We start from the raw sequence: 57,671 nt of genomic DNA on the forward strand, positions 1-57,671 counted from the left end.
GATCAGACCGATGGAGCCCTCATTGCCGAGCGCCTCGGCGCAAGCCCCGACGACCGCGGCGTCGAGCCCGTCCGCGGCCGGTCCGCCCGCCTGCCCGGCGGCCGCCGGGACGTCCTCGCCCTCACGGCCGGTGACACCGGCCGTGCCGGATCCGGGGCCGCCCGCGTGCCGGGTGCCGTGTCCCGGGCCCCCGGGCACGGCGGGATCTCCCGCGCGCGGCCCTTCCGCGCCCTGTGCCGGAGCGGACCCGTCCGTACCGCCCGAGCCGGAGCCCGGGAGGCCCGGCCGCCCGGAAGGAGCCGGGGCATCATGGCCCGACGGGCCGCCGCGATCCGGGGCGCCGGGTGGGGCGGAACGCTCGGGCCTGGCATCACGCGGTGGCTTCCTGCCGCTCTCCACGGCTCGTACGGCCGCCAGCAGATCGGCCGCCGTCCCGCTCAGCTTCGCGCCGCTCTCGATGGGGCCCTTCTTCTCGGCCTTGCGGCGCTCGATCCGTTCCCGGACCTCGGCGAGTGCTGCCGCCTCCGCGGCCGCCTCGTCCTCGGCGCCGCCGGTGTCCGCCGCGGCGTTCTCACCGGCCGCCCCGTCCGCACCGGCGGCCCCGTCGTCTCCCGCCTCGGCGGCCCGTCCCTCGCCGGACGCGGTGCCGGACGCTGTAACGGATTCCGCCCCGGACGCCGCGTCTGCGGTGTCGCCGTCGCGGTCCCCGTGGTCGTCGCCGGTCTCGGCGGAGCCGGCCGCGGCCGGGCCCGATTCCGGCTCCGGTGCGCCGGGCGCCCCGTCCGGCCCAGCCTCGGCGGCCCGTCCCTCGCCGGGCTCGGCGCCGCCGGCGTCGAGGTCAGGTGCCTCGTCCTCGTCCACGTCCACCTCACCCGCGCCGGAGACGGACGGCTCCGGCACCCCCGAACCCCCGTCCGCGCGCGCGTCGCCTGGCGGGGAAGAGGGGCGGGACCCCGGGGCCGTGTCGTCGCCCGGGGTTTCCGCGGGTGCCGGCTCCGTACTCACAGCGTGCTCCAGTCCTGGTCGGGATAGCGGTGCACGGGCGCCGACACGTCGTCGAGCGCCTGGCAGATCTCGTCAGGAAGACTAAGCGCCTCCACTGACAACGCCGCCGTGAGCTGCTGCGCATTGCGCGCCCCCACGATCGGGGCGGCCACGCCCGGCCGGTCCCGGATCCAGGCCAGGGCGACATGGAGCGGGGTGGTGGCGAGGCCGTCGGCGGCGGTGATGACGGCGTCCACGATCCGGGTGGCCGTGTCGTCGAGGTACGGGGCGATGAAGGGGGCCATGTGGTCGGAGGCACCGCGGGAGTCGGCGGGCGTGGCGTGGCGGTACTTGCCGGTCAGCACGCCCCGGCCGAGCGGCGAGGAGGGCAGCAGGCCGACGCCGAGGTCGAGCGCGGCGGGCAGCACCTCCCGCTCGACGCCGCGCTGGAGCAGCGAGTATTCCATCTGCGTGCTGGCGAGCCGGGTCCGTGTGCCGGACGCGGCCAGTTGCCAGGTCGCCGCCTTGGCAAGCTGCCAGCCGCAGAAGTTGGACACCCCGGCGTAGCGGGCGCGTCCGGAGGAGACCGCCAGGTCGAGGGCCTGGAGCGTCTCGTCCAGCGGGGTCTCGGGATCGAACGCATGCACCTGCCACAGATCGACGTAGTCGGTGCCCAGCCGCTGCAGGGAGGCGTCCAGCGCGGCCAGCAGGTGTCCGCGCGAGCCGTTGAAGCGCCGGTCCGGGTCCGGCACGCTGCCCGCCTTCGTCGCGATGACCAGGTCACGGCGCGGCACGAGCCCTTCGACCAGCCTGCCGAGCAGGTACTCGGAGTCCCCGTCGCCGTACACGTCTGCCGTGTCGACCAGGGTGCCGCCCGCCTCCCAGAACACCTTCAACATGTCGGCGGCGTCGTGCTCGTCGGTGCCCCGGCCCCAGGTGAGAGTGCCGAGTCCGATCCGGGACACGCGCAGGCCGGTGCGGCCGAGATGCCTCTGCTCCATGGGCGCTGAGATTACTTTGCCGTACCTCTGTTCAGGGGGCCTGTGGACAAGCGGCTCCTGACGGATCGGCCCGCCGCGCGCTAGAGTCCCGGCAACAAGGACGTTACTGATCAGTAAAGGGAGCGGCTATGCGGCTCGGGATCAACCTCGGTTACTGGGGCGCCGGAATGGACGGCGACAACCTGGCCGTCGCCAAGGAGGCGGACCGGCTCGGCTACTCGGTCTGCTGGGCCGCGGAGGCCTACGGCTCGGACGCTCCCACCGTGCTCGCCTGGGTGGCCGCGCAGACCGAGCGCATCGACGTCGGCTCCGCGATCCTGCAGATCCCGGCCCGCCAGCCCGCGATGACCGCGATGACCGCCGCCACCCTGGACTCGCTCTCCGGCGGACGCTTCCGGCTGGGCCTCGGCGTCTCCGGCCCGCAGGTCTCCGAGGGCTGGTACGGCGTCAAGTTCGACAAGCCGCTCGCCCGTACCCGCGAGTACGTCGAGATCGTCCGCAAGGCGATGTCCCGCGAGCGGCTGACGTACGAGGGCGAGCACTGGACGCTCCCGCTCCCCGGCGGCCCGGGAAAGCCGCTCAAGCTCACGGTGCACCCCACGCGCGAGCACATCCCGCTGTACATCGCCGCGATCGGGCCGAAGAACCTGGAGCAGACCGGCGAGATCGCGGACGGCGCGCTGCTGATCTTCCCCTCCGCCGCGCACATCGAGGACACCGCGATCCGGCACATCAGGGCGGGCCGTGAGAAGGCGGGCAAGACCATGGAGGGCTTCGACGTCTGCCCGACCGTCCCGCTCGCTCTCGGTGACGACAAGAACATCGGTGCGCTCGCCGACATGTTCCGCCCCTACACCGCCCTGTATGTCGGCGGCATGGGCAGCCGCAGGCAGAACTTCTACAACCAGCTCGCCCAGCGCATGGGATACGAGAAGGAGGCCGCCGAGATCCAGGACAAGTACCTGTCAGGCGACAAGGAGGGCGCGGCCGCCGCGATCCCGGAGCAGCTGATCGACTCCACCACGCTGCTCGGTTCCGTGGACCGCATCGCCGAGCGCATGACGGCCTACGCCGAGGCGGGGGTCACCACGCTCACGCTCGCGCCCGCGGGATTCACCCTCGACGAGCGCCTGGCCTCCCTGCGGGCCGGCACCGAGGCCCTGGAGCGCGCCGGTCTGGCCTAGTTCCCTGGGCGCCGCCCGGACCGGCCGACCCGGCCGGGCCCGGGCGGACGGGAAACGCGGCAGGGAGAGGCGAGGGGAAACGCGAAGCACTCGCCGTGCCCCTGGATGAGAAGCCTGCGGCCGTGGTGGGGGCTCGGGGGGTCTTCCCCGCCACGGCCGTCATCCGGAACAACGCCCCGGCGCCCCGTGCGGTTACGCACCGGGTCGCTCTCGTCCGTCCTCCGTTCGGCGGAGTTCTCCGCCCCAGCTGTTGCCTGCCCGTGCGTCCCGCACTTGACTCTTTGTGCGCGGACGTCTCACGGAGGTGGCACTGATGCTGTCGGCCAAGAGCCTGTTCCAGGAGATCGTGGACAACGACGACTCGTTCCGGCTGTTCTGCTCCATCGCCGCCGGCGGCGAGACCCAGGGAGGCTGGGAGAACGGCAGGATCGCGGCCCTAGTCCCGGAGAGCATGCGCGCACTCGCCCCGAAAGTGGCGCGGCACGGCGCCGACGAGGACAAGCACGGCCGGATATTCAAGGCCCTGCTGAAGAGGCGCGGTCTCGAACCCGTTCCGGTCCCCCCGGAGACGGACTACACGGTGCTGCTGGAGAAGAACGGCGTCGGCCTGGCGCACGACAAGCTGCGCCGCGACGAACCCCTCACCGAACAGGACATCATCACCTACCTGGCCCACAGCCGGGTCACCGAGCAGCGGGCCGCCGACCAGATGGTCATGCTCCGCAGGGACTTCGCCGACCACCCGGAGATCGGCAAGGCGGTACGGATGATCTCCGCCGACGAGGACAACCACCTCGCCTACTGCCACGAGGAGTTGCTGCGCCTGGCCCGTGAGGGCCACGGGCGCACCATCCAGCGGATCCTGCGGGAGAGCGCCCTCGCCGAGATCAGGATCTACCGCGACGTCAGCCTCGCCGTGATGGCCCACATGGGCCGCATCCTCGGCTGGTCCAGGGCCAAGAGCGCCGTCCTCGTGGCCGGCATCCACGCCATGTACGCGTACGAGCGCGCCGGGGGCTGGCGCAAGGCCGTCAGCCTGACGATGCCCGAGCGGCGCGACGCGCTGGGCGGCCCCGCCACCTCGGCGCCCGAGTTCGCCTGACCCGGGTACGCCCCCCGTCCCGAGCCCGGCCGTCCCCGTCCCGCCCCGGTCCGGCCGGTTGCGACCCAGGCGGCGCTCAGAGCCAGCCGCGCCGCTTGAACAGCCGGTACAGGCCGAGGACGGTGCCCGCCATGAACAGCACCACGGCCGGATAGCCCCACGTCGACCGAAGCTCCGGCATGTACTCGAAGTTCATGCCGTAGATCCCGGCGACCATCGTCGGGACGGCCGCCATGGCCGCCCACGCGGAGATCTTCCGCATGTCGTCGTTCTGACGCACGCCCGTCTGCGCCAAGTGCGCCGACAGGATGTCCGACAGCAGCCGGTCGAGTCCTTCCACCGATTCGTTCGCCCGGATCAGGTGGTCGCTGACGTCACGGAAGAACGGCCGCGTCCCCTCGGGCACGAAGGGCACGCCCGCGGCCTCGGCCAGCCGCTGCACGGGGGCCGCCAGCGGTCCGGTGGCGCGCCGGAACTCCAGCACCTGCCGCTTGAAGGTGTAGATCCGCGCCGCCGTGTTGCGCAGGTCCCCGCCGGCGGGCGCGAACACCTCGGCCTCCAGTTCCTCCAGGTCGACCTGGAGTTCCGCGGCGACCTCGATGTACTGGTCGACCACGGCGTCGCTCACGGCGTACAGCACCGAGGCGGGGCCGGACCGCAGTATGTCCGGCTCGTCCTCGAGGCGCCGCCGTACGTCGCCGAGCGGCGCCCCCGGCCCGTGCCGGACCGTGACGGCGAAGGAGTCGCCGAGGAACAGCATCAGCTCACCGGCGGTCACCGTGTCGCTCTCCGGCTCGTAGAGGACGGGCTTGAGCACCATGAACAGTGAGTCGTCGAAGATTTCCAGCTTGGGGCGCTGGTGGGCCTTGAGGGCGTCCTCGACGGCGAGCGGATGCAGCCGGAACTCCTCGGTCACGAGGCCGAACTCCTCCTCGGTCGGCTCGTGCAGCCCGATCCAGAGGAAGGAGTGCCCCGCGGCGCGGGCCTCCGCCAGGGCGTCGGAGAAGTCCCGCGGACTCTCGGTACGCCGGCCGTTCCGGTAGATGGCACAGTCCACGATCATGCCGGGTTTCCTTCCCCGGCCGGCCGCCCCGTGCACCGGGCAGGGGCCTGCCGCGTCCCGGGCGGGCCGGAGCGGCCTTGCGGGTGTGTCCTAGGGTGGCCCGCATGGCAACCCTCTTCCTTCTCCGGCACGGCCGCTCGACCGCCAACACCGAGGGGCTGCTCGCCGGCTGGACACCGGGCGTCGCCCTCGACGAGCGCGGCGCGGCGCAGGCCGCCGCGCTGCCCGGGCGGCTCGCGGAACTGCCGCTGGCCGCCGTCGTCTCGAGTCCGCTCCAGCGCTGCCGGGAGACGGTGGCGCCGCTGCTCGCGACCCGCCCGGAGCTGACACTGCACACCGACGAGCGGATCGGGGAGTGCCACTACGGGGACTGGTCCGGCCGCAAGCTCGCCGAACTGGCCGAGGAGCCGCTGATGCAGGTCGTGCAGAACCACCCGTCGGCCGTCACGTTCCCCGGCGGCGAGACGATGCGGGCGATGCAGGCCAGGGCCGTCGACGCGGTGCGCGAGTGGAACGCGCGGATCGACGCGGAGCACGGCGAGCAGGCCGCGTTCGTCATGTGTTCGCACGGCGACATCATCAAGTCCCTCGTCGCCGACGCTCTCGGACTCCATCTCGACCTCTTCCAGCGGATCAGTGTCGAGCCATGTTCCCTGACCGTGATCCGCTACACCCGGACGCGACCCTTCCTCCTCCGGCTCGGCGACACCGGTGACTTCGCCGCGCTGGTGCCCCGCGAGGAGAGCGACGACGCCGCCGGCGGCGCTGAAGGCCGGGCCGGCGGTGACGGCGGCCAGGCCACGGTCGGTGGTGCGGCGGGCGCACCGTGATCGCGGCGCAGTAGGGTGGACGGGCCGAAAGTCCGTACAGCTCGAAAGGGAGCCAGAGGCCGTGTCCCGTCAGGTTTTCCTGTACGACCCGCCGGATCGTTTCGTCGCCGGTACGGTCGGGCTGCCCGGACACCGCACATTCTTCCTTCAGGCGGTCGAGGGCACCAGGGTCACCAGCGTCGCCCTGGAGAAGACGCAGGTGGCAGCACTTGCGGAGCGGATGGACGAACTGCTGGACGAGGTGGTGCGGCGCAGCGGCGGCAACGCGCCCGTCCCCGCCGTCGCCCCCGCCGAGGTGGCCGACACCGCGCCCCTGGAGAGCCCCGTCGAGGAGGAGTTCCGGGTCGGCACGATGGCGCTTGCCTGGGACGGCGAGCAGCAGCGCATGATCGTGGAGGCGCAGGCGCTCGTCGAACTCGACGCGGAATCGGAGGAGGATCTCGCGGAGGCCGAGGAGCGGCTCCTCCAGGACGAGGAGAACGGGCCCCCGATGCTGCGGGTCCGCCTGTCCGGCGCTCAGGCCAGGGCCTTCGCCAAGCGGGCCCTGGAGGTCGTCAACGCCGGGCGCCCGCCCTGCCCGCTCTGCAGCCTGCCGCTCGACCCGGAGGGACACGTATGCCCGCGCCAGAACGGATACCGCCGCGGGGCCTGACCCCCGGCACGCCCGCGGCCGAGCTGCTCACCGAGGGCGAGCTCACCGTGCGCGGCAGGATCCGGGAGGCCTCCAACGCGGTGCTCTTCTGCCGGATCTCGTACGACGGCACCGAGGCGGACTGCGTCTACAAGCCGGTCGCGGGGGAGCGCCCGCTGTGGGACTTCCCCGACGGCACGCTCGCCCGGCGCGAGGTCGCGGCCTACGAGGTGTCGGAGGCGACCGGCTGGGGCCTGGTGCCGCCGACGGTGCTCCGCGACGGGCCCTACGGCGAGGGCATGTGCCAGCTGTGGGTCGAGGCCGACGCCGAGGCGCGGCTGCTGGCCCTCGTCGAGGCGGAGGAGCCCGGGGAGGGCTGGCGGGCCATCGGCGAGGCCGAGGTCGGCGAGGGGCGTACGGCGCTGCTCGTGCACGCGGACGACGAGCGGCTGCGGCGCCTGGCGGTTCTCGACGCGGTGATCAACAACGCCGACCGCAAGGGCGGTCATCTGCTGCCCGCGGCGGACGGCCGGCTCTACGGAATCGACCACGGCGTCACGTTCAACGCGGAGAACAAGCTCAGGACGCTGCTGTGGGGGTGGGCCGGCGAGCCGCTGCCCGGGGAGGCCCTGGAAGTGCTGCGGCGCCTGGCCGGGGAGCTGGCGCCCGCGGGTCCGCTCGCCACCCGGTTGGCGCAGCTCATCACTCCGGTCGAGCTGGACGCCGTACTCGAGCGGGTGGAGGCGCTGCTGAAGAGCGGGCGGCACCCCGAACCCGGCGGGGAATGGCCCTCCATTCCCTGGCCGCCGGTGTGAGGCGGTCCGGCCGCGGGGCGCGGGCCCGTGCCCGCCCCCCTGTGCCCGCTCCGCGCTGCGGCGCTCCCGGCGGGCCGGGCGTGACCTGCACATTCCGTCGCCGGGCGCAAGAGTGCCGGTTCGGACAGGATCGGCCCCTCCGGTTCGTATGCGGAAGGTGCGTCCGGTTACGCTCAAGGCATGTATGCCTGGCCCGCTTCTGAGGTCCCCGCCCTGCCCGGCAAGGGCCGCGACCTGCAGATCCACGACACCGCGACCGGTGGGCTGATCACCCTCAGCCCCGGCCCCGTAGCCCGTATCTACGTCTGCGGCATCACGCCGTACGACGCGACCCACATGGGTCACGCGGCGACCTACAACGCGTTCGACCTGGTGCAGCGCGTGTGGCTCGACACCAAGCGGCAGGTTCACTACGTCCAGAACGTCACCGACGTCGACGACCCACTGCTGGAGCGCGCGGTACGCGACGGGCACGACTGGACGGAGCTGGCGCAGCGTGAGACCGCCCTGTTCCGGGAGGACATGACGGCGCTGCGGATGCTCCCGCCGGAGCACTACATCGGTGCCGTGGAGGCCATACCGGGGATCATCCCGCTCGTCGAGCGGCTCAGGGACGCCGGCGCCGCCTACGAACTCGAGGGCGACATCTACTTCTCCGTCGAGTCCGACCGGCACTTCGGCTCGGTGTCCCGGCTCGACGCCGAGACCATGCGGCTGCTCTGCGCCGAGCGCGGCGGCGACCCGGACCGGCCCGGCAAGAAGAACCCGCTGGACCCGATGCTGTGGATGGCCGCCCGCCCGGGCGAGCCCAGCTGGGACGGGGGCTCCCTGGGGCCCGGCCGCCCCGGCTGGCACATCGAGTGCGTGGCCATCGCCCTCGACCACCTCGGCATGGGCTTCGACGTCCAGGGCGGCGGTTCCGATCTGGCCTTCCCGCACCACGAGATGGGCGCCTCGCACGCCCAGGTGCTCACCGGCGAGTACCCCATGGCCAAGGCGTACGTGCACGCCGGGATGGTGGCCCTCGACGGCGAGAAGATGTCGAAGTCCAAGGGCAACCTGGTCTTCGTCTCCAGGCTCCGCGGGGACGGCGTGGATCCGGCGGCCATCAGGCTCACGCTCCTCGCCCACCACTACCACTCCGACTGGGAGTGGACCGACGAGGTGCTCCAGGAGGCCGTCGAAAGGCTCGGCCGGTGGCGCTCCGCCGTGTCCCGGCCCGACGGACCCCCGGCCGAGGCGCTGGTCGAGGAGATCCGCGCCGCCCTGGCCGCCGACCTGGACGCCCCGGCCGCGCTGGCCGCGGTCGACCGCTGGGCCGAGCTCCAGGAACGCGAGGGCGGCACGGACGAGGGCGCGCCCGGCGTGGTCTCCCGGGCCGTCGACGCGCTCCTCGGCGTCGCGCTCTAGGCCCGTCTGACAAATCTCGCCTGCCCCGCGACGCCTGGCACGCGCCCTCGCTGCGTTGTCGGGATCGTCCGAGTAGGCCCACTACGAGGACGACCCTCCGCCTTGCGATCGCACGCACCAGACGCCGCGGACCCCGCCTCCGGGCGGACGGCGACCCCTGTCGGACACGGCCTAGGACCGCGGGCGGCAGCCGCACGGGCGGCGGGACACGGAAGGCGGCGTCGGCCGGACCATGTGGTCCGGCCGGCGCCGCCGGTGTACGCGTGTCCCGGGCCTACTCCTCGTCGGAGTCGTCCTGCCGCTCGTCGCGGGGCGGCTTCGGCGGGCGGGTCCGTCCGCCGGAGCTGTCGCGCAGATACGTCGACGAGTCACCGGTCTCGGTGGCGTGCGGGCCGCCGGCCGGGCCGGGCTGCCCGTCCCGGCGCCGCAGATAGCGTTCGAACTCCCGGGCGATGGCCTCGCCCGACGCCTCCGGCAGCTCCGCGGTGTCCCTGGCCTCCTCCAGCGTCTGGACGTACTCGGCCACTTCGCTGTCCTCGGCCGCCAACTGGTCGACGCCCAGTTGCCAGGCCCTCGCGTCCTCCGGCAGCTCGCCCAGCGGGATCCGCAGGTCGATCAGGTCCTCGAGACGGTTCAGGAGGGCCAGCGTGGCCTTGGGGTTGGGCGGCTGGGAGACGTAGTGCGGGACGGCCGCCCACAGGCTCACCGCCGGCACACCCGCGTGCGTGCACGCCTCCTGGAGGATGCCGACGATGCCGGTGGGCCCCTCGTAGCGGGTCTCCTCCAGGTTCATCGTGCGCGCCAGTTCGGGATCCGAGGTGACGCCGCTGACGGGGACCGGCCGGGTGTGCGGGGTGTCGCCGAGAAGGGCGCCCAGGATGACGACCATCTCGACGCCCAGTTCGTGCGCGAAGCCGAGCAGTTCGTTGCAGAACGAGCGCCAGCGCATGGACGGTTCGATCCCGCGCACCAGGACGAGGTCGCGTGGCTTGTCGCCGCCGATGCGCACCACCGAGAGGCGGGTGGTGGGCCAGGTGATCTTGCGGACGCCGTTCTCCAGGAACACCGTGGGCCGGTTGACCTGGAAGTCGTAGTAGTCCTCGGCGTCGAGCGCCGCGAACACCTCGCCCTTCCATTCCCGGTCCAGGTGCGCGACCGCGGTGGAGGCGGCGTCGCCGGCGTCGTTCCAGCCCTCGAACGCGGCCACCATGACCGGGTCGATCAGCTCGGGAACCCCCTCGAGCTCGATCACCCAGTGCCTCCTTCCGAAGTTCCATACCTTGCGCCCCCAGCCTACGGCTTTCGAGGGGGCGGGCCGCAGCCCCTTACGGGGGTGGTCGGGCGTCCGACCACGAGCCGGATCGCCGGCGGACCACCCACAGACGGAGAATCCATAGCCCTTCAGGGCGATGGAGGAGGTCAATGCTCCACGCTCGCGATGTGCACCGTGGCCCAGGACCTGGCCGCCTCCGCGTCCCGGTCGCGCAGCGCCGCCAGGATCGCCCGGTGCTCGGTGAGGGTGCGGCTGACCGCGTCCTCCTGCGTCAGCCCACGCCAGATACGGGCCCTGGTGGTCGGCCCGGACAGCCCGTCGAGCGGCGAGCAGAGCACCGAGTTCCCGGAAGCCCGCACGATGCCCCGGTGGAACTCCAGGTCACAGGCGACGAGTTCCTCCACGGACGGATCCGGGCCCGGCGCGTCCAACTGCCCGGACAGCGCGTCCAGTTCCGCCTCCGTGGTCAGGGCGCTCGCCATCGCGGTGGCCGCGGGCTCCAGGATCCGGCGCACCGCGAGGAACTCCAGCACCGTGTCGTCGCGGTGGAAGTCGACGACGAAACTGAGCGCCTCGAGCAGGAGTTGCGGGTCCAGACTCGTGACGTACGTACCGTCGCCCTGCCGTACGTCGAGGATCCTCGTCAGCGACAGCGCCCGCACCGCCTCGCGCAGCGAGTTGCGGGACAGCCCCAGCTCGGCGGCGAGTTCGCTCTCCTTGGGCAGCCCGTCGCCGGGGCGCAGCTCGCCTGAGACGATCATCCCCTTGATCTTCTCGATCGCCTCGTCGGTGACCGCCGTGACGGATCCTTCCCGGGTGCGCAGGCACCTGCGTAGGACGCGGAGACAGACATCCGATGTCTGCCTGCGCACATCATGAGCACACGCGGGGTCAGCCGAAGCGTTCGATCCTGATCCGCTCCACCGGCCAGCCACCGTCCGCGAGCAGCCGCGAGGCGTGCTCGGCGAAACCGTTGGAGCCGCAGACGTACGCCTCCCAGTCGCCGGCCGGGGGACGGGGCCGCAGGTACGGGGCGAGGTGGGCGGCCGAGAGTCTGCCCACCGGGATTCCCGCGGGGGCGGTGCGCGTGTAGACCACCCGGGTCTCCTCGCCGTACTCGCCTGCGTACGGCAGTTCCCGGGGCCCGCGCGTGGAGACGATCAGGTGGAGCGGCACCCGCAGCCCGCGCCTCCGGTGGTGGCGCAACATCGACATCAGCGGCACCACGCCGGAGCCCGCGCCGAGCAGCAGCGCCGGCCGGTCGCCCGGCCAGGCGAAGAATCCGCTGAGCGGCCCCCGCACCTCCACCGTGTCCCCGGCCCTGGCGACCGTGTGCAGATGCCCGGAGACCTCGCCGCCCGGCACATGGTCCAGGGTCAGCTCGACATGGCCCGAGTCGTCGGGAGGCGAGGCGATCGAGTAGTGGCGCTGCGCGGTGTAGCCGTCGGCGGCGGTGAGCCGCAGCATCAGGTGCTGGCCGGGCAGGTGCCCGGCCCAGCCCGGCACGGCGAGCCGGAAGGTCTTGACGCCCAGGGCCTCGGCCCTGATACCGGTGATCGTCGCGGTCTGCCAGGTGGCCGCGGCCCGCTCGTCGACCGCGATCCGGCCGGGGACCGCGAAGGGCGTCGGGGGGACGAAGGTCTCAGTCACCGCGGTAGCGCTCCTCCTGCCACGGGTTGCCCCGGGTGTGGTATCCGTTGCGCTCCCAGAAGCCGGGCTCGTCGTGGTCGAGCAGGTGCAGACCGGCGACCCACTTGGCGCTCTTCCAGAAGTACAGGTGCGGCACGACCAGCCGGGCCGGCCCGCCGTGTTCCGGCGCGAGCGGGGCGTCGCCGTACTCCCAGGCGATCCAGGCGCGCCCACCGGTCAGGTCGGCCAGCGGCAGGTTCGCCGTGTAGCCGGTGTGGGAGTAGGCCACGGCGTGGGTTGCCGTGGGCAGCGGTCCGGCGGCGGCGAGGAAGTCGTCGACGCTCACGCCCGTCAGGCGCACGCCGAACTTGGACCAGCCGGTGACGCAGTGGATGTCGCCCTCGTAGGAGGAGGGCGGCAGGGTGTGCGCCTCGTCCCAGGTCCAGGTGGTGGGGCGAGCGACCAGGCCGCCGACCCGGAAGGTCCAGTCCGCGGGGCCCAGCCGCGGGGTGACCTCGGCGGAGAGGACCGGCCAGGTGTCGCGGGCGTCGTACTGGCCGGGGGGCAGCCTCGGATCACGGCCGGAGGAGCCGGAGCGGCCGGTGAACCCACGGGTGACGGTGGGCGGACGGGTCATGCGGGCGGCCTCCAGCCGGGCGTGCGTAGCCGGACGAAAATGGAGGGTAACACCGGTTAGTGCGGGCGGCTCGCCCCGCTCGCCTCCTGGTTCGCGCGGGTCCGTGCCGGTCAGTGCCGGTCCGTGCCGGTCCGGTCCGGCCGGGCTCGTGCCTGCCGGTCGCCCGCGGGCCCTCCGCCGTCCGTGCCGGTCGCCCGCGGGCCCTCCGCCGTCCGTGCCGGTCGCCCGCGGGTCCGGCGCGCTCCGCGCCGGTCCGCGTCGTCCGTCCGGCCGGCGGTCCGCTCCCGCCCGCGGACGCGAGGGGGCGGCCTCCCGTCGCGGGAGACCGCCCCCTCGGGTGCTGGACCGTCCGGCCGTCAGTTCCTCTTGTCCAGCACGTCCTGCACCCGCGCCCGGACCTCGTCCGTCGCCAGGCCCCTGATGGTCAGGGTGGTGCGCCGCCGCAGCACGTCGTCGGCGGTCTCCGCCCACTCGTGGTCGCGGGCGTACACGACCTGGGCCCAGATCTCCGGCGCGTCCGGGTGGATCCGCTCGGCCAGTGCCGCGTCGTCGTTCGCCAGCCGCGCGATGTCGAAGGACAGCGAGCCGTAGTGCGTGGCGAGGTGACGCGCGGTGTCGGCGGCCATCCGCGGTCCGGGCGCGGGCCCGTCGACCAGCAGTCGGTGGGCGACCGCCCGGGGGTTGGCGATACCGGGCAGCGGGAGCTTCCTGGGCAGCTCGGAGATGGGCTCCATGTCCTCGCCGAGGGGGTGGCCGGGGAGTTCCGCCAGCTTGTTCATGACCGTGCGGCCGATGTGGCGGAAGGTCGTCCACTTGCCGCCGGCCACGGACAGCATGCCGGCCCGGCCCTCGGTCACCACCGTCTCGCGCTTGGCCTTCGCGGTGTCGCCGGGGCCACCGGGCAGCACCCGGAGACCCGCGAAGGAGTAGGTGATCAGATCACGGGACAGCTGCTGGTCCCTAATGGAGAAGGCGGCCTCGTCCAGGATCTGGTCGATGTCCCCGTCGTTCACGCGGACGTCCGCCGGGTCGCCCTCGAACTCCTCGTCCGTCGTGCCGAGGAGCAGCATGTCCTCCCAGGGGAGGGCGAAGGTGATCCGGTACTTGTCTATCGGAGTGGCCAGCGCCGCCCGCCACGGCGAGGTCCGCCTCAGGACCAGGTGCGCGCCCTTCGACAGCCGGATCGACGGGGCCGCGTTCGGGTCCTCCATGCGGCGGAGGTGGTCGACCCACGGACCGGTGGCGTTGAGCACCAGCCGCGCGTCGATCCCGAACTCGCTGCCGTCCGTACGGTCCCTCAGCTCGGCGCCGGTGACCCGTCCTCCGGTGAAGCGCAGGTCCGTGACCTCGGCATGGTTGAGGACCACGGCGCCCGCGTCGACGGCCGCGCGGACCGTCATCAGCGCCATCCGCGCGTCGTTCATCTGGTCGTCGCCGTAGACGGCCACGGCCCTCAGGTTCTCCGTGCGCAACTCCGGAACGTCGCGCTGCGCCTTCGCCGGGCTGATGACGTGCCCGACACCGTCGCCGAAGGCGGACAGCGCGGAGTAGGCGAAGACGCCCGCGCCCAGCTTGGCCGCCCCGTGCGGCCCGCCCTTGTAGACCGGCAGGTAGAAGGTGAGCGGGTTGGACAGGTGCGGGGCGACCTCGCGGGACACCGCCCGCCGCTCGAAGTGGTTCTCCGCCACCAGCCGCACCGCGCCGGTCTGCAGGTAGCGCAGTCCGCCGTGGAGCAGCTTGGAGGAGGCGGAGGAGGTGGCGCCGGCGAAGTCGCCGGCGTCCACCAGCGCCACCCGCAGTCCGGACTGCGCGGCGTGCCAGGCCGTCGAGATGCCCAGGATGCCGCCGCCGATCACCAGGAGGTCGTACGTCGCCTTGGACAGTCGCTCCCGAGTCTCGGCGCGGCTCGGCAGGGAACCGGCAGCCGGGCGCGTCCCGAGAGACGGAACGCTCTGCAGGGTGGTCATGTCTACTCCTCGTCAGGGTTCTCTTCGAGCCAGCCCATGGAACGTTCGACGGCCTTGAGCCAGTTCTTGTACTCGCGGTCCCGCTTGTCCGCGTCCATGCGGGGGGTCCACTCCGCCGCGCGACGCCAGTTGGCGCGCAGCGCATCGGTGTCCGGCCAGAAGCCGACGGCCAGGCCGGCGGCGTAGGCCGCGCCGAGGCAGGTGGTCTCGGCGACCAGCGGGCGCACGACCGGTGCGTCCAGGAAGTCCGAGAGCGTCTGCATCAGCAGGTTGTTGGAGGTCATGCCGCCGTCGACCTTGACCGCGGCCAGCTCGACGCCGGAGTCCTTGACCATGGCGTCGGCGATCTCCCGCGTCTGCCAGGCGGTGGCCTCCAGCACGGCGCGTGCGAGGTGCGCCTTGGTGACGTACCGGGTCAGGCCGGCGATCACACCGCGGGCGTCGGAGCGCCAGTACGGGGCGAACAGGCCGGAGAAGGCCGGTACGAAGTAGGCGCCGCCGTTGTCCTCGACCGACAGCGCCAGGGTCTCGATCTCGGCGGCGGTGCTGATCAGCCCCATCTGGTCGCGCATCCACTGCACCAGGGAGCCGGTGACCGCGATGGAGCCCTCAAGGGCGTAGACCGGCGCCTGGTCGCCGATCTGGTAGCCGACGGTGGTCAGCAGCCCGGAGTAGGAGTTGATGATCTTGTCACCGGTGTTCATGACCATGAAGGTGCCGGTGCCGTAGGTGGACTTGGCCTCGCCCTCGGAGAAGCAGGTCTGGCCGAACAGGGCCGCCTGCTGGTCGCCGAGCGCGGAGGCGACCGGGATGCCGCCGAGCAGGTCGCCGAGCGAGCCGCCCCTGACCTCGCCGTACACCTCGGCGGAGGAGCGGATCTCCGGCAGGACCTGGGCGGGGACCTCCATGGAGTGGAGGATCTTCTCGTCCCACTCCATGGTGTGCAGGTTCATCAGCAGGGTGCGGGAGGCGTTGGTGACGTCCGTGACGTGGCGGCCGCCGTCGGTGCCGCCGGTCAGGTTCCAGATGACCCAGGAGTCCATGGTCCCGAAGAGGATTTCGCCGCGCTCGGCGCGCTCGCGCAGGCCCTCGACGTTGTCGAGCAGCCAGCGGATCTTCGGGCCCGCGAAGTAGGAGGCCAGCGGCAGGCCGGTCTCACGGCGGAAGCGGTCCTGTCCGACGTTGCGACCGAGTTCCCGGCACAGGGCGTCGGTGCGGGTGTCCTGCCAGACGATGGCGTTGTGCACCGGCTCGCCGGTCGCTCTGTCCCACAGCACGGTGGTCTCGCGCTGGTTGGTGATGCCGATGGCCTTGATGTCGTCACGGGTGATGCCGGCCTTGCGGATGGCCCCGGCGACGACCTCCTGGACGTTGGTCCAGATCTCGGCGGCGTCGTGTTCGACCCAGCCCGGCTTGGGGAAGATCTGCTCGTGCTCCTTCTGGTCGACGGAGACGATCCGGCCGTCCTTGTCGAAGACGATGCAGCGGGAGGACGTGGTGCCCTGGTCGATGGCGGCGATGAACGGCCCATGGCCGTGGGAGGCGATGCCGGCGTTGTGCGCGTCGGTCACGGAGTGCTCCTGAAAAGTCGGTGGGGGAGTGGCGGGGCGTAAGGCGTATCGCGTGCTGGATGCCGGTCTAGGCGAAGGCGGCGTTGTAGACGCCCGCGGCTATCGCTCCGCCGAGCAGCGGGCCGACGACCGGGACCCAGGCGTAGCCCCAGTCGGAGCCGCCCTTGTTGGGCAGCGGCAGCAGGGCGTGCACGACACGCGGGCCGAGGTCGCGCGCCGGGTTGATGGCGTATCCGGTGGGCCCGCCGAGGGACAGGCCGATGCCGACCACGACGAGCGCGGTGACCAGCGCGCCGAGGGTGCCCAGGCCCTTGCCGCTGTCGTTGAGGCCCTGGGTGAGGACCGCCAGGATCAGCACGACGGTGCCGATGACCTCGGTGGCCAGGTTCTGCGCCGCGTTCCGGATCTCCGGACCGGTGGAGAAGATGCCGAGCACGGGTCCGGCCTGGGTCTCCTGCGCCACGGCGGCCTTGGTGGCCTGCGCGCCGGGGCCGCCGACGATCTCCCGGTCGGTCAGGTGGGCGACGAACTGTCCGTAGTAGGCGACCCAGACCAGGGCCGCGCCGATCATGGCGCCCAGGATCTGTCCCGACCAGTAGGCGGGGACGTTGCTCCAGTCGCCGTCCTTGATGGCGATGGCGAGGGTGACGGCCGGGTTCAGATGGGCACCGGAGAGCGGCGCCGAGGTGTAGACGGCGGTGAGGACCGCGAAGCCCCAACCGAAGGTGATGGCGAGCCAGCCGGCGTTGCGCGCCTTGGAGGCCTTCAGCGTGACGGCGGCACACACGCCGCCGCCGAGGAGGATGAGAACGGCGGTACCGATGGTCTCGCCGAGGAAGATGTCGGAGCTGGACACCCGCGACTCCTTTGTCCTTCGTCCAGGAACGGACCACCGGGTCCCTCCGGTGGTTCGTGCCCTCGGGGGTGAGGGCGATCGCCGGCCCTGCCACGCCGACACCTTGACGCGTTTGTCGTTAGGTGTTCGACAATGCCGACCGACGAACGGCAGTTTTCACTTGGGCGAACACCTGCGTCAAGGGCTGTGTGGCGAAATTTCGATGGCTTGTACGGACGTACGACAAGTAGGAATGGGCGCAAGTGTCCCGTTATGTTCCGCAGAAATGCCGGATTCGTGCCTCAGAAGCGGCCGGCGCCCAGGTCGCGGGAGACCGCCCGGGCGCAGTCCCGCACCGCCGCGACCAGCTCCGAACGCAGTTCCCCGTCCTTGCAGACCCGCTCGACGGCGCCCATGACGCCCACCGCGCCCACCGGCATGCGCCGCCGGTCGTGGATCGGCGCGGCCACCGAGGCGACGCCGTCCCAGGTCTCCTCGATGTCGTCGGCCCAGCCGCGCGCCCTGGTCAGGTCCAGTACGCCCTCGAACTCGTCCAGGGCCGTCACCGTCCGCGAGGTGTACGCCTTGCGCGAGCCCTCCGTGGCCTCGCTGTGCGCCACCGGATCGAACGCCGACAGGACCTTGCCCAGGGCCGTGCTGTGCAGCGGCTGCATGGCGCCGACCTCCAGCACCTGGCGGCTGTCGTCGGGGCGGAACACGTGGTGCACGATCAGCACGCCCTGCTGGTGCAGCACGCCCAGGTAGACGGCCTCGCCGCTGGAGCGGGCCAGGTCGTCGGTCCACACCAGGGCCCTGGCGCGCAGCTCGTGCACGTCGAGATAGGTGCTGCCGAGCCGCAGCAGTTCCGCGCCCAGCTGGTAGCGCCCCGAGGCCGGGTCCTGCTCCACGAAGCCCTCGGCCTGGAGGGTGCGCAGGATTCCGTGTGCGGTGCCCTTGGCCAGATCCAGCGAGGCGGCGATGTCGGACAGTCCGAGGCGACGCTCACCCCCGGCGAGCAGCCGCAGCATCGCAGCCGCCCGCTCGAGCGACTGGATGTTCCGTGCCATCGGACAGCCTCCTCATAAGTTGTTCGGCAATGCTGAACAGTATCGGTCGATGTCGACCTTGCCGTACAGCCATCAGAGTCTGCCAAGTGCATGACCGCTCGCGACACCCAGGTGCACCCGGTTCGTCCAGCCCGTGGGACGACCTGAGCCGCGCGGCGTCCTGCCGATACCCTGGCGACGTGCTTCCTTCGGGAAAGGGAGCAAAGCCGACAGCCGTCGCACTCAGGGAGTTACTTCCATGGCCTCGTTGCCGACCACGTCCGGACCGCCCGTACCCCCAGCCGACAGCAGGCGCCGGGCCGAAGCCCTGCGCGAGGCGCTGGCCACGCGTGTCGTGGTCGCAGATGGTGCCATGGGCACGATGCTCCAGGCGCAGGACCCCACGCTGGAGGACTTCCAGCAGCTCGAGGGCTGCAACGAGATCCTCAACGTCACCCGGCCCGACATCGTGCGCTCGGTCCACCGCGCCTACTTCGACGTGGGCGTCGACTGCGTGGAGACGAACACCTTCGGGGCGAACTTCGCCGCCCTGGGCGAGTACGAGATCGCCGACCGGGTCTTCGAGCTGTCGGAGGCCGGCGCGCGGATCGCCCGGGAGACGGCCGACGAGTACACCGCCGGGGACGGCAGGACCCGCTGGGTGCTGGGGTCGATGGGGCCGGGCACCAAGCTGCCCACGCTGGGCCACGTCGGCTACACGGTGCTGCGCGATGCCTATCAGCGCAACGCCGAGGGCATGATCACCGGCGGTGCCGACGCCCTGATCGTCGAGACCACGCAGGACCTGCTGCAGACCAAGGCGGCCGTCCTCGGCGCCCGCCGGGCTCTGGAGGTCCTCGGCGCCGACCTGCCGGTGATCTGCTCGGTGACGGTGGAGACGACCGGCACGATGCTGCTCGGCTCCGAGATCGGCGCGGCGCTGACCGCGCTGGAACCGTTGGGCATCGACATGATCGGCCTGAACTGCGCCACCGGCCCGGCCGAGATGAGCGAGCACCTGCGCTACCTGGCGCGGCACTCGCGCGTACCGCTGTCCTGCATGCCGAACGCGGGCCTGCCGGTCCTGGGCAAGGACGGCGCGCACTACCCCCTGACCGCGCCGGAGCTGGCCGACGCGCAGGAGACCTTCGTGCGCGAGTACGGGCTGTCCCTGGTCGGCGGCTGCTGCGGGACGACGCCGGAGCACCTGCGCCAGGTGGTCGAGCGGGTGCGCGGCCTCGCCCCCGCGCCGCGTGACCCGCACCCCGAGCCGGGCGCGGCCTCGCTGTACCAGTCGGTGCCGTTCCGGCAGGACACCTCGTACCTCGCGATCGGCGAGCGCACGAACGCCAACGGCTCGAAGAAGTTCCGCACGGCCATGCTCGAGGGCCGCTGGGACGACTGCGTGGAGATGGCGCGCGAGCAGATCCGCGAGGGCGCGCACCTGCTGGACCTGTGTGTGGACTACGTGGGCCGGGACGGCGTCGCCGACATGGAGGAGCTGGCGGGCCGCTTCGCGACCGCGTCCACCCTGCCGGTCGTGCTGGACTCCACCGAGCCCGCCGTGATCCGCGCGGGCCTGGAGAAGCTGGGCGGCCGCGCGGTGATCAACTCGGTGAACTACGAGGACGGCGACGGGCCCGAGTCCCGCTTCCAGAAGATCACCAAGCTGGCGGTGGAGCACGGTGCGGCACTGATCGCTCTCACCATCGACGAGGAGGGCCAGGCCCGCACCCCGGAGAAGAAGGTCGAGATCGCCGAGCGGCTGATCGCGGACCTGACCGGGAACTGGGGCGTGCACGAGTCGGACATCCTCATCGACTGCCTCACCTTCACCATCTGTACCGGCCAGGAGGAGTCCCGCAAGGACGGCCTGGCCACCATCGAGGCGATCCGTGAACTCAAGCGCCGCCACCCCGAGGTGCAGACCACGCTGGGCCTGTCGAACATCTCCTTCGGCCTGAACCCGGCCGCCCGGCTGGTCCTCAACTCCGTCTTCCTGGACGAGTGCGTCAAGGCGGGCCTGGACTCCGCGATCGTCCACGCCTCCAAGATCCTGCCGATCGCCCGGCTGGACGAGGATCAGGTCCAGGTCGCCCTGGACCTGATCCACGACCGCCGCGCGGAGGGCTACGACCCGCTGCAGCGGCTGCTGGAGCTGTTCGAGGGCGTGGACACCAAGTCCATGAAGGCGGGCAAGGCCGAGGAACTGGCCGCGCTGCCGCTGGACGAACGCCTCAAGCGGCGGATCATCGACGGTGAGCGCAACGGACTCGAAGCGGACCTGGACGAGGCCCTGGCAGGCCGCCCGGCACTCGACATCGTCAACGAGACGCTGCTGGACGGCATGAAGGTCGTCGGGGAACTGTTCGGCTCCGGCCAGATGCAGCTGCCGTTCGTGCTCCAGTCCGCCGAGGTCATGAAGACGGCGGTGGCCTACCTGGAGCCGCACATGGAGAAGACGGACGACGAGGGCAAGGGCACCATCGTGCTGGCCACCGTCCGCGGCGACGTCCACGACATCGGCAAGAACCTCGTCGACATCATCCTGTCCAACAACGGCTACAGCGTGGTCAACCTGGGCATCAAGCAGCCGGTCTCCGCGATCCTGGAAGCCGCCCAGGAGCACCGCGCCGACGTCATCGGCATGTCGGGACTGCTGGTGAAGTCCACGGTGATCATGAAGGAGAACCTGGAGGAGCTGAACCAGCGGGGACTGGCGGCCCGGTACCCGGTGATCCTCGGCGGCGCCGCCCTCACCCGCGCCTATGTCGAACAGGACCTGCACGAGATCTACGAGGGCGAGGTCCGCTACGCCCGCGACGCCTTCGAGGGGCTGCGCCTGATGGACGCCCTCATCGCCGTCAAGCGCGGCGTGCCCGGCGCCGCCCTTCCCGAGCTCAGGCAGCGCCGCGTCCGTCCCGCCGCCACCGCGGCCGTCGAGGAACGCGGTCCTTCCCCGGAGGGCGAGGGCGCGGTCCGCTCCGACGTGGCCACCGACAACCCGGTGCCCACCCCGCCGTTCTGGGGCACCCGCGTCGTCAAGGGCATCCAGCTCAAGGAGTACGCCTCCTGGCTCGACGAGGGCGCCCTCTTCAAGGGGCAGTGGGGCCTCAAGCAGGCCCGCACCGGCGCAGGACCGGGCTACGAGGAGCTGGTGGAGACCGAGGGCAGGCCGCGGCTGCGCGGCCTCCTCGACCGCCTCCAGCGGGACAACCTCCTCGAGGCCGCCGTCGTCTACGGCTACTTCCCCTGTGTGTCCAAGGGCGACGACCTGATCCTGCTGGGCGAGGACGGCTCGGAGCGCACCCGCTTCACCTTCCCGCGCCAGCGCCGCGGCCGCCGCCTGTGCCTGGCGGACTTCTTCCGCCCCGAGGACTCCGGCGAGACCGACGTCGTCGGTCTCCAGGTCGTCACCGTCGGCTCGAGGATCGGGGAGGAGACCGCCAGGCTCTTCGCCTCCGACTCCTACCGCGAATACCTGGAGCTGCACGGCCTGTCCGTCCAGCTCGCCGAGGCCCTCGCCGAGTACTGGCACGCCCGCGTCCGTGCGGAACTCGGCTTCGCCGGGGAGGACCCCGCCGCGGTCGAGGACATGTTCACGCTCAAGTACCGGGGAGCCCGCTTCTCCCTGGGCTACGGAGCCTGCCCCGACCTGGAGGACCGCGCCAAGATCGCCGAACTCCTCCGGCCCGAGCGCATCGGCGTCGAGCTCTCCGAGGAGTTCCAGCTGCACCCGGAGCAGTCCACGGACGCCATCGTGGTCCACCACCCCGAGGCGAAGTACTTCAACGCCCGCTGACGCCCGCTGACGCCCGCTGACGCCCGCTGACGCCGGCGGGCGCGGCGCGACGGGCGCCACGGGCGTTCACGACGTACACTTGTCGGTCCAGTGCAGGCCGGTCGCCTCCTGAAGTCGGGAGGTGGCCGGCCTTCTCGTCCCCCAGAGGAGGTGCGCCCGGATGACCGCAACGGTCCCCGCGCTCGGTACCCGTACGGCCGAGGGCTCCGCCCTCCAGGCCGTGCTCCTGGACATGGACGGAACCCTGGTCGACACCGAGGGCTTCTGGTGGGAGGCCGAGGTCGAGGTCTTCGCCGAGCTGGGGCATCTGCTGGAGGAGAAGCACCGGGCCGTGGTGGTCGGCGGGCCGATGAGCCGCAGCGCCGGCTACCTCGTCGAGGTCACCGGTGCGGACATCCCGCTGCCCGAGCTGTGCGTGATGCTCAACGACCGCTTCGAGGAGCGGATCGGCCGAGAGCTGCCACTGATGCCGGGCGCGGCCCGGCTGCTCGGCGAGCTGGCGGCGCACGAGATCCCCACGGCGCTCGTCTCCGCCTCGCACCGGCGCATCATCGACCGCGTCCTGAAGTCACTGGGCCCCGAGCACTTCGCGCTGAGCGTCGCGGGCGACGAGGTGCCCCGCACCAAGCCGCACCCCGACCCCTATCTGCTCGCCGCCGCGGGGCTGGACGCGGACCCCACGCGCTGTGTGGTCGTCGAGGACACCACGACGGGCGTGGCGGCGGCCGAGGCTGCGGGCTGCCGGGTCGTCGCGGTGCCGTCCCTCACGCCGATCCCGGGGACTGCGGGGCGCACGGTCGTGGGCTCTCTCGAAGAAGTCGACCTGGCATTTCTGCGCTCGCTGATCACGCTGAACGGCTGAGCCGTTCACCGAGCGTACAAGGGGAAAGCAGCCGGAAACTCTAGGCGTTTGTCCGTGCATTTAGCGTGACTGTTCCGTCCATGAATTCGAAGGACGGGAGAATTTCCCATGCTGTGATGTTTCTCACGCATGTGCCCGTCGACATGAGTGCGGGCGTGTGGTCCCGCCCGCCCGGCAAAGTGCTCCAGGGGTCCGTTGTGTCCTGGTTGGTGTGCTCCTGTGCGGAACCTTCCGCCAGCCGGCAAACCTCCGCCGCCGAGCGACCCCAAGTGCCGAAATGAGCCCCGGGTCCGCCCTGTTCAAGCGCTCCCGGCGGGGGCTACTAATCTCGTGCGAGAACTCCGCCGCCAACCTCGTGCCCACTACACACGACGGAACTGGGTACGCAGGACCGATCGCTCACCACCGGCCCGATCGCGCCACCCCGAACGGGAGGCAGCGGCGAAGTGCGCAACGACAGCCAAGTGCCGGACCGAGGGAGATCTCCGAGCATGGACCGCAAGAAGATGGTGCTGCCGGCCGTGATCGGCCTGCTCGCCCCCGCGCTCGCCGCCTGCGGCGGCTCGGGCGGGAGCGCCGGCGGTGGCGACGCCATCGTCGTGGGCACCACCGACCGGTTCGTGTCCTCCGAGGAGGCGCCGTACCCGTTCGACCCGGTCGCCGCGTACGACGTCGGCTCCTGGAACGTCCTGCGGCACACCATGCAGACCCTGATGCGCGTGCCCCGCGGCGGCGGCGAGCCCGTCCCCGAGGCGGCCGACAAATGCGGCTTCGCCGACCGGCAGAACGAACAGTTCCGGTGCACGCTGCGCAGCGGCATGAAGTTCGCCGACGGCGGCGCGCTGACCGCCGAGGACGTCAAGTACTCCATCGACCGCGTGCTGCGCATCAAGTACGAGGAGGGCCCCTACGGCCTCCTGTCCAACGTGGACAAGGTCGAGGTGAGCGGGGACCTCGAGGTGATCTTCCACCTCAAGACGCCCGACGCCACCTTCCCGTACAAGCTGTCCACGCCCGTCGCGGCGATCGTCAGCGAGAAGCACTACGAGAAGAACAAGATCCGCGAGGGCTTCGGGGTGGACGGCTCGGGACCGTACACGATGCGGGTCGAGGCTGAGGGCGACGGGGTGAAGAGCGTCGTCTTCACCAAGAACCCCGAGTACAAGGGCAGCATCGAGACGAGGAACGAGAAGGTCGAGCTGCGCTCCTTCAAGAGCGCCGAGGCCATGGGCTCGGCCATCGAGAACTCCGGCATCGACATGATGAGCCGCACCATGACGCCGCAGCAGATCCGCGAACTGGACTCCGGCGCGGAGGACGGCATATCCCTTGTCGAGATGCCCGGCCTGGAGATCCGCTACCTCGCCTTCAACACCGCGGACCGGACGGTCAGGAACAAGGCCGTCCGCCAGGCCGTGGCCCAGGTCGTCGACCGCAGCGCGCTCACCACCGAGGTGTACGGCGATACCGCCGAGCCGCTGTACTCACTGGTCCCCGCCACCGTCAACGGGCACCAGAACTCCTTCTTCGACAAGTACGGCGAGCCCGACCCCGACAAGGCCGCCGCCCTGCTCGCCGACGCCGGTGTCGAGACCCCGGTCCGCCTGACCCTGAACTACACCACCGACCACTACGGTTCGGCCACCAAGAAGGAGTTCGAGGCGCTGCAGAAGCAACTGGGCGACTCAGGTCTCTTCGAGGTGGACGTCCACGGCGCCGAGTGGTCCGAGTTCCGCCCCGCCCAGGCCGCCCGCGAATACGCCGTGTACGGCATGGGCTGGTTCCCCGACTTCCCGGACGCCGACAACTATGTCGCGCCCTTCCTCGCCGAGGACAACTTCCTCAACTCGCCCTACGCGAACCCCACCATCCAGGACACCCTGATACCCCGGACCCGGCGCGAGGCGGAACGCAGCGTCGCCGACAGGGGATTCCAGGAGATCCAGGACATCGTCGCCGAGGACGTGCCGTACCTCCCGCTGTGGCAGGGCAAGCAGTACGTCGCCGCGCGCGACGACATCACCGGCGTCGAGTGGGCGATCAACTCCTCCTCGGAACTCCAGCTCTGGGAACTCGGACGCGGTGTGAGCGGCTGATGCCGAACGGCGAGAGACCCAGCAGACCCCGGACGGCGAGCCGCGCCGTCCGGCAGCCCCTTGCAGAATCGACGAGAGCTAAGGTAGTGGCACGTGAAAGGTCGTAACCCCTGGCTGGCTGCCCCCATCGTGACGGGGCTGGCCGCGGGCCTGCTCAGCGGTTGCGGTACGGACAGCGGCAGCGAGGCCGGAACCGGTGGCCCCGTGATCATGGGCATGTCCGACGACGTCCTCTCGGCGGACCCCGCGTCGGGTTACGACCCGGGCTCCTGGCTGCTGTTCAACAACGTCTTCCAGCCGCTGCTCAGCTTCCCCAAGGGCAGCACCACTCCCGAGCCGGAGGCGGCGGAGAGCTGCGGCTTCAAGGGGAGCAGCAGCAAGACGTACCAGTGCGTCCTGAAGGACGGGCTGAAGTTCACCAACGGCAACACGATGACCTCCAAGGACGTCAAGTTCTCCTTCGAACGCGTCCTGAACATCAACGACCCCGACGGTCCCGCGGTTCTGCTGAACACCATCGACACCATCGAGACCCCGGACGAGAAGACCGTCGTCTTCCACCTCAAGGTGCCCGACGCCACCTTCCCCGGGAAGATCGCCTCCGGTGCCGGGTCCATCGTCGACCACCGCGAGTACGACTTCGACAAGCTGCGCACCGACGGCAAGGCCGTCGGCTCCGGTGTCTACAAGCTCGACTCGTTCACCGACGACCGGGCCGCCTTCTCCGTCAACGCCGGCTACAAGGGCACGGCGGGCCGGGTCAAGAACTCCGGCCTCACCCTGAAGTTCTTCCACGGCAACCAGGAGGAGCTGGTCCGCGGGCTGAAGGACGGCGACGTCGACTTCGCCTACCGCGGTCTCGCCGCCAAGGACATCGCCGAGCTGGAGAACTCGACGGCCAACGAGCGCGACGGCCTCAAGGTCATCGAGGGCACCGGCGCCGAGGTCCAGCATCTGGTCTTCAACATGGCGCACCCGGTCGTCGGCAAACCCGGTGTCCGCAAGGCCATGGCCTACCTCATCAACCGCGACGCCCTGATCGACGAGGTCTACGAGTCCACGGCAACCTCGCTGTACTCGATCGTCCCGTCCGGCATCACCGGCCACACCACCGCCTTCTTCGACACCTACGGCGGCAGCCCGAACCGGGCCAGGGCCGAGGCCGCCCTGCGGGCCGAGGGCATCACCGAGAAGGTCCGGCTGACCCTGTGGGCCACCCCGATCCGCTACGGACCGGGCACCGTGGCCGAGTTCGAGATGATCGCCCAGCAGCTCAACGAGAGCGGCCTGTTCGACGCCAGGGTGAAGTCCGTCGAGCTGCCCGAGTACGAGAAGGGCATCGCGGCCGGCAAGTACGCCGTCTACGTCAAGGGCTGGGTGCCCGACTACCCGGACCCCGACAACTTCACCGCGCCCTTCTTCGGCGAGGGCAACGTCCTCGACAACCGTTACGACGCCGGTGAGATCGTGGACACGCTGATCCCCGCCATCTCCGCCGAGGCGGACCGCAACGCCACCACGCGGTACTTCACCGAGGTGCAGGACAAGGTGGCCGAGGACCTGCCGGTGCTGCCGCTGTGGCAGAGCAAGCAGTACGCCGTGGCCAAGAACGAGATCTCCGGCCTGGAGTGGACGCTGGACATCTCCACGATCTTCCGCTTCTGGGAGATCTCGAAGGGCTGAGACACCGCAAGAGGGCCGGTGCGCGGCGATCCCGCCGCCCACCGGCCCTCTCGTGCCTCCCCGCCGATTTTCCCGGCGGCCGGGCCCCGCGCGGACCGGCTACTGCGCCCCGGGTCTGACCAGCCCGCTCTCGTACGCGTACACCGCCGCCTGCACCCGGTCGCGCAGCCCCAACTTGGTCAGTACGTGGCCGACATGGGTCTTCACCGTCGTCTCGCTGACGAACAGGTCCGCCGCGATCTCCGCGTTGGACAGCCCCCGGGCCACCAGCTTCAGCACCTCGACCTCGCGGTCGGTCAAGGTGTGCAGCGTGTCCGGAACCGGCTCCTCACCGGACGGCAGATGCGTCGCGTACTTGTCGAGCAGCCTGCGCGTGATGCTGGGCGCCAGCATGGCCTCACCGGCCGCGACCACCCGGATCGCCTGCACCAGTTCATTGGCGGGCGCGTCCTTGAGCAGGAAGCCGCTCGCCCCGGCCCTGAGCGCCTCCACCACGTACTCGTCGAGGTCGAAGGTGGTCAGTACCAGGACCTTCGCCGGCCCGTCCCGCCCCGGCCCGGTGATCTGCCGGGTCGCCTCGACACCGTCCATCCGGGGCATCCGGATGTCCATCAGCACCACATCGGGCTGCAGAGCACGCACCTGGTCGATCGCCTGCAGGCCGTCCCCGGCCTCACCGACGACGGCGAGGTCCTGCTCGGCCTCCAGGATCATGCGGAAACCGGTACGGAGCAGCGGCTGGTCGTCGACCAGCAGGACGCGGATGGCCACGGGAACTCCTTCGCTAGACCGGGCCCATTCTGCCCTGCGGGACCCCGCCGGAGTCGGCCGGGCGCTGGGAACCGGGCACCGGCACGGCCAGCGGATACGGCGGGGGAGTGCCCCCGAACTCGGGGCACAGCGCCCGGTGGTCGCACCAGTCGCACAGCCGGGTCCTGCGCGGCCGCCAGTCCCCGCTCCCGGTGGCCTGCCCGATCGCCTCCCACAGGGCGAGGAGCTTGCGCTCCACCCGGCGCAGGTCCGCCGCGTCGGGGTCGTACGTCATGACCTCGCCGCTGCCGAGATAGACCAGTTGCAGCCTGCGCGGGATCACCCGCTTCAGCCGCCACACCACCAGGGCGTAGAACTTCATCTGGAACAGCGCGCCCTCGGCGTACTCCGGGCGCGGGGCCTTGCCCGTCTTGTAGTCGACGATGCGCACCTCGCCCGTGGGCGCCACGTCGACCCGGTCGATGATCCCGCGCAGCCGCAGCCCGGACTCCAGCTCCGCCTCGACGAACAGCTCGCGCTCGGCGGGCTCCAGCCGCGTCGGGTCCTCCAGCGCGAACCACCGCTCGACGAGCCGCTCCGCCTCGCTCAGCCACTCGGCGAGCCTGGCTCCGTCGGGGTCCCCCGCGAACAGCTCCGCCAGCTGCGGCCTCGACTCCAGCAGCCGCTCCCACTGCCCCGGCACCAGCGCCTTCGCCCGCGGAGCCGTGCGCCGCTCCGCCGGCTCGTCGAAGAGCCGCTCCAGCACCGCGTGCACCAGCGTGCCCCGGGTCGCCGCCTCGCTCGGCTTCTCGGGCAGCCTGTCGATCACCCGGAACCGGTAGAGCAGCGGGCACTGCATGAAATCACCCGCTCGTGAGGGCGACAATGAGTCCGGCGGGCGCGCGGTGCCGGACGACTCGGTGCTGGTGGTCATGACGCAGACCCTACGGCCCGCCACCGACAGTGGTCCGCATACCATCGACGCAGAGCCTTCCGCACTGCATGATCGTGGGATCGCACAAACTCTGACGAGGGGACAGCGTGGACGAGAGCGGCAACAGCGGGCAGCCGCGGTCCGACGAGGACCGGGCGGACTCCGGTGCCGCACCGACGGACGGACGGCATCCGGGCCACGAGCCCACCCGGCCCCGGCACCGGACCGCCGCTCCCCCCGACGGCGAGGACCGGTCCGTGGAGGCACCGGCCCACCGGAACGCGCCCGCCTCGGCGCCTCCCGCTCCGCCCGTGCCCCCGGAGACCCGGCCCGGGCAGTCCGCGCCCGGCGGCGAGCGGATCGTCCGGGGCAGGCAGCCGGACCGGCCGCGCGAACCCGGCGGCGGCATCCTCATGGGGCGCCCCTTCGGCGTCCCCGTGTACGTCGCCCCCAGCTGGTTCCTGGTGGCCGCGCTGATCACCTGGGTCTTCGGCGGCCAGCTGGAGCGCGTGCTTCCCGAACTGGGAGCCGCCCGCTACCTGGTCTCGCTCTTCTTCGCGGTCGCCTTCTACGCCTCCGTGCTGGTGCACGAACTGGCACACACGGTCGCCGCGCTCCGCTTCAAGCTCCCGGTGCGCCGCATCCAGCTCCAGTTCTTCGGCGGTGTCTCCGAGATCGAGAAGGAGTCCGAGACACCCGGCCGGGAGTTCGTGCTCGCCTTCGTCGGGCCCCTGCTCTCGCTGCTCCTCGCCGGTGTCTTCTACCTCGGCCTGTACCTCGTCGAGCCCGGCACGGTGCCCGGTGTGCTGCTGGCCGGCCTGATGATCTCCAACCTGATCGTCGCCGTCTTCAACCTGCTGCCCGGCCTCCCGCTGGACGGCGGCCGGATGCTGCGCGCCGTCGTGTGGAAGATCAGCGGTCGCCCCATGGCCGGCACCGTCGCCGCCGCCTGGGTCGGCCGGGCCCTCGCGGTCTCCGTCCTGGTCGGCCTGCCGCTGCTCACCCGCTCCGGGGCACTCGGCAACTCCACCGAGGACATCAGCGGCTTCGACACCGTCACCGACGCCCTGCTCGCCGCCATCCTCGCCGCGATCATCTGGACCGGCGCCGGCAACAGCCTGCGCATGGCCAGGCTCCGGGAGCACCTCCCCGAGCTGCGCGCCCGCACCCTGACCCGCCGCGCGGTCCCCGTGGAGTCCGAGACGCCGCTGTCCGAGGCCCTGCGCCGCGCCAACGACGCGGGCGCCCGCGCCCTGGTCGTCGTCGACGGCCGCGGGGACCCGGTCGCCGTGGTCCGCGAGGCGGCCATCGTGGGCGTCCCCGAGCACCGCCGTCCCTGGGTCGCGGTCAGCGGTCTCGCCCAGGAACTCAAGGACGGCATGCGGGTCTCCGCGGAGCTGGCGGGCGAGGAACTCCTCGACCACCTGCGCGCCACCCCCGCCACGGAGTACCTGGTCGTCGAGGAGACCGGCGAGATCTACGGCGTGCTGTCCACGGCCGACGTGGAGAAGGCCTTCGTCGCCGCGATGGCCCGGCCCGGTTCCTGAGCGCCGGCACCCTTGGCCCGGTTCCTGAGCGCCGGCGCCCCGGCCCGGTCCCCGGGACCCGGTTCCGGGGCCCGGCACCCCCGGGACTCCGCCCGCCGGGGTGCGCCGCGCACCGCGGTCACGGCACCGCCCGGGCGCGGGTAACCTGGTCACATGTCCGAACCGACCGGTGCCGCCCGCCGACGCGGGCCCTTCAAGGTCGGGGACCAGGTCCAGCTCACCGACCCCAAGGGACGCCACTACACGTTCACGCTCGAGGCCGGGAAGAATTTCCACACCCACAAGGGTTCCTTCCCGCACGACGAGCTGATCGGCGCTCCCGAGGGCAGTGTTGTCCGTACCACGGGGAACGTCGCGTACCTCGCGCTGCGTCCCCTGCTCCCCGACTACGTCCTGTCCATGCCCCGCGGCGCCGCCGTGGTCTACCCCAAGGACGCGGGCCAGATCCTGGCCTTCGCCGACATCTTCGCCGGCGCCCGCGTCGTGGAGGCGGGAGTGGGCTCGGGCTCGCTGAGCGCCTTCCTGCTGCGTGCCATCGGGGACCAGGGCATGCTGCACAGCTACGAGCGCCGGGCGGACTTCGCCGAGATCGCGCAGGCGAACGTGGAGCGCTACTTCGGCGGCCCGCACCCCGCCTGGCAGCTCACCGTCGGCGACCTCCAGGACAACCTCTCCGACACCGATGTGGACCGGGTCGTCCTGGACATGCTCGCCCCCTGGGAGTGTCTGGAGGCCGTCTCCAAGGCGCTCGTACCCGGCGGCATCCTGTGCGCGTACGTCGCCACCACCACCCAGCTCGCCAGGACCGTGGAGTCCATCAGGGAGATCGGCTGCTTCGCCGAGCCCCAGCCCTGGGAGTCGATGATCCGCAACTGGCACGTCGAGGGCCTGGCCGTGCGCCCCGACCACCGGATGATCGGCCACACCGGCTTCCTCGTCACCGCCCGCCGCCTCGCGGACGGCGTCGAGCCCCCGATGCGCCGCCGCCGGCCGGCGAAGGGCGCCTACGGCGAGGACTACGAAGGACCCAACAAGGGCTGAATCCAGGCAGACCGGCACAACACTCCGGCGCCGCCGCCGAGTTCCCGCACCGCAGGGGGAACTCGGCGGCGGCGTCTTTTCGTTGAAGACCCGGACCCACTGGTTCCACGCCGGAACGCGGTGTGGCAGCATGCGGGACACTCCCACTGGCACTGCTCTCACAGGAGACATCCCGAGTGCAGCATTCCGCGCTTCCGGACCTCGCTCTCGCCCATACGCAGACGCGTCCGGTGCACTGGCTGGCCACCGCCACCGCCCTCGCCGCAGTCGTCGCGCTCTCCGCGCTGATCCAGCCGTCCGGCGCCACCGCCAACCAGGTCCGTGCCCAGTCGGGACCTGGGCCCACACCGGTCGCCGCCCCCGACCCCGCGGCGGCGACGTTCCCCATGAAGTGCGGCACGGAGGGACCGGAGGTCGTCGAGCACGCCTCCGGCGACCTCGACGGCGACGGCCGGCCGGAGACGGTCGCGGTGGTCCGCTGCGAGGCCGGCTTCGGCACACCGCCAAGCGGGGTCTACGTCCTGACCCGGGCCGAGGAGGAGGACGCGCCCCGCGTCGTGGCCACCTTCGTCGAACCCGACCAGCGGCTGAGCGTCACGGAGTTCGCCGTGCGCGACGGCCGTGTCTCCGCGACCCTGCTCGGTTACTCCTCCGACGAGGTGCCACGCTGCTGCCCCGACGTCCAGGAGCGGGTCAACTGGCAGTGGCTGGAAGGAAAGTTCGTACGTACGCAACAGGCGGGCGCACCCGCCGTGTGATCATCGTGTGATGTGCGTCACGGTCGGGGGTGTCCGAGACCGTGACGCCGCACACCGCTCTGGCGGTGCGCAGCCGTCCAACTACTCAGCGTCGGGCCCGTACACCTCGACGCCGTCCGAAGCGCGCCGCACGTGGATGCACTCCCCCGGGCACTCGCGGGCGGAATCGACCACATCCTGCAGCAGCGGAAGCGGGACCGGCGCCGAGGCGCCCGGCGACTGGAGCAGTTCGTCCTGGGAGCTCTTGACATACGCCAGGCCGTCGATGTCGAGCTCGAAGACCTCGGGCGCGTACTGGGCGCAGATGCCGTCGCCGGTGCAGAGGTCCTGGTCGATCCAGACCTCCAGACTGTCGGCGCCGGTCTCGGTCGGGGCCTCGTTCTGCACGGACATATCGCCTGCCGTTTCCTGCGCGCGTGATCCAACGTGTATCAAAAGTCACCAGCCCTGGCGGGTGTTGACCATCCCGACGATACAACCGCCCGCTTTCCGATGCCGTTGGGTGGGTATCCAGCTGACGTGAGGGAGTACGCAAGGGTGAAGATCGGACACACCCCGACCGTCTTTGTGATCTAGGGGTTTCAATCACCCACCACCCAGGTAGGGTCAGGAAGCGTCCAGCTCCCCTTGGAGGAGGTGAGGACCGTGGCAGCCCACGACGACGACATCAACCGCGGCATCCGGCCGGGGCGGGGGTCTGAGGACCCCGCCGGCCAGGTTGCCTATCTCGAGCAGGAGATCGCCGTCCTGCGACGCAAGCTCGCCGACTCTCCGCGTCACACGAGGATTCTCGAAGAGCGGATCGTCGAGCTGCAGACCAACCTGGCCGGCGTGTCCGCTCAGAACGAGCGGCTCGCCAACACGCTCCGCGAGGCCCGCGATCAGATCGTGGCCCTCAAGGAGGAGGTCGACCGGCTCGCGCAGCCGCCGGCCGGATTCGGTGTCTTCCTGCAGGCGAACGAGGACGGCACCGCCGACATCTTCACCGGGGGCCGCAAGCTCCGGGTGAACGTCAGCCCCAGCGTCGAGCTCGACGAGCTCAGGCGCGGCCAGGAAGTCATGCTCAACGAGGCGCTCAACGTGGTCGAGGCCATGGAGTTCGAGCGCGCCGGGGAGATCGTCACCCTCAAGGAGATCCTCGAGGACGGCGAGCGCGCCCTGGTGGTGGGGCACACGGACGAGGAACGGGTGGTGCGGCTCGCCGAGCCGCTGCTGGACGTGACCATCCGCTCGGGCGACGCCCTGCTGCTGGAACCCAGGTCAGGCTACGTCTACGAGGTCATCCCGAAGAGCGAGGTCGAGGAACTCGTCCTCGAAGAGGTCCCCGACATCGACTACGACAAGATCGGCGGTCTGGGCAACCAGATCGAGATGATCCGCGACGCGGTCGAGCTCCCGTACCTCCACCCCGACCTCTTCAAGGAGCACGAGCTGCGCCCGCCCAAGGGCGTCCTGCTCTACGGGCCTCCCGGCTGCGGCAAGACGCTGATCGCGAAGGCCGTCGCGAACTCCCTCGCCAAGAAGGTCGCCGAGGTGACCGGCCGGCCCGCGGGGAAGTCCTACTTCCTGAACATCAAGGGCCCCGAGCTCCTGAACAAGTACGTCGGCGAGACCGAGCGGCACATCCGCCTCGTCTTCCAACGTGCGCGGGAGAAGGCCAGCGAGGGCACGCCCGTCATCGTCTTCTTCGACGAGATGGAATCCCTCTTCCGCACCCGCGGCTCCGGTGTCAGCTCGGACGTGGAGAACACCATCGTCCCGCAGCTGCTCGCCGAGATCGACGGTGTGGAGGGCCTGGAGAACGTCATCGTCATCGGTGCCTCCAACCGTGAGGACATGATCGACCCGGCGATCCTGCGCCCCGGCCGTCTCGACGTCAAGATCAAGATCGAGCGCCCGGACGCCGAGGCCGCGCGGGACATCTTCACCAAGTATCTGAAGGACTCCCTGCCGCTGCACACGGACGACCTCACCGAGCACAACAACGACCCGGCGGCGACCGTCCAGGGCATGATCCAGTCCGTCGTCGAGCAGATGTACGCCGAATCCGAGGAGAACCGCTTCCTCGAGGTCACATACGCGAACGGCGACAAGGAAGTCCTGTACTTCAAGGACTTCAATTCCGGCGCGATGATCCAGAACATTGTCGACCGGGCCAAGAAGATGGCCATCAAGGCCTTCCTCGACCAGAACCAGAAAGGTCTGAGGGTCTCCCACCTGCTCGCCGCCTGCGTGGACGAGTTCAAGGAGAACGAGGACCTGCCGAACACCACCAACCCCGACGACTGGGCCCGGATCTCCGGAAAGAAGGGCGAGCGGATCGTGTACATCCGCACCCTGGTCACCGGAAAGCAGGGCGCCGACACAGGACGCTCCATCGACACGGTGGCGAACACCGGTCAGTACCTGTAAATGACAGGGCGGCTGCGGATGCCTCCCCGGGGGCATCCGCAGCCGACTGTTTTTGCGGGGCGGGACCGGAGCCGACCAATGACGCAAATGATCTCCCCGACGGCGCGGAGGCGTTCTAGGCTCTTTCGTACCGCCGGTTTGCGCAGCGCGGGGACGGGCACCGCACACGCTCCGGAGAAAAAGCGGTACTTGAGCGTCGACCCCACCGCGGGGCGCCGCCGGGCAAGGAGGGCCGCATGACCGTACGGCGAGTAATGGGCATCGAGACGGAGTACGGGATCTCCGTGCCCGGCCACCCCAGCGCCAATGCCATGCTCACCTCGTCCCAGATCGTCAACGCCTACGCGGCGGCGATGCACCGGGCGCGCCGCGCCCGCTGGGACTTCGAGGAGGAGAATCCACTGCGGGACGCCCGTGGCTTCGACCTCGCCCGCGAGGCCGCGGACACCAGCCAGCTCACCGACGAGGACATCGGCCTGGCCAATGTCATCCTCACCAATGGCGCGCGGCTCTACGTCGACCACGCCCACCCCGAGTACAGCGCTCCCGAGGTGACCAACCCGCGCGACGCGGTCCTGTGGGACAAGGCGGGCGAGCGCATCATGGCGGAGGCCGCGGAACGGGCCGCCCAGCTCCCGGGCGCACAGCCGATCCACCTGTACAAGAACAACACGGACAACAAGGGCGCCTCCTACGGCACCCACGAGAACTACCTGATGAGGCGGGAGACGCCGTTCTCGGACATCGTGCGGCACCTGACGCCGTTCTTCGTCTCCCGGCAGGTTGTCACCGGCGCCGGCCGGGTCGGCATCGGCCAGGACGGCCACGAGCACGGCTTCCAGCTGAGTCAGCGCGCCGACTACTTCGAGGTCGAGGTCGGCCTGGAGACCACCCTCAAGCGCCCGATCATCAACACCCGTGACGAGCCGCACGCCGACGCGGAGAAGTACCGCAGGCTCCATGTGATCATCGGCGACGCCAATCTGTCCGAGATCTCGACCTACCTCAAGCTCGGCACGACCAGCCTGGTGCTCTCCATGATCGAGGACGGCTTCATCGCCGTCGACCTGGCGGTCGAGCAGCCGGTCCGCACGCTGCACCAGGTCTCCCACGACCCCACACTCAAGCGCCTGGTCACGCTGCGCAGCGGCCGGACACTCACCGCCGTGCAGTTGCAGATGGAGTACTACGAGCTCGCCAGGAAGTACGTCGAGGAGCGCTTCGGCGCCGACGCGGACGAGCAGACCAAGGACGTCCTGACCCGCTGGGAGGACGTCCTGGGGCGCCTGGAGACCGACCCCATGAGCCTGTCCGGCGAGCTGGACTGGGTGGCGAAGCGGGAGATCCTCGAGGGCTACCGGCGCCGTGACGGCCTCGAGTGGGACGCGGCGCGGCTGCACCTCGTGGATCTCCAGTACGCCGACGTGCGGCCGGACAAGGGCCTGTACAACCGCCTGGTGGCCCGCGGCAAGATGAAGCGGTTGCTGGACGAGCCCGAGGTGGAGCGGGCGGAGACCAAGCCCCCCGAGGACACCAGGGCCTATTTCCGCGGCCGCTGCCTGGAGCAGTACGCCGACGACGTGGCCGCCGCCTCCTGGGACTCCGTGATCTTCGATCTGCCCGGCCGTGACTCTCTGCAACGGGTTCCCACCCTGGAGCCACTGCGCGGCACCCGCAACCACGTCAAGGAGCTCCTGGACCGCTGTCGTACCGCGGAAGACCTGGTCAGGGTGCTCTCCGGCCGTTGATCGCGGCCGATCGCGCCGTTGATCGCGGCTGAAAAGCCCTCCGAATGGGAATCATGAAGGTGGGTCCCGGACGTTGGAGCAAGTACGGGGCCCGTGTCGGACCCTGCTTGTAGGGTCTGATCTTGTACGTCAACCGAGCGGGGTGAGGGAAATGGCGACCAAGGACACCGGCGGCGGACAGCAGAAGGCGACGCGTTCCACCGAGGAGGTCGAGGAGCAGGCGCAGGAGGCGCAGGCCTCCGAGGACCTCAAGGAGCGCCACGAGAAGCTGAGCGACGACGTGGACTCCGTCCTGGACGAGATCGACGACGTCCTGGAAGAGAATGCCGAGGACTTCGTGAGGTCCTTCGTCCAGAAGGGCGGGGAGTAGACCCCGACTCCGTCGGGATCCGCCGGAGACCTCCCGTCCCGGTGCCACCGGACCAAGACCGGTGGCACCGGGACGGATGACCGGCGAAGACCCGGGTAAGGTCCGTGCACAGTTCCTATGATCGGCCCCCCTTCGGTGCGGGCCTTCGCCTATCCGGAAGGAAACGCGTGGAAGCCAACCCTCGCAGCACCGGGCGTCTGCCTGCTGCCTTCCTGACGCCCGGCTCGTCCTCGTTCATGGACTTCCTGGCCGAACACCAGCCCGAGCTGCTTCCCGGCAAGCGCGCGCTGCCGCCCATGAAGGGCGTCATCGAGGCGCCGCACGGCACGACGATCGTCGGGGCCACGTTCCCCGGCGGTGTGGTGCTGGCCGGTGACCGCCGGGCGACGATGGGCAACATGATCGCCCAGCGCGACATCGAGAAGGTCTTCCCCGCCGACGAGTACTCCGCCGTGGGCATCGCGGGCACCGCGGGCCTCGCCGTCGAGATGGTCAAACTCTTCCAGCTGGAGCTGGAGCACTTCGAGAAGGTCGAGGGCGCCACGCTCTCCCTGGAGGGCAAGGCGAACCGGCTCTCCACCATGATCCGCAGCAACCTCGGCATGGCCATGCAGGGCCTCGCCGTGGTCCCGCTCTTCGCGGGCTACGACCTGGACCGGGAGAAGGGCCGGATCTTCTCGTACGACGTCACCGGCGGCCGGTCGGAGGAGCACGGCTTCGCTGCCACCGGCTCCGGCTCGATCTTCGCGCGCGGCTCGCTCAAGAAGCTCTACCGCGAGGACCTGACCGAGGACGAGGCCACCATGCTGGTCGTCCAGGCGCTGTACGACGCCGCGGACGACGACTCGGCGACCGGTGGCCCCGACATGGCCCGCCGGATCTACCCCATCGTCACCGTCATCACCGACGAGGGCTTCAGGAAGCTCACCGAGGCGGAGTCCTCGCAGATCGCGCGCTCGATCCACGAGCGGCGTCTCGAACAGCCCGACGGCCCCCGGGCCGCCCTCCTCTGACTCCGCCGCGTCCGAATCCTCGAGCCTTCGCCAGTGAACCCGACAGAAAGGGACGGATAGCCGGTGTCGACGCCGTTCTATGTCTCACCCCAGCAGGCCATGGCCGACCGGGCGGAATACGCCCGCAAGGGGATCGCCCGCGGCCGCAGCCTGGTCGTGCTGCAGTACGCCGACGGCATCGTCTTCGTCGGCGAGAACCCGTCCCGCGCGCTGCACAAGTTCAGCGAGATCTACGACCGGATCGGCTTCGCCGCCGCCGGCAAGTACAACGAGTACGAGAACCTGCGGATCGGTGGCGTCCGCTACGCCGACCTGCGCGGATACACCTACGACCGGGACGACGTGACGGCCCGTGGGCTGGCCAACGTCTACGCCCAGACGCTGGGCACGATCTTCTCGAGCGCCGCGGAGAAGCCGTACGAGGTGGAGCTGGTCGTCGCCGAGGTCGGCGCCTCGCCCGAGGGGGACCAGATCTACCGGCTGCCGCACGACGGCTCCATCGTCGACGAGCACGGCTCGGTCGCGGTCGGCGGCAACGCGGAGACCATCAGCAGCTTCCTCGACCAGCGGCACCGCGACGGCATGAGCCTGGCGGAGGCGCTGAAGCTGGCCGTGCAGGCGCTGTCCCGGGACACCAACGGCACCGAGCGCGAGATCCCCGCCGAGCGGCTCGAGGTCGCCGTGCTCGACCGGACCCGGCCCCAGAAGAGAAAGTTCAAGCGCATCGTCGGCCGTCAGCTCTCCCGCCTGCTGGAGGCCGAGGCCGACTCCGCCGAGTCCACGGAGTCCGGCTCCTCGGAAGAACCCCGGGAGTCCTCCGAAGACGAGTGACGTCGCCGTACCACCTCGCCTCCGCGCCCCTCGCCGCCCCGCGGCCGGGGGCGCGGCGCGTTCCGGGCCGCGGTGGCCCGCGGTCCGGAACGACCGGAGCCGGTGCCGCGCCCTACGGGTCGCGCGGCGGGGCCGTGGAGGCGCGCGGGACGAAGGTGACGGGGAGGGTGCCGGTCTTCGGCGTGCGGCCGTCCAGCAGCGCGAGGAGGGCGGACATGCCGTGCTCGCCGACCTGTTCCGCGGGCAGGCTGACCGTGGTGAGCTCCGGCTCGACGGCCGTCGCGAGGGACAGATCGGTGAACCCGGTCACCGAGAGGTCCTCGGGGACCCGCAGGCCCAGGCGGCGGGCCGCCTTGCAGGCGCCGGCGGCCAGGATGTCGTCGTCGCAGACCAGCGCCGTCGGACGGGGTCCCGGCGCCGTCAGGATCCGCTCGGCGGCGGCTCGGGCCGCGTCCACCGTCAGGTCCGCAGGTGCGGTGCCCAGCGAGGTGCCGGGTACGGCGCGCAGCGCGCCGGCCAGCGCCTCGGCCCGTACCGTGAAGGTCCAGGAGTCGATGTCCGCCGCCAGGTGCGCGAACCTACGGTGGCCCAGCGCCAGCAGATGCTCCGCCACCTGCCGCATGCCGTCCGCGATGTCGGGGTTGACGGCCGCCGCGATGCCCGGGCTCGCGGGGTCGCTGTCCAGCATCACCAGCGGAAGTTCCGTGCCGCGGATCGCGGCGACCGCCTCGGCGGCCATGGAGGAGGCGATGACGCCGTCCAGTGCGGCCTGCGCCGAGTCGAAGGGGTCGCGGGCCGGTCCCATGCCCTCGGGGGAGGGGTAGAGGACCACACCGAAGCCGTGATCGGCGGCGACCGAGGCGGCGCCCGCGTAGACCCGGGCGAAGAACTCGTTGGTGAGCGCCGGCACGACCAGCAGCGCGGTCCTGGTCCGCCCGAGGCGGAGACTGCGCGCCGCGAGGTTGGGCCGGTAGCCGAGTTCCCGGGCGGCCTCCCTCACCCGCTCGGCGGTCCGCACGGAGACCCGGCCCCGCCACTTCTCTCCCATCACCAGCGACACGGCCGCCTGGGAGACGCCGGCCTCCCGTGCCACGTCCCGGCTGGTGGGTGATCTCACTGCTGTCTCGCCTCGCTCTGCCGGTGGACCGCGGACTGCCGACATGGTACGTATGGAACGGCAGTTATACGTAAAACCTCGGCGTGCCGGGGAGAGGAGCAGGACATGGGCGCGAGCTACGCGGAGCTGCTGAGAGCGCGGCACGCCGCCCGGCTGCTGGCCGGCACCCTCATAGGGCGGCTGCCGAGCGCCACCGGCCACATCGCGATCGTGCTCTTCGTCCGCGCCGAGGGCGGCAGCTACACGCTCGCCGGGGTCCTCGCCGCCGTGTACGGACTGGCCACCGCCGTGGGGCAGCCGCTCCTCGGCCGCGCCGTCGACCTGAAGGGCCAGCCCCTGGTCATGCTCCCCGCGGCCGTCCTGTCGGCGCTCGCGATGGCCGTCTTCGCCCTCGGCGCGCTGGAGTCCCTGGCCGTCTCCTGCGTCGCGGTGGGCCTCGCCGGGCTCTTCACCCCGCCGCTGGAGGGCGGCCTGCGCGCCCTGTGGCCCAGCGTCCTGGGGCGTGAGGACCAGGTGCACACGGCCTATGCCCTGGACGCGGTCGCCCAGGAGCTGATGTTCGCCCTCGGACCGCTGCTGGTCACCCTCGGCATCGCCCTGTGGTCGGAGGCGGCCGCCCTGCTGGCCATCAACGCCCTCGGCGTCCTGGGCGCACTGTCCGTGGTCCTGTCCGAGCCCTCCCGGGCGTGGCGCTCGGCACCCCGGGAGGCGCACTGGCTGGGCGCCCTGCGCTCTCCCGGCCTGCTCACTCTGCTCGGCGCCTTCTTCTTCGTCGGCGTCGCCCTGGGCTCCATCACCGTCGCCGCCTCCGCGTACGCCGACGACCACGGTGACACCTCCGTCTACGGCTGGCTGATGGCCGCCAACGGGTTCGGTGCCCTCCTCGGCGGCGTGGCCTACGGGGCCCGGAAGTGGGCCGGCGCCCCGGAGAAGCGGCTGCTCGTCCTCGTCGCCCTGCTCGCCCTCGGCTACCTGCCGCTCGTCCTCACCCCCGGGGTGCCCGCGATGGCCTCGCTCACCGTGCTCTCCGGCGTCTTCCTGGCCCCCTGCCTCGCCACCGTCTTCATCGTCGTCGACCGCGTTGCCCCGGCGGGCACGGTCACCGAGGCCTTCTCGTGGCTGGTGACCGCCTTCGGGGTGGGTGCCGCAGCCGGGACGGCCTTCGCGGGGCCCGCCGTCGAGATCGGAGGAACGGCCTCCGGCTTCGCCGTCGCCGGCGGCGCGGGCCTGGTCGCGCTGGCGGTGCTGCTGTCCACCCGGCGGGTACTCGCAGCTCCCGGGCGCCCCGGCCGGATCCGGACAGTCGCCGAAAATGATCCAACGCGGACAGCTGAACCCGGTTTCAGCACCCGGCATCGGGCGTAGTGTTCATTCAGGTTCGCCTCGCGATGTCCTGCGGGACGCCTCGGCCGGCCGGCTCGTCGGCCGGGGGTCCGGGGGTTCGCCCCCGGGGAAATGGAGCACTCATGGACCGCCGCATTTTCGGGCTCGAGAACGAGTACGGAGTCACTTGCACCTTCAGGGGACAGCGCCGACTGTCCCCTGACGAGGTAGCGCGCTATCTGTTCCGCCGGGTGGTGTCCTGGGGCCGGAGCAGCAATGTCTTCCTGCGCAACGGCGCCCGCCTCTACCTCGATGTCGGCTCGCACCCGGAGTACGCGACTCCCGAGTGCGACAACGTGACCGAGCTGGTGACCCACGACAAGGCCGGCGAGCGCATCCTCGAAGGCCTGCTGGTCGACGCCGAGCGCCGCCTGCACGAAGAGGGCATCGCGGGCGACGTCTACCTCTTCAAGAACAACACCGACTCGGCCGGCAACTCCTACGGCTGCCACGAGAACTACCTGGTCGCGCGGCACGGCGAGTTCTCCCGTCTCGCGGACATCCTCATCCCGTTCCTGGTCACCAGGCAGCTGCTCTGCGGCGCGGGGAAGGTGCTGCAGACCCCGCGCGGCGCGGTCTACTGCGTCAGCCAGCGCGCCGAGCACATCTGGGAGGGCGTGAGCTCGGCCACCACCCGCTCCCGCCCCATCATCAACACCCGCGACGAACCGCACGCCGACGCCGAGCGGTACCGCCGGCTGCACGTCATCGTGGGCGACTCCAACATGTCCGAGACGACCATGCTGCTCAAGGTCGGCGCCACCGACCTCGTCCTGCGCATGATCGAGGCCGGCACCGTGATGCGCGACCTCACCCTGGAGAATCCCATCCGGGCCATCCGCGAGGTCAGCCACGACATCACCGGCCAGCGCAAGGTGCGGCTGGCCAGCGGCCGGGAGGCCTCCGCCCTCGAGGTCCAGGAGGAGTACTACGAGAAGGCCGTGGACTTCTGCGAGCGGCGGGGTATCCGCACCGGCATCGTCGAACAGGTCCTGGAGCTGTGGGGCCGCACGCTCGACGCCATCCGCGAGCAGGACCTGGACCGGATCGGTACCGAGATCGACTGGGTCATGAAGTACAAGCTGATCGAGCGGTACCGCGCCAAGAACAACATGACCATGTCGCACCCGAGAGTCGCGCAGATAGACCTCGCGTACCACGACATCCACCGGCGCCGGGGGCTGTACTACCTCCTGGAGAAGAAGGGGCAGGCCAAGCGGATCTGCAACGACCTGAAGATCTTCGAGGGCAAGTCGGTGCCTCCGCAGACGACGAGGGCGCGGCTGCGCGGCGACTTCATCCGCCGCGCCCAGGAACAGCGCAGGGACTTCACCGTCGACTGGGTGCACCTCAAGCTCAATGACCAGGCGCAGCGCACGGTGCTGTGCAAGGACCCCTTCCGGTCGGTGGACGACCGGGTGGAGAAGCTGATCGCCGGCATGTGAGCCGGCCGCCGGCGCCGCGCCGGACCGCACCGATGCCCGGAGGGGGACCCCCGCCGGGCATCGGTGTGTCCGAAACCCTCCTGACCGGGCGAAACACCTCGGTGGGCCGGGAGAACCCGTCGAACGCCGCGCGTACGACGTAGAGTGGCGGCCATTGTCCCCGCCCCCGATCCCCAGTTGGACTGATGAACTACAACGTGAAGCGACGTGCCCTCGCCCTGCTGGCCGTGCCCGCCCTGCTGTTCACCGCCGCGTGCGGATCCGACGGCGACGGGGACGGCAACGGTGACGCGGCGGGCGGCGTCGCGCAGGTCGAGGGAAAGTTCGGGGACAAGCCCGAGATCTCCGTTCCGAAGGACGGCGAGCCGTCCGGCACCACCGTGGTCAAGGCCGTGTCGACGGGTGACGGGGCCACGATCAAGGACGCCGACTTCGTCCGGCTGGACTGGGCCGTGGAGAAGTGGGACGGCGGTCAGGAACTCGGCGGCACATGGGCCTCGGCCACCGCGGGCGACAAGGCGCCCCGGCGGCAGTCCGTGGAGCGGATCGGCCAGCAGAGCCAGCAGCTGCCCGCCAAGGTCCTCGGAGCCGTGAAGGGCAAGAAGTCCGGCAGCCGCATCGTGGTGCAGGGCACCGCGGGCGATCTGGTCGGCGAGAACCTGAACACCGAGTCGGGCATCGCCAAGGACGACGTGCTCATCTGGGTCGTAGACGCCGTCGGCGCCGCGTCGGTCGACGTGAAGGCCGAGGCGAAGGGCGAGCAGGCGGCCACCGAGGCCGGTCTGCCCGAGGTGAAGGCTCCGTCCGGGAAGGCGGCGGCCATCACCATTCCCAAGGGCGCCAAGGCACCCAAGGAGCTCGAGGAGCAGGTGCTGATCAAGGGCACCGGCAAGAAGGTCGAGGCGGGCCAGGGCCTCGTCGCCCAGTACACCGGGGTCAAGTGGGAGGACGGCAAGAAGTTCGACTCCTCCTGGGACCACGGGGGCGCCACCGCCTTCCAGATCGGCAACGGCTCCGTCGTGGAGGGCTGGGACAAGGGCCTGGTCGGGAAGAACGTCGGCGACCGGGTGCTGCTGGTGATCCCGCCGTCCCTCGGCTACGGCGCCAACCCGCAGAGCGAGCTCGCCAAGAACACGCTGGTCTTCGTCGTGGACATCCTCGGCACGGTGTGATCACAGTGTCTGTGAGAATGTCCGGGTTGCATGCCGCCTACAAGGAGTAAGTGAAGTGAGCATCGAGAAGCCCGAGATCGATTTCCCGGGCGGCGAGCCCCCGGCCGACCTCGAGATCAAGGACATCTGGGAGGGCGACGGCCCGGTCGCCAAGGCGGGCGACACCGTGTCCGTGCACTACGTGGGCGTGGCCTTCTCCACCGGCGAGGAGTTCGACGCGTCCTGGAACCGCGGCACCCCGCTTCAGTTCCAGCTGGGCGTCGGCCAGGTCATCGCCGGCTGGGACCAGGGCGTGCAGGGCATGAAGGTCGGCGGCCGCCGCCAGCTGACCATCCCCTCGCACCTCGCGTACGGCGACCGCGGCGCCGGCGGCGGCGCCATCAAGCCGGGCGAGACGCTGATCTTCGTCTGTGACCTGGTCGCGGTCTGACCGTATTCTTCCGGTCCCAGGCCGGTCCGAGGGCCCATGCCGACCGGCGTGGGCCCTCGGCTTTGCCACCGCATCCGGGGGCGGTACGGTCAACGCTCAGAAGCGTCATCGCAGACCGAAGAAGCGAAGCAACGCGGAAAGCATCACGAAGCGTTGACAAGCGCCAAGAAGCAGCGGGGAAGGCGGAACGAGCGTCGATGGCCATTGCCAAGGCCGAGCGGCTGATGAATCTGGCCCTGTGCCTGCTCGGCACCCGGCGTCCGCTCAGCAAGCGGGAGCTGCGCGGCTCCATCGAGGCGTACATGGAAGCCGGTTCCGACGACTCCTTCAACCGGATGTTCGAGCGGGACAAGGACGACCTGCGCGAGCTCGGCCTGGTCATCGAGACCGTCGAGAACCTCGAAGGGGAAACCGGCTACCTGGCCCGCCGCGACAGCAACCGCCTGCCGCCCATCACCCTCGACGCCGAGGAGGCCGCGGCCCTGGGACTGGCCGCGAAGGTCTGGCAGCAGGCCCGCCTCGCCGGGGCCGCAAGCGGCGCCCTGCAGAAGCTGCGGGCGGCGGGGATGCCCGAGGCGGCCGAGGAGCCGTACGAGGGCCAGCACAGCGCCCTCGAACCCCGCATCCCCGTCCACGAGGCCGCCTTCGAGCCGCTGATGCTCGCCTGCCGCGACCGGCGCCCCGTCGTCTTCGAGTACCGCAAGTCCAACGCCGTGCGCCCGGAGACCCGGCAGGTCGAGCCCTGGGGCCTGGAATGCTGGCGCGGCCACTGGTACCTCGCGGGCTGGGACCGCGACCGTGCTGCCGAGCGGGTCTTCCGGCTCTCCCGCATCACCGGCCGGGTCCGCTCCCGCGCCGGACGGTTCACCGCCGAGGTGCCCGACGTGGTGACCGTGCGGGAGACGGTCGAGGACTGGGCGGGCGAGACCGCCACCCGCACCGCGCTGATCCGGCTGCGCGCCGGGGCGGGCTACCCGCTGCGGGCGCGCGCCGTCGGCACCCGGGAACTCGGCGACGGGTGGGACGAGTTGGAGATTCCGTACGGGCACGGTCTGGACGCCTGGCTGGTGGAGTTCGGGCCCGACGCGGTCGTCCTGGAGCCCGCCGACCTGAGGGCCGACGTGGTGGACCGGCTGCGCGCCGTAGCGAAGGGCTGAGGGGGAGAAGCACGACCATGGCCGCCAACGCCATCGACCAGACCAGACGGATGCTGTCACTGGTCACCTACCTGCGGGAGCGCCCGGGCGCGCACGTCGCCGACGTCGCCCGCGCCTTCGGTATCACCGAGGACGAACTGATCTCCGACCTCGACGTGCTGCCCATGTGCGGCACCAGCTTCCGGGGCGGGGACCTTCTCGACATCGACACCGACGGCGAACGCATCTGGTGGCACAATCCCGACGACGTCGCGGAGCCGCTGCGGCTGGCCGCCGACGAGGCGACCGCGCTGCTGGTCGCCGCCCGCGCCGTCGCCACCCTCCCCGGGCTGCGCGAGGGCGATCGGCAGGCGCTGCTGCGCGCCACGGCCAAACTCGAGGCAGCGGCGGGAGAGGCCGCGGGCGCGAGCGCCAGGCTGTCGGTGACCTTCGAGTCCGAGGGCGGCGTCTTCGCCGACGTCGACCGGGCCATCTCGGAGCGCCGCCGCCTGTGGATCCGCTACTACTCACCGGCCCGCGACGAGCTCACCGAGCGGGAGATCGACCCGATCCGGCTGTTCGCGGTCGGCCACACCTACGTCGAGGCCTGGTGCCGGCAGTCGGAGGCGCGCCGCACCTTCCGTCTCGACCGGGTGGCCGAGATCCGGCTGCTCGACGCCCCCGCCGACCCGCCGCCGGTCGAGCTCAGGGACCTTTCCGAGTCACTGGTGCAGCCGGCCGCCGACGACCCCGAGGTGGTCGTCGAGGTGGGACCGGGAGGCCGCTGGGTCGCCGAGTACTACCCGCACGACAGCGCGGAGGAACTGCCGGACGGCGGCCTGCGGATCGCACTGCGCACCCCCGAGCCCGCCTCGCTGCGCAGACTCGCGCTGCGGCTGGGCCGGGACGGCCGGATCGTGTCGCCCCCGGAGCTCGCCGAGAGCGCCAGGAACGCGGCACGCGAGGCGCTCGCGGCCTACGACACGGCGTACGACACGCACCGTACGCCGTGACGCGGCGGCACTGACGGCAGGAATCACGCCAGTGGAGGAGAAGCAGGGATGGTGACTGTGATGCCGGACGAGTCGGAGAGGTCCGCGTCGCCGGAGCGGTCCGGGCCGGTCGGGCCGATGGTCTTCAAGGCCGCCTGCCCCGAGTGCCGCAGCCGCTTCGAGCTGCACGCGGCGGCCCTGATGCTGGCCATCGGCGGCAGCCGCAAGACCACCTTCTACTCCTTCACCTGCCCCGAGTGCGGGTCAGCCGTGCGCAAACCGGCCGGAGAGCGCATCGTCGAACTCCTCACCGGCGGGGGAGTGCGGACCCTGCGTCTCACCTCCGTACCCGGCACCCTCTAGGCTCGGCGCATGTTCTGGCCGATGCTTGCAATCGCCCTCGGGTTCTGTGGTCTCGCCGTTCTGGGCGTCCTCGCGGTCAGGGTCTTCGTCGAGGTGCGCCGACTGGGCACTCAGGTGGCCGAAACCGCCCGTCGGATCAACAGCGCCGCGGCGGACCTCGAACGCTCCGCGACGGACATGGTGCGCACCGGCGAAGCGTTGCGCTGAAGGACCGCTCACAGCTGCCACATTGGTCAGGGAGGTACGCTCGTGATCGCGGCACCTGAGCGAGGCGTGGGCCGCATCCGAAGTACGCACAGGCATTGCCCCGCGTTTACTCCTGCGGGTTACGATCGCTGACAGTACGGTGGTGGTCGGATGTATGACCGGCCGGACGTACGGACACCATGTCGCCTCGGTGAAGAAGGTAATAGCTATGGGTAGGCTCGGCCCCACCGAGATCATTCTGATTCTCGTCGTCATCATCCTGCTGTTCGGTGCCAAGAAGCTTCCCGACATGGCCAGGTCGCTCGGCAAGTCGGCCCGCATCCTCAAGAGCGAGGCCAAGGCGATGAAGTCGGACGACCAGCAGAACGCCGCGGCCGGTCCGCCGAACGACGCGTCTCAGGGTCAGCCCGCTCCGCGGACCATCCAGGCCGCACCCGGCGATGTGACGAGCTCCCGCCCGGTCACGGAGCCGACGGACACCGCCAAGCGCTGACCCCCCCGGGAGGCCTTCGTGGCCTGCCGTACGAGATGAGGACGTGGGTTGCTCAAGTCTGCCCGCAAACAGGAGAGGGATCCCGAGGGGCGCATGCCGCTCGTGGAGCACCTGCGCGAGCTGCGCAACCGGCTCGGCAAGGCCGTCATCGCCATTGTGCTGGTGACGATCGCCGCCGTGTTCTACAGCGAACAGCTGATGCAGTTCCTCGCGGACCCGGTGCCGAAGTGTGACGACTTCCGTAACAGCGACGGCGGAAACTGCGCCATCGTCTCGTTCAACACCCTGACGTCGCCGTTCACGACGACGATCAAGGTGAGTCTCATGGCGGGCCTCATCATTTCCAGTCCGGTCTGGCTGTACCAGCTGTGGGCCTTCATCGCCCCCGGACTGCACAGGCACGAGAAGAAGTACACGTACATCTTCGTCTCGGCGGCCGTCCCGCTTTTCGCGGGCGGTGCCTACCTGGCCTATGTCATCCTGCCGATCAGTGTGAAGGTGCTGCTGAGCCTGACACCCGGCGGATCGGCCAACATCCTGTCTCTCGACGAGGTACTCGACTTCACCATCCGGATGGTGCTGATCTTCGGCCTCGCCTTCGAGTTGCCGCTGCTCCTGATCATGCTCAATATGGTGGGCATCGTTTCCGGGGGCCGGATGGCCGGCTGGTGGCGCGGCGTCGTAATGGGGGTCTTCGTCTTCGGAGCGATCGCGACCCCGACCACCGACCCCGTCGGCATGCTCGCCCTCTCCGGACCCATTGTCGTCCTGTACTTCTTCGCCGTGGCGTTCTCTCTGCTGAACGACAAAAGGCGAGCCCGCAAGGAGGCCCTGGGTCCCGGCGACGACGAGGCGTCCGAGCTGGATCTCACGCCCGAGAGCGTGGGCCCGGTCGAGCCCGTCACCGCCGCGAGGGCCCTGCCCGAGCAGGCGCACGGATACGACGACGTCACCTGAGGGCCGCCGGGGACCTGACCGCCCAGTTGCGGCGCCGTCCGTATAGGGTCCCCGCGTGACGAGCGAGATCACCCTCTTCGTGAACCCCACCGCGGGACGCGGCCGGGGCGCGCACGCCGCGCAGCCGGCCGCAGGCGCGCTGCGGGACGCGGGCTTCTCCGTACGCACGGTCCTCGGGGCCGACGCGGACGACGCCCTGGCCAGGGCGCGCGCGGCGGTGGAGGGCGGCACCGGCGCACTGATCGCCGTCGGCGGCGACGGCATGGTCTCCCTCGCCCTCCAGGCCGTCGCCGGGACCCGCACGCCGCTCGGAGTGGTCGCCGTGGGCACCGGCAACGACTTCGCCCGCACGGTGGGGCTGCCGGTACGCGACCCGGCGGCGGCCGGCCGGCTGGTGGCCGAGGCGCTCAAGTGCGGCCGCGTCCGCGAGTTCGACCTCGGCAGGACGGGGACGCGCTGGTTCGGCACCGTCCTCGCCTCCGGCTTCGACTCCCGGGTCAACGACCGGGGCAACCGGATGCGGTGGCCCGCCGGGCGGCTCAAGTACGACCTCGCCATGATCGCCGAACTCGCCGCCTTCCGTCCGCTGCCCTACCGCATCACCCTCGACGACGGTCCCGCCCGGGAGATCGAGGCCACCCTCGTCGCCGTCGGCAACGGATCCTCCTACGGCGGCGGTATGCGCATCTGCCCGGGGGCCCGCCTCGACGACGGCCTGTTCGACATCACGGTCGTCGGCGACTGCGGCCGCGCCACCCTGGTGAAGGTCTTCCCCCGGGTCTACCGGGGCACGCACGTCGAGCACCCCAGGGTCACGGTGTACCGGGCGGCCAGGATCACCCTGGAATCGGCCGGGGTCACCGGCTACGCGGACGGTGAACCGCTCGGCGCGCTGCCCCTGACGGCACACTGCGTGTCCGCGGCGATACGGGTCCTCGCCCCCTGACGCGTTCCGGCCCGTCCCATGGCTCGATAAAGATCGCGTCGACTGTCAGACATGGCGGGTAGTCTCGTAGACAAGATGACCGAGGAACTCTCCCCCGCCGAGCGTTACGCCGCTGCCCGGCTCCGAGCCGCCGAGCAGGCCACCGCGCTCGCGTCGTTCCGCGAGATGTACGACTTCGAACTGGACCCGTTCCAGATCGAGGCCTGCCGCGCCCTCGAGGCCGGCCAGGGCGTACTCGTCGCGGCCCCGACCGGCTCGGGCAAGACCATCGTCGGCGAATTCGCCGTCCACCTCGCCCTCGCCCAGGGCCGCAAGTGCTTCTACACCACGCCCATCAAGGCACTCTCCAACCAGAAGTACGCCGATCTGGTCAAGCGCTACGGCGCGGACAAGGTCGGCCTGCTGACCGGTGACAACAGTGTCAACTCCGAGGCGCCCGTGGTCGTTATGACCACCGAGGTGCTGCGCAACATGCTCTACGCGGGCTCGCAGTCGCTGCGCGGCCTCGGCCACGTCGTGATGGACGAGGTGCACTACCTCTCCGACCGCTTCCGCGGCGCCGTCTGGGAGGAAGTGATCATCCACCTCCCCGAGTCGGTCACCCTCGTCTCGCTGTCGGCCACGGTGTCCAACGCCGAGGAGTTCGGCGACTGGCTGGACACCGTGCGCGGCGACACCGCCGTGATCGTCTCCGAGCACCGGCCCGTGCCGCTCTTCCAGCACGTCCTGGCCGGCCGCCGGATGTACGACCTGTTCGAGGAGGGCGAGGGCAGCAAGCGCGAGGTCAACCCCGACCTGGTGCGGATGGCCCGGATGGAGAACAGCCGGCCCGCCTACCAGGACCGCAGACGCGGCCGGGCCATGCGCGAGGCCGACCGCGAGCGGGAGCGCCGGCAGCGCTCCCGTGTCTGGGTCCCGGGCAGGCCCGAGGTCATCGAGCGGCTGGACGCCGCGGGACTGCTGCCCGCCATCACCTTCATCTTCAGCCGGGCCGGCTGCGAGTCCGCCGTGCAGCAGTGTCTCGCGGCGGGGCTCCGGCTCAACGACGCCGGCGCCCGGGCCAGGGTCCGCGAGATCGTCGAGGAGCGCACGGCGACCATCCCGGACGAGGATCTGCACGTCCTGGGCTACTTCGAGTGGCTGGAGGGCCTGGAGCGTGGCATCGCCGCGCACCACGCCGGCATGCTCCCGACCTTCAAGGAGGTCGTCGAGGAGCTGTTCGTGCGCGGCCTGGTGAAGGCGGTCTTCGCCACCGAGACCCTGGCGCTCGGCATCAACATGCCGGCCAGGTCGGTGGTGCTGGAGAAGCTCGTCAAGTGGAACGGCGAGCAGCACGCCGACATCACCCCCGGTGAGTACACGCAGCTGACCGGTCGGGCCGGCCGCCGCGGCATCGACGTCGAGGGCCATGCGGTGGTGCTGTGGCAGCGCGGCATGGACCCCGGGCACCTGGCCGGACTGGCCGGCACCCGCACCTATCCGCTGCGGTCCAGCTTCAAGCCCTCGTACAACATGGCCGTCAACCTCGTCGACCAGTTCGGCCGACACCGGTCGCGGGAGCTGCTCGAGACCTCCTTCGCGCAGTTCCAGGCCGACCGTGCCGTGGTCGGCATCTCCCGGCAGGTGCAGCGCAACGAGGAAGGGCTGGAGGGCTATCGCGCCTCCATGACCTGCCACCTCGGTGACTTCGACGAGTACGCCGGGCTGCGCAGGGAGCTGAAGGACCGCGAGACCGAGCTCGCCAAACAGGGCGCGATACAGAAGAGGGCCGCCGCCGCGACGGCCCTGGAGAAGCTCAAGCCCGGCGACGTCATCCACGTCCCGACGGGCAAGTTCGCCGGCCTGGCGCTCGTCTTGGACCCGGGCATCCCCGCCGGACGCAGCAACGGCTACCGCGGCCTCGACCAGCACGACGGCCCCCGCCCGCTGGTGCTCACCGCGGAGCGGCAGGTCAAGCGGCTGGCGTCGATGGACTTCCCGGTGCCCGTCGAGCCCGTCGACCGGATGCGCATCCCCAAGTCCTTCAACCCCCGCAGCCCCCAGTCGCGCCGGGACCTCGCCTCCGCGCTGCGCACCAAGGCCGGGCACATCGTGCCCGAGCGGCACCGCCGGGGCCGGGCCGCGGCCGCCGACGACCAGGAGATCGCCCGGCTGCGTACGGCCATCCGTGCCCACCCCTGCCACGGCTGCGCCGACCGCGAGGACCACGCCCGCTGGGCCGAGCGATTCCACCGGCTCCAGCGCGACACGCGGCAGCTGGAGCGCCGTATCGAGGGGCGTACGAACACCATCGCCCGCACCTTCGACCGGATCTACGCCCTGCTGACCGAACTGGACTACCTGCGCGGTGACGAGGTCACCGAGAACGGCAAGCGCCTCGCCAGGCTCTACGGCGAGCTGGACCTGCTGGCCAGCGAATGCCTGCGCGAAGGCGTCTGGGAAGGGCTCGACCCGGCCGAACTGGCCGCGTGCGTCTCGGCCCTGGTGTTCGAGGCGCGGCAGTCGGACGACGCGGTCGCGCCCAAGCTGCCCTCGGGACCGGCCCGGGACGCACTGGCCGAGACGGTCAGGATCTGGGGCCGGCTCGACGCCCTGGAGGAGGACTTCAGGATCAACCAGGCGGAGGGCGTCGGACAGCGCGAACCCGACCTGGGATTCGCCTGGTCGGCGTACCAGTGGGCCTCGGGCAAGGGCCTGGACGAGGTGCTGCGCGAGAGCGAGATGCCCGCGGGCGACTTCGTGCGCTGGTGCAAGCAGGTCATCGACGTGCTGGGGCAGATCGCGGCGGCGGCGCCGGTGGACGGCGACAGCAAGGTGGCCCGCAACGCCCGCAAGGCCGTGGACGCGCTGCTGAGGGGTGTCGTGGCCTACAGCTCCGTCGGCTGACGCGCTCCTCCGCGCGTCCCCGCCGGCCGGACGCCGCCCGGCCGCATGCCGACTCCGCCCCGCCGCCGGTCGCGCGTTGACGGTGGCGGGGCTGTGCGCCGTCCCGGGCCGGTCAGCCGCGGGCGTCGAGAGGGGCCCCGGCGCCGAGATGGGCGCGCCACCCGCCGTACGACGTGATGTCCACGGCGCCGTCGAGCGCGGACGGCTCGCACAGGAAGCCGGGGACGCGGCTGCCGTCGGCGAGTTCCACACTGCCGATCGCCATGGGGCGGGGGAGTGCCGCCACCAGCGCGCCCAGGCCCTCGGTCGGCAGTTCCCACACCTCGGTCTCGATGGCCGCGCCGCCCTCCGCGACCCGCACCAGGCCCGGCTTGGCGGGCTCCGCCGCCGGCCCGGTGGCGAGGGCGTAGAGGCGGTAGTGCGGCGCCGTTTCGGTGGTACGGGCGTGGCGGGCACCCAGTGCGAGCAGTTGCGGGTTGAGCGGCAGCCCGGTGAGGTGCGCGCCGACCACGGCGACCCGGGCGGGCGGGGTGAGCAGGGCGGCCATGCGGGTGAGCCGGTCGTCGGTGTGCGCCGGGCCGATCAGCATCACACCGAACGGGAGGCCGTTCACGGTCCCGGCGGGTGCGGCGACCGCGGCGAGGCCGAAGAGATTGGTGGAGTTGGTGAACCGGCCCAGCCGCGCGTTCGCCCCCAGCGGGTCGGCGGCGACCGCGGCGAGGGTCGGGTGGCCGGGGGCCGTGGGCAGCAGCAGGGCGTCCGCGTCACCGAGGGAGGCCAGGGCACGGGCGCGGAGCGCGGCGAGCTTCTCCCGGTCGGCGAAGAGCCGGTGGGCGGGGATGTCGCGGGCCCGGCGGATGATGCCGGCGACGGTCGGATCCAGGTCGGGTGTCTCCTTGTCGAGGAACTGCCCCACGGCGGCGTAGCGCTCGGCGACGAAGGCGCCGTCGTAGAGCATCGCGGCCGCCTCGATGAAGGGAGCCGGGTCGACGGGACGGAGCAGGGCACCGGCCTCCTCCAGCCGGGCGGCGGCCCCGGTGAACGCCTCGGCCCAGCCCTCGTCGAGTTCACCCAGCCCGGCCGGGTCGGGGACGGCGACGCGCCACGGGCCCGGGGCGCGGCGGGGCGCTTCCACGGGACGCGTGATCATGTGCGACAGTGCCTGCTCGGCCTCGGGCAGCGTACGCGCGAACACGGTCACGCAGTCGAGGCTCGCGCAGGCCGGGACGACACCTTCGACGGGGACCAGCCCGCGGGTCGGCTTCAGCCCGAAGATGCCGTTGAAGGCCGCCGGTACGCGCCCCGAGCCCGCCGTGTCGGTTCCCAGGGCGAGGTCGGCGACTCCGAGGGCCACGGCCACCGCGGAACCGGAGCTCGATCCGCCGCTGACGCGCGCCGGATCGACCGCGTTCCGTACGGCGCCGTGCGGGGATCGCGTCCCGACCAGGCCCGTCGCGAACTGGTCGAGATTCGTCGTGCCGATGACGACCGCGCCGGCCGCGCGCAGAGCCGCCACGACGGGCGCGTCGCGTTCCGGCCGGTAGGCGTACGAGGGGCAGCCGGCGGTGGTCGGCAGCCCGGCCACGTCGATGTTGCCCTTGACGGCGAGCAGCCGCCCGGCGAGGGGGAGCGCGGGGTCGGCCGACTCCGCCTCGGCCTCGACCTCGGCCCGGGGCCGGAGGTCGATCCAGATCTCGGGCCGGTCGATGCGGTCGATGCGGTCGTAGGCGGCGCGCACGCGGGTGAGGGCGGCGGACATGGTGTGCCTTTCGGAAGTGGCCGGTTCCTTCCCCCTGCGGCCCGGTCGCCGCGGGGAGATCTTCAGCGGGGCGGACGGCTCGCCCCTGCGCGATCGGACGGCCGGACGGCCGGACAGCCGTTGCGACGCGCTCCGGTGGCCGCCCGGTGGCCGTCCGTGCCCGGTCGGCGGGCGGGACGGCGACGTGGTCAGGCGGACGGTGCGAGCACGAGCAGCGGGGTGCCGGCCGTCACCTGGGCGCCGGGCCGGGTGAGGACGTGGGTGACCCGGGCGTCGGCCGGGGCGTGGACGCGGGACTCCATCTTCATGGCCTCCAGGGCGAGGAGCTGCTGACCCGCCGTGACCGTGTCGCCGACCGAGACGGTGATCTGCCAGACGGAGGCGGCGAACTCGGCCTCCACGAGGTGACTGCCGGGTGGGACTGTGACCTCCGCCGGTGCGGCCGCCGTGTCCGTTACGGCGTCCGTGTCGGCCCGGGCGAACTCGCCCGCGGCCTCCCACGCCTCACGCTCCGCGGCGAAGGCGGCCGCCTGCCGCGACCGGAACTCCGCGATGGAGCCGGCGTTGGCCCGAAGGAAGCGATGGTGGTCGGCGAGGGCGAAGGTGCCGTCCTCGATGCGCGGGGTGAAGCGGCCCGCGGCCATGTCGGCGCGCAGTTCGAGCAGTTCGTCCGCCCCGACCTCGTACCACTTGATGCGGTCGAAGAACCGCAGAAGCCAGGGGGAGCCCGGCTCGAACGCGCCCCGCTGCTGCCAGCCCGACCAGACCTGGGTCGTGCGCCCCACGAACTGGTAGCCGCCCGGCCCCTCCATCCCGTAGACGCACAGGTAGGCGCCGCCGATGCCGACGGAGTTCTCCGCGGTCCAGGTCCTGGCCGGGTTGTACTTCGTGGTGACGAGCCGGTGGCGCGGGTCGAGCGGCGTCGCGACGGGCGCGCCCAGGTAGACGTCGCCGAGGCCGAGCACGAGGTACTCCGCGTCGAAGACGGTGCGGAAGACGTCCTCGACGCCGGCCAGTCCGTTCACCCTGCGGATGAACTCGATGTTCCACGGGCACCAGGGGGCGTCGTCCCGCACCCCCGCCGTGTACCGGGCGATCGCCTCGCGTGTCGCGGGGTCGTCCCAGGACAGGGGCAGGTGCACGGTGCGGGAGGGGACGACGAGTTCGCCGGCCGGCGGCAGCGCGGACTCGATGCGGCGTACGGCCTCCAGGAGCTCCGGCTGGGGGAGGACGTCGGGGTCCGCCTGGATCTGGAGGGAGCGGATACCGGGTGTCAGGTCGGTGACCCCCGGCAGCCCGGCCGCGGCCACCGCCTCCATCAGCGCGTGTACCCGCATGCGCAGGGCCAGGTCCAGCTCCATCGGCCCGAACTCGACCAGCAGGTTGTCGTCGCCGCTGCGGCGGTACGTCACGTCCGCACGCCGGGCGAGCACCCCGCCGTCCGTGATCTCCGGACGGTCCGCGACGGGCCGCAGGTGCGGTGTCCGCCGCAGGGCGGAGGCCGCCTCCACCGTCAGCGGGACGAAGCGCACGGAATCCCCGGGCCGTAGCTGTCCGAGCTTCCAGCGCTGGCCCCTGACGACCGTCGCGGGGCAGACGAACCCCCCGAGGGAGGGCCCGTCGGGTCCCAGCAGCACCGGCATGTCGCCGGTGTAGTCGACCGCGCCCACCGAGTAGGGCGTGTCGTGGATGTTGGACGGGTGCAGCCCCGCCTCGCCGCCGTCCGCGCGCGCCCAGCGCGGCTTCGGGCCGACCAGCCGCACGCCCGTGCGCGCCGAGTTGAAGTGGACCTTCCAGTCGGCGGCGTAGAACTCGCGGATGTCGTCCTCGGTGAAGAACTCGGGGGCGGCGTGCGGGCCCTCGACCGCTCCGATCTCCCACACCGTGCCGAAGGACGGGCGGTCGGCGGGCGGAACGGGGACTCCCGCCCCGGGGGCCGGGGCACCGCCGTGAAGCACGTCGCCCGTGCGCAGCGCCCGGCCCCCGTGCCCGCCGAAGCGGCCCAGCGTGAAGGTCGACGCGCTGCCGAGGTAACGGGGCACGTCCAGGCCGCCGCCCGCGAAGAGGACGTAGGTGCGCAGTCCGGGGCCCTCGGGGGCGCCCACGTCCAGGGTGGACCCGGCCGGCACGGTGACGGGCTCCCACTGCGCCACCGGGGCGCCGTCGACGGTCACCGGGGCCGGGGCGCCGGTGACGCAGACCGCCGTGGGGCGGCTGAACCTCAGGCCCGGCCCCTTGAGGGTGCATTCGAGGCCGGGCGCGCCCTCCGCGTTGCCGAGCGCCCGGTTGCCGAGGCGGAAGGAGAGGTCGTCCATGGGCCCGCAGGGCGGGACGCCCACCTGCCAGTGACCGGTGCGGCCCGGCCAGTCCTGCACGGTGGTGAGGGTGCCGCCCGAGACGACCTCGATGCGCGGGGTCGGGTCGCTGACCGTGGCCAGGGTGGCGGTGTGGTGGCGGGCGGACTGGACGCGGGGATCGGCGAGGGCGGCGCGTACCAGCCCGAGGTTGGTCTCGATGCCGTCGATCCGCGTCGCGGCGAGCGCGGTGTCGAGCCGGCCCAGCGCCTCGTCCCGGTCGGCGCCGTACGCGACGACCTTGGCCAGCATCGGGTCGTACGCCGTCGTCACCTCCGTACCGGTCTCCACCCAGGAGTCGACGCGGACGCCGGGCGGGAAGGCGACGCGCGTCAGCAGCCCGGCGCTCGGGCGGTGGTCCCGGGAGGGGTCCTCGGCGTAGACGCGGGCCTCGACGGCGTGGCCGCGCGGCGGGCCCGGCTCGCGGACCACGTCCGTGTCCCCCTGGGCGAGACGCAGCATCCACTCCACGAGATCGATCCCGTAGATCTCCTCGGTGACGGGGTGCTCGACCTGCAGACGGGTGTTCACCTCCAGGAAGTACGCCTCGCGGCGGGCGGCGTCGTACACGAACTCCACCGTGCCGACGGAGCGGTAGCCGACCGAGGCGCACAACTCCCTTGCCGACCTCGCCAGTTCGGCTCGGACTGCCTCGGGAAGGCCCGGGGCGGGGGCCTCCTCGACGACCTTCTGGTTGCGGCGCTGGAGGGAGCAGTCGCGATCGCCGAGGGTGACCACGCGGCCCCGGCCGTCGCCGAAGACCTGCACCTCGACATGGCGGGCGTCCTCGACGAGCCGCTCGAGGAAGACACCGGCGGAGGAGAAGGACGCGGCGGCTACGCGCTGCACGCCCTCCCACGCGTCCAGCAGCTCCTCCGGGCCGTGGCAGGCCCGCATGCCGATGCCGCCACCGCCGCCCGTCGCCTTGAGCATCACCGGGTAGCCGATGCGCCCGGCGGCGCGCAGCGCGGCCGCGGCGTCGGGGAGGAGCCCGGTGCCGGGGGCCAGCGGCACACCGGCCGCCTCTGCCGCCGCGCGGGCCGTGTGCTTGGCGCCGAACAGTTCCAGCTGCGAGGGGGCCGGGCCGACGAAGACGATGCCGGCGGCTTCGCAGCGCCGTGCGAACCCGGCGTCCTCGGAGAGGAACCCGTACCCGGGATGGATGGCCCCGGCGCCGGTCTGCCCGGCGGCTCGGAGCACCCGTTCCGCGTCGAGGTAGGACTCGCCGGCGGGCGCGGGGCCGAGGCGCACGGCCTCGTCGGCCAGCCGGACGTGCTCGCTCGCCCGGTCCGGGTCGGAGAAGACCGCGACCGTGCGCAGACCCATGCGGCGGGCGGTGCGGATGACGCGGGCCGCGATCTCGCCGCGGTTGGCGACCAGCAGGGTGTCGAAGGTCATGCGCCCGCCGCTCCGATCGTCATCTCGACCGCCGTCGGCTCGAAGCCGTTGCAGGGGTTGTTGATCTGCGGGCAGTTGGAGACCAGGACGAGGACATCGGTCTCCGCTCTCAGGACGACCTTCAGCCCGGGCGCGGAGATGCCGTCGACGATGCCGAGGGTGCCGTCCTTCTCGACGGGCACATTCATGTACCAGTTGATGTTGCTGACGAGATCGCGCTTGCCGAGGCCGTACCGCGCGCCCTCCGCGAGGAAGTTGTCGACGCAGGCGTGCTGCGACCAGGTGTGGTGGCCGTAGCGCAGGCTGTTGGACTCCTTGGAGCAGGCGCCGCCGACGGTGTCGTGCCGGCCGCAGGTGTCCTCGACGACGGTCATCAGCGGGGTGTGCTCGTTGGAGAGCAGCACGGACCCGGTGGTGAGGAAGATGCCACCCTGGGCGTGGACGGTGTCGGGCGCGCTGTAGCGCACGGCGGTGTCGTGGGTGTCGTACACCAGGAAGTCGACCGCCTGGTTGCCGTGCAGGTCGGTGATGGTGAGGTGCTCGCCCGCGGGTACGACGGCCGACCAGGCGGCACGCGCGGGCACGGTCACGGTCGTCGTCATGCGAGCCCCCTGGCGGTGAGGAATCCGGTGGTGTTGAGGAAGGCGCGGCGGCCCTCGGGTGTGGCGTCCCACAGCGCGTCGCCGGGCGCGGTGGGACGGGCGCGCCACGCCAGGACCTCCAGCGGGCCGCTGACGTAGTCCGGCCTCGGGTCGGCGGGGTGCGGCACATTGGCGACCAGCACCGTGAGGTCCTGCTCGGCGCGCAG

At 71.4% G+C, this 57,671-nt stretch carries 48 protein-coding genes and 1 pseudogene (1 of these 49 running past the window's edge); 30 read left to right on the top strand and 19 right to left on the bottom strand.

The features are described 5' to 3' along the window. Positions 1–900, bottom strand: a pseudogene (locus tag GUY61_RS39575) (hypothetical protein); the annotation flags it as partial. A gap of 101 nt (positions 901–1,001) precedes the next feature. Next, entirely contained in the window at positions 1,002–1,985 is a 984-nt protein-coding gene (locus GUY61_RS01125) for an aldo/keto reductase (RefSeq protein WP_166628119.1), read from the bottom strand. A 128-nt stretch (positions 1,986–2,113) separates the two neighbouring features. Between GUY61_RS01125 and GUY61_RS01130 the strand changes: the two genes are divergently transcribed. Then, complete coding sequence (locus tag GUY61_RS01130; protein WP_166628120.1) at positions 2,114–3,169, top strand: LLM class F420-dependent oxidoreductase; 1,056 nt, start codon at positions 2,114–2,116, stop codon at positions 3,167–3,169. Between the two features lie 313 nt (positions 3,170–3,482). Next, a complete protein-coding gene (locus tag GUY61_RS01135; protein WP_166628121.1) occupies positions 3,483–4,271 on the top strand; it encodes a ferritin-like domain-containing protein in 789 nt (262 codons plus the stop codon). Between the two features lie 76 nt (positions 4,272–4,347). Here GUY61_RS01135 and corA read toward each other — a convergent pair whose 3' ends face one another. Then, on the bottom strand, positions 4,348–5,334 hold the full coding sequence (gene corA / locus GUY61_RS01140) for a magnesium/cobalt transporter CorA (protein WP_166628122.1): 987 nt from the start codon (positions 5,332–5,334) through the stop codon (positions 4,348–4,350). A gap of 104 nt (positions 5,335–5,438) precedes the next feature. On the opposite strand from corA, the gene GUY61_RS01145 reads away from it, so the two are divergent. The 4 genes from GUY61_RS01145 (at position 5,439) to mshC (ending at position 9,020) form a co-directional block, all read left to right on the top strand. After that, positions 5,439–6,164, top strand: coding sequence for a histidine phosphatase family protein (locus GUY61_RS01145; RefSeq protein WP_208105409.1), 726 nt, complete (start codon positions 5,439–5,441; stop codon positions 6,162–6,164). 61 nt (positions 6,165–6,225) lie between these two features. Beyond that, the gene (locus tag GUY61_RS01150; protein WP_166628124.1) at positions 6,226–6,816 is read left to right on the top strand and encodes a DUF3090 domain-containing protein; all 591 of its coding nucleotides are present in this window, start codon (positions 6,226–6,228) and stop codon (positions 6,814–6,816) included. Continuing rightward, on the top strand, positions 6,780–7,610 hold the full coding sequence (locus GUY61_RS01155; protein ID WP_166628125.1) for an SCO1664 family protein: 831 nt from the start codon (positions 6,780–6,782) through the stop codon (positions 7,608–7,610). Before GUY61_RS01150 ends, GUY61_RS01155 begins: the two co-directional genes overlap by 37 nt. A gap of 180 nt (positions 7,611–7,790) precedes the next feature. After that, complete coding sequence (gene mshC, locus GUY61_RS01160; RefSeq protein WP_166628126.1) at positions 7,791–9,020, top strand: cysteine--1-D-myo-inosityl 2-amino-2-deoxy-alpha-D-glucopyranoside ligase; 1,230 nt, start codon at positions 7,791–7,793, stop codon at positions 9,018–9,020. Positions 9,021–9,294: 274 nt separating this feature from the next. On the opposite strand, the gene GUY61_RS01165 is transcribed toward mshC, so the two are convergent. The 8 genes from GUY61_RS01165 to GUY61_RS01200 form a co-directional block, all read right to left on the bottom strand. Continuing rightward, positions 9,295–10,272, bottom strand: coding sequence for a PAC2 family protein (locus GUY61_RS01165; RefSeq protein WP_166628127.1), 978 nt, complete (start codon positions 10,270–10,272; stop codon positions 9,295–9,297). A 167-nt stretch (positions 10,273–10,439) separates the two neighbouring features. Further along, complete coding sequence (locus GUY61_RS01170) at positions 10,440–11,117, bottom strand: FadR/GntR family transcriptional regulator (protein ID WP_166628162.1); 678 nt, start codon at positions 11,115–11,117, stop codon at positions 10,440–10,442. Between the two features lie 67 nt (positions 11,118–11,184). Continuing rightward, positions 11,185–11,943, bottom strand: coding sequence for an FAD-binding oxidoreductase (locus GUY61_RS01175; protein ID WP_166628128.1), 759 nt, complete (start codon positions 11,941–11,943; stop codon positions 11,185–11,187). Next, entirely contained in the window at positions 11,936–12,559 is a 624-nt protein-coding gene (locus GUY61_RS01180) for a sulfite oxidase-like oxidoreductase (protein ID WP_166628129.1), read from the bottom strand. The genes GUY61_RS01175 and GUY61_RS01180 overlap by 8 nt, the downstream gene beginning before the upstream one ends. 356 nt (positions 12,560–12,915) lie before the next feature. Further along, positions 12,916–14,526, bottom strand: coding sequence for a glycerol-3-phosphate dehydrogenase/oxidase (locus GUY61_RS01185; protein WP_166628130.1), 1,611 nt, complete (start codon positions 14,524–14,526; stop codon positions 12,916–12,918). Between the two features lie 2 nt (positions 14,527–14,528). Further along, a complete protein-coding gene (gene glpK / locus GUY61_RS01190; RefSeq protein ID WP_313896446.1) occupies positions 14,529–16,097 on the bottom strand; it encodes a glycerol kinase GlpK in 1,569 nt (522 codons plus the stop codon). 67 nt (positions 16,098–16,164) lie between these two features. Then, positions 16,165–16,953, bottom strand: coding sequence for an MIP/aquaporin family protein (locus GUY61_RS01195; RefSeq protein WP_166628131.1), 789 nt, complete (start codon positions 16,951–16,953; stop codon positions 16,165–16,167). A 281-nt stretch (positions 16,954–17,234) separates the two neighbouring features. Then, positions 17,235–17,999, bottom strand: a complete 765-nt coding sequence (locus GUY61_RS01200; RefSeq protein ID WP_166628132.1) for an IclR family transcriptional regulator — start codon at positions 17,997–17,999, stop codon at positions 17,235–17,237. A gap of 238 nt (positions 18,000–18,237) precedes the next feature. On the opposite strand from GUY61_RS01200, the gene metH reads away from it, so the two are divergent. From metH to GUY61_RS01220, 4 genes are all read left to right on the top strand, one after another. After that, positions 18,238–21,780, top strand: coding sequence for a methionine synthase (gene metH, locus GUY61_RS01205; RefSeq protein ID WP_166628133.1), 3,543 nt, complete (start codon positions 18,238–18,240; stop codon positions 21,778–21,780). A gap of 160 nt (positions 21,781–21,940) precedes the next feature. Beyond that, positions 21,941–22,642 (top strand): HAD family phosphatase, encoded by a 702-nt coding sequence (locus GUY61_RS01210; protein ID WP_166628134.1) that lies wholly within the window; start codon positions 21,941–21,943, stop codon positions 22,640–22,642. A gap of 491 nt (positions 22,643–23,133) precedes the next feature. Next, entirely contained in the window at positions 23,134–24,738 is a 1,605-nt protein-coding gene (locus tag GUY61_RS01215; RefSeq protein WP_166628135.1) for an ABC transporter substrate-binding protein, read from the top strand. 93 nt (positions 24,739–24,831) lie between these two features. Further along, positions 24,832–26,421 carry an ABC transporter substrate-binding protein gene (locus GUY61_RS01220; protein WP_313896447.1) on the top strand — a complete coding sequence of 530 codons (1,590 nt, stop codon included), beginning with the start codon at positions 24,832–24,834 and terminating at the stop codon, positions 26,419–26,421. 99 nt (positions 26,422–26,520) lie between these two features. Here the strand turns inward: GUY61_RS01220 and GUY61_RS01225 are convergent, their stop codons facing one another. Together GUY61_RS01225 and GUY61_RS01230 are read right to left on the bottom strand one after the other, a co-directional pair. Then, on the bottom strand, positions 26,521–27,192 hold the full coding sequence (locus tag GUY61_RS01225) for a response regulator transcription factor (RefSeq protein WP_166628136.1): 672 nt from the start codon (positions 27,190–27,192) through the stop codon (positions 26,521–26,523). Positions 27,193–27,205: 13 nt separating this feature from the next. Next, a complete protein-coding gene (locus tag GUY61_RS01230) occupies positions 27,206–28,105 on the bottom strand; it encodes a RecB family exonuclease (RefSeq protein WP_243766086.1) in 900 nt (299 codons plus the stop codon). 107 nt (positions 28,106–28,212) lie between these two features. Between GUY61_RS01230 and GUY61_RS01235 the strand changes: the two genes are divergently transcribed. The 3 genes from GUY61_RS01235 to GUY61_RS01245 all read left to right on the top strand — a co-directional run bounded on the left by GUY61_RS01235 (position 28,213) and on the right by GUY61_RS01245 (position 31,451). Beyond that, on the top strand, positions 28,213–29,652 hold the full coding sequence (locus GUY61_RS01235; protein WP_166628138.1) for a site-2 protease family protein: 1,440 nt from the start codon (positions 28,213–28,215) through the stop codon (positions 29,650–29,652). Positions 29,653–29,805: 153 nt separating this feature from the next. Next, positions 29,806–30,693 carry a tRNA (adenine-N1)-methyltransferase gene (locus GUY61_RS01240; RefSeq protein ID WP_166628139.1) on the top strand — a complete coding sequence of 296 codons (888 nt, stop codon included), beginning with the start codon at positions 29,806–29,808 and terminating at the stop codon, positions 30,691–30,693. 176 nt (positions 30,694–30,869) lie between these two features. Continuing rightward, entirely contained in the window at positions 30,870–31,451 is a 582-nt protein-coding gene (locus tag GUY61_RS01245) for a hypothetical protein (RefSeq protein WP_166628140.1), read from the top strand. A gap of 81 nt (positions 31,452–31,532) precedes the next feature. Here the strand turns inward: GUY61_RS01245 and GUY61_RS01250 are convergent, their stop codons facing one another. Then, a complete protein-coding gene (locus tag GUY61_RS01250) occupies positions 31,533–31,844 on the bottom strand; it encodes a ferredoxin (RefSeq protein WP_166628141.1) in 312 nt (103 codons plus the stop codon). Positions 31,845–32,096: 252 nt separating this feature from the next. Between GUY61_RS01250 and arc the strand changes: the two genes are divergently transcribed. From arc to prcA, 5 genes are all read left to right on the top strand, one after another. Beyond that, positions 32,097–33,863 (top strand): proteasome ATPase, encoded by a 1,767-nt coding sequence (gene arc / locus GUY61_RS01260; RefSeq protein ID WP_166628142.1) that lies wholly within the window; start codon positions 32,097–32,099, stop codon positions 33,861–33,863. Positions 33,864–34,099: 236 nt separating this feature from the next. Beyond that, positions 34,100–35,611 carry a depupylase/deamidase Dop gene (dop, locus tag GUY61_RS01265; protein ID WP_398953796.1) on the top strand — a complete coding sequence of 504 codons (1,512 nt, stop codon included), beginning with the start codon at positions 34,100–34,102 and terminating at the stop codon, positions 35,609–35,611. 151 nt (positions 35,612–35,762) lie between these two features. Then, positions 35,763–35,981, top strand: coding sequence for a ubiquitin-like protein Pup (locus tag GUY61_RS01270; protein ID WP_059248381.1), 219 nt, complete (start codon positions 35,763–35,765; stop codon positions 35,979–35,981). Between the two features lie 167 nt (positions 35,982–36,148). After that, positions 36,149–36,994 carry a proteasome subunit beta gene (gene prcB, locus GUY61_RS01275; RefSeq protein WP_166628143.1) on the top strand — a complete coding sequence of 282 codons (846 nt, stop codon included), beginning with the start codon at positions 36,149–36,151 and terminating at the stop codon, positions 36,992–36,994. 63 nt (positions 36,995–37,057) lie between these two features. Beyond that, positions 37,058–37,825 carry a proteasome subunit alpha gene (gene prcA, locus GUY61_RS01280; protein ID WP_166628144.1) on the top strand — a complete coding sequence of 256 codons (768 nt, stop codon included), beginning with the start codon at positions 37,058–37,060 and terminating at the stop codon, positions 37,823–37,825. A 112-nt stretch (positions 37,826–37,937) separates the two neighbouring features. Here the strand turns inward: prcA and GUY61_RS01285 are convergent, their stop codons facing one another. Next, on the bottom strand, positions 37,938–38,987 hold the full coding sequence (locus tag GUY61_RS01285; RefSeq protein ID WP_166628145.1) for a LacI family DNA-binding transcriptional regulator: 1,050 nt from the start codon (positions 38,985–38,987) through the stop codon (positions 37,938–37,940). A gap of 60 nt (positions 38,988–39,047) precedes the next feature. On the opposite strand from GUY61_RS01285, the gene GUY61_RS01290 reads away from it, so the two are divergent. From GUY61_RS01290 to GUY61_RS01345, 12 genes are all read left to right on the top strand, one after another. Continuing rightward, positions 39,048–40,307: an MFS transporter gene (locus tag GUY61_RS01290; RefSeq protein ID WP_166628146.1), complete on the top strand. Its 1,260-nt coding sequence runs from the start codon at positions 39,048–39,050 to the stop codon at positions 40,305–40,307. A 101-nt stretch (positions 40,308–40,408) separates the two neighbouring features. Then, positions 40,409–41,770, top strand: coding sequence for a Pup--protein ligase (gene pafA, locus GUY61_RS01295; protein ID WP_166628147.1), 1,362 nt, complete (start codon positions 40,409–40,411; stop codon positions 41,768–41,770). Positions 41,771–41,955: 185 nt separating this feature from the next. Then, the gene (locus GUY61_RS01300; RefSeq protein ID WP_166628148.1) at positions 41,956–42,942 is read left to right on the top strand and encodes an FKBP-type peptidyl-prolyl cis-trans isomerase; all 987 of its coding nucleotides are present in this window, start codon (positions 41,956–41,958) and stop codon (positions 42,940–42,942) included. 55 nt (positions 42,943–42,997) lie between these two features. Next, positions 42,998–43,372 (top strand): FKBP-type peptidyl-prolyl cis-trans isomerase, encoded by a 375-nt coding sequence (locus tag GUY61_RS01305; protein WP_166628149.1) that lies wholly within the window; start codon positions 42,998–43,000, stop codon positions 43,370–43,372. A gap of 197 nt (positions 43,373–43,569) precedes the next feature. Then, complete coding sequence (locus tag GUY61_RS01310; protein WP_166628150.1) at positions 43,570–44,529, top strand: YafY family protein; 960 nt, start codon at positions 43,570–43,572, stop codon at positions 44,527–44,529. Between the two features lie 17 nt (positions 44,530–44,546). Further along, complete coding sequence (locus tag GUY61_RS01315; protein WP_166628151.1) at positions 44,547–45,521, top strand: YafY family protein; 975 nt, start codon at positions 44,547–44,549, stop codon at positions 45,519–45,521. 48 nt (positions 45,522–45,569) lie between these two features. Then, positions 45,570–45,863 (top strand): hypothetical protein, encoded by a 294-nt coding sequence (locus GUY61_RS01320; RefSeq protein ID WP_398953806.1) that lies wholly within the window; start codon positions 45,570–45,572, stop codon positions 45,861–45,863. Positions 45,864–45,872: 9 nt separating this feature from the next. Next, the gene (locus GUY61_RS01325; protein ID WP_166628152.1) at positions 45,873–46,070 is read left to right on the top strand and encodes a hypothetical protein; all 198 of its coding nucleotides are present in this window, start codon (positions 45,873–45,875) and stop codon (positions 46,068–46,070) included. A 208-nt stretch (positions 46,071–46,278) separates the two neighbouring features. Then, the gene (tatA, locus tag GUY61_RS01330; RefSeq protein ID WP_166628167.1) at positions 46,279–46,563 is read left to right on the top strand and encodes a Sec-independent protein translocase subunit TatA; all 285 of its coding nucleotides are present in this window, start codon (positions 46,279–46,281) and stop codon (positions 46,561–46,563) included. Between the two features lie 93 nt (positions 46,564–46,656). Continuing rightward, positions 46,657–47,520, top strand: a complete 864-nt coding sequence (gene tatC / locus GUY61_RS01335; protein WP_166628168.1) for a twin-arginine translocase subunit TatC — start codon at positions 46,657–46,659, stop codon at positions 47,518–47,520. Between the two features lie 55 nt (positions 47,521–47,575). Continuing rightward, a complete protein-coding gene (locus GUY61_RS01340) occupies positions 47,576–48,466 on the top strand; it encodes a diacylglycerol kinase (RefSeq protein ID WP_166628153.1) in 891 nt (296 codons plus the stop codon). Positions 48,467–48,541: 75 nt separating this feature from the next. Then, complete coding sequence (locus GUY61_RS01345; RefSeq protein ID WP_166628169.1) at positions 48,542–51,352, top strand: RNA helicase; 2,811 nt, start codon at positions 48,542–48,544, stop codon at positions 51,350–51,352. A 112-nt stretch (positions 51,353–51,464) separates the two neighbouring features. Here the strand turns inward: GUY61_RS01345 and GUY61_RS01350 are convergent, their stop codons facing one another. The 4 genes from GUY61_RS01350 to GUY61_RS01365 form a co-directional block, all read right to left on the bottom strand. Further along, complete coding sequence (locus GUY61_RS01350) at positions 51,465–53,111, bottom strand: allophanate hydrolase (protein WP_166628154.1); 1,647 nt, start codon at positions 53,109–53,111, stop codon at positions 51,465–51,467. A 188-nt stretch (positions 53,112–53,299) separates the two neighbouring features. Continuing rightward, positions 53,300–56,863 (bottom strand): urea carboxylase, encoded by a 3,564-nt coding sequence (gene uca, locus GUY61_RS01355; RefSeq protein ID WP_166628155.1) that lies wholly within the window; start codon positions 56,861–56,863, stop codon positions 53,300–53,302. Beyond that, positions 56,860–57,465, bottom strand: a complete 606-nt coding sequence (locus GUY61_RS01360) for an urea amidolyase associated protein UAAP2 (RefSeq protein ID WP_166628156.1) — start codon at positions 57,463–57,465, stop codon at positions 56,860–56,862. Before GUY61_RS01360 ends, uca begins: the two co-directional genes overlap by 4 nt. Continuing rightward, a protein-coding gene (locus GUY61_RS01365; RefSeq protein ID WP_166628157.1) for an urea amidolyase associated protein UAAP1 crosses the window boundary here: on the bottom strand, positions 57,462–57,671 show its 3' portion. Its footprint extends 615 nt past the window's final position; only the last 210 of its 825 coding nucleotides appear in the window; its start codon lies off the right edge, out of view; it ends in the stop codon at positions 57,462–57,464. The genes GUY61_RS01360 and GUY61_RS01365 overlap by 4 nt, the downstream gene beginning before the upstream one ends.

The organism is Streptomyces sp. GC420, assembly GCF_009916105.1.
Lineage (GTDB): Bacteria > Actinomycetota > Actinomycetes > Streptomycetales > Streptomycetaceae > Streptomyces.

Bases quoted from the DNA above. Each gene is read 5' to 3' on its own strand.
- GUY61_RS01125 (WP_166628119.1), bottom strand. From the start codon at position 1,985: ATGGAGCAGAGGCATCTCGGCCGCACCGGCCTGCGCGTGTCCCGGATC.
- GUY61_RS01130 (WP_166628120.1), top strand. From the start codon at position 2,114: ATGCGGCTCGGGATCAACCTCGGTTACTGGGGCGCCGGAATGGACGGC.
- GUY61_RS01135 (WP_166628121.1), top strand. From the start codon at position 3,483: ATGCTGTCGGCCAAGAGCCTGTTCCAGGAGATCGTGGACAACGACGAC.
- corA (WP_166628122.1), bottom strand. From the start codon at position 5,334: ATGATCGTGGACTGTGCCATCTACCGGAACGGCCGGCGTACCGAGAGT.
- GUY61_RS01145 (WP_208105409.1), top strand. From the start codon at position 5,439: ATGGCAACCCTCTTCCTTCTCCGGCACGGCCGCTCGACCGCCAACACC.
- GUY61_RS01155 (WP_166628125.1), top strand. From the start codon at position 6,780: ATGCCCGCGCCAGAACGGATACCGCCGCGGGGCCTGACCCCCGGCACG.
- mshC (WP_166628126.1), top strand. From the start codon at position 7,791: ATGTATGCCTGGCCCGCTTCTGAGGTCCCCGCCCTGCCCGGCAAGGGC.
- GUY61_RS01180 (WP_166628129.1), bottom strand. From the start codon at position 12,559: ATGACCCGTCCGCCCACCGTCACCCGTGGGTTCACCGGCCGCTCCGGC.
- GUY61_RS01185 (WP_166628130.1), bottom strand. From the start codon at position 14,526: ATGACCACCCTGCAGAGCGTTCCGTCTCTCGGGACGCGCCCGGCTGCC.
- GUY61_RS01200 (WP_166628132.1), bottom strand. From the start codon at position 17,999: ATGGCACGGAACATCCAGTCGCTCGAGCGGGCGGCTGCGATGCTGCGG.
- metH (WP_166628133.1), top strand. From the start codon at position 18,238: ATGGCCTCGTTGCCGACCACGTCCGGACCGCCCGTACCCCCAGCCGAC.
- GUY61_RS01210 (WP_166628134.1), top strand. From the start codon at position 21,941: ATGACCGCAACGGTCCCCGCGCTCGGTACCCGTACGGCCGAGGGCTCC.
- GUY61_RS01215 (WP_166628135.1), top strand. From the start codon at position 23,134: ATGGACCGCAAGAAGATGGTGCTGCCGGCCGTGATCGGCCTGCTCGCC.
- GUY61_RS01230 (WP_243766086.1), bottom strand. From the start codon at position 28,105: ATGACCACCAGCACCGAGTCGTCCGGCACCGCGCGCCCGCCGGACTCA.
- GUY61_RS01240 (WP_166628139.1), top strand. From the start codon at position 29,806: ATGTCCGAACCGACCGGTGCCGCCCGCCGACGCGGGCCCTTCAAGGTC.
- GUY61_RS01250 (WP_166628141.1), bottom strand. From the start codon at position 31,844: ATGTCCGTGCAGAACGAGGCCCCGACCGAGACCGGCGCCGACAGTCTG.
- dop (WP_398953796.1), top strand. From the start codon at position 34,100: ATGACCGTACGGCGAGTAATGGGCATCGAGACGGAGTACGGGATCTCC.
- GUY61_RS01270 (WP_059248381.1), top strand. From the start codon at position 35,763: ATGGCGACCAAGGACACCGGCGGCGGACAGCAGAAGGCGACGCGTTCC.
- GUY61_RS01285 (WP_166628145.1), bottom strand. From the start codon at position 38,987: ATGTCGGCAGTCCGCGGTCCACCGGCAGAGCGAGGCGAGACAGCAGTG.
- GUY61_RS01290 (WP_166628146.1), top strand. From the start codon at position 39,048: ATGGGCGCGAGCTACGCGGAGCTGCTGAGAGCGCGGCACGCCGCCCGG.
- pafA (WP_166628147.1), top strand. From the start codon at position 40,409: ATGGACCGCCGCATTTTCGGGCTCGAGAACGAGTACGGAGTCACTTGC.
- GUY61_RS01300 (WP_166628148.1), top strand. From the start codon at position 41,956: ATGAACTACAACGTGAAGCGACGTGCCCTCGCCCTGCTGGCCGTGCCC.
- GUY61_RS01310 (WP_166628150.1), top strand. From the start codon at position 43,570: ATGGCCATTGCCAAGGCCGAGCGGCTGATGAATCTGGCCCTGTGCCTG.
- GUY61_RS01315 (WP_166628151.1), top strand. From the start codon at position 44,547: ATGGCCGCCAACGCCATCGACCAGACCAGACGGATGCTGTCACTGGTC.
- GUY61_RS01320 (WP_398953806.1), top strand. From the start codon at position 45,570: ATGGTGACTGTGATGCCGGACGAGTCGGAGAGGTCCGCGTCGCCGGAG.
- GUY61_RS01325 (WP_166628152.1), top strand. From the start codon at position 45,873: ATGTTCTGGCCGATGCTTGCAATCGCCCTCGGGTTCTGTGGTCTCGCC.
- tatA (WP_166628167.1), top strand. From the start codon at position 46,279: ATGGGTAGGCTCGGCCCCACCGAGATCATTCTGATTCTCGTCGTCATC.
- tatC (WP_166628168.1), top strand. From the start codon at position 46,657: ATGCCGCTCGTGGAGCACCTGCGCGAGCTGCGCAACCGGCTCGGCAAG.
- GUY61_RS01345 (WP_166628169.1), top strand. From the start codon at position 48,542: ATGACCGAGGAACTCTCCCCCGCCGAGCGTTACGCCGCTGCCCGGCTC.
- GUY61_RS01350 (WP_166628154.1), bottom strand. From the start codon at position 53,111: ATGTCCGCCGCCCTCACCCGCGTGCGCGCCGCCTACGACCGCATCGAC.
- uca (WP_166628155.1), bottom strand. From the start codon at position 56,863: ATGACCTTCGACACCCTGCTGGTCGCCAACCGCGGCGAGATCGCGGCC.
- GUY61_RS01360 (WP_166628156.1), bottom strand. From the start codon at position 57,465: ATGACGACGACCGTGACCGTGCCCGCGCGTGCCGCCTGGTCGGCCGTC.